Raw genomic sequence first — 57,281 nt, forward strand, 5'->3', positions numbered from 1 at the left:
TGCAGCTTATGAAAACTGGCCGCAAGAACCGAGCGAGCAAGAATACACCGCCCTAGACGCCAACATGCCGCTTAAAGATAGAATCCGGGCATTCATTGATAATCCACCTATTCGCGTGCAAGTTTGCCGCGATGGCGAAGTCCTTGGAAGGTACACCTCGTTGTCTTCGGCGCGAGTGGCACTAAAACAAATCGATACCGACGAGCTACGCAGCTTAGAGCTTGTCAACCGCACGAAGCCGCACCTCAAGCTGCACGCGAATGCTCTCGACGAGTTGCTCGAGGTGACATATCACAACGGCTCAGAGGTGGTCGAATTCGAGCCACCAGCTGGCAGCCGGGGTGCGCGGCGTCGCGAAGCAATGGAGCAAAGCCCCGTTAAACGCGTGGCCTATCCCCTCCTCGCGGGCCTTGGTAAAGGCGGTTGGGCGTTGGCCGTTATCGTGCTCGGCCCAATCCTGCGCAAGCTGTTGGACTTGCTGCCTATCCCCGACATCAACTGGCCGGATCTGCCAGATCTCCCCGAGCTTCCCCAAATCCATCTGCCAACCATCAGTATCGATTGGCCAGGCATCAACTGGCCGAACATCGATTTCCCTGACCTCCCGGCGCTGCCCGAGTGGATGGTTTTCTTGCTCGACAACTCGAAAGTGTGGGTGCCCATCGTCATCGGTATCGTCATCGGCGTGATATCCATCCGCAACCACAAAAAGTCCGAACAGCATAAGAGGCAATGGCAGGACGGCGGCGAAGATACGAGAAAAGAAAATCCTCAGCATTAATACGCGGGCGCGCATAAGCTGGTGTTAAAGACCCATAATCCCTACAAGGAGGTACCTGACATGTCAGATCTGCGCACCGACCATGGCCCGACCCCTTATGTTCTCAACATCGAAGAGACCACCCTGGCTAACGATGCTTTCCGTGACACCCTGTGGACCGGCCAATACCTGCAGATGACCGTCATGTCTATTCCTGCCGGCGGCGAAATCGGCGCGGAGGTCCACGATGACCATGACCAGTTCCTGCGCCTCGAGTCCGGCCAGGGCCGCATCATGATTGGTGAAGACAAGGACAACCTAGACATCGACCAGGTAGTCGAAGACGACTTTGCCATCTTCGTACCAGCTGGCAAGTGGCACAACTTCGTCAACGAGGGCTCCGAGCCGGCAAAGCTCTACTCCATCTACACCGCACCGGATCACGTTAAGGGCACCATTCACGAGACCAAGGAAGACGCGGACAACGATCCGAACGAGCAGCACTAATTGCGGCAGGCTTTTAAAACGACAAAATGGCGGTCCAGAAGATGGGCCGCCATTTTAATATTTAGCTATTGAGCTTTGAGTTCTCCAAGTACTACTTGATGAACGGGTTTACGATCTCCTGGGTGATGTCCAGGGAGCCGTGCTCGATGTAGAACATGCCGAGGAACATAGCGGTAACGAGAACGAAAACCAGGAGCATGTTCGGGATCCACTGGACGAACACAGATACCCAGCCGTCAGCCTTGTCACGTGCAGCTGCTTCGCGCTGTTCCTGTGCCTCGTATTCGTTCATAATCCGTTGTTTCCTTTCACTGCGCCTTGTACTCCCTAGGCACACCTCGCCTAGCAAGAGTAATCACTGGCACTAACTTTAGCAGTAGATCGTTATGAATTTGTAGTTATCCACCGTTTGATTGACACCATTGCGGCCTGTTTTAAATACCAGGGTCCTCGTTGTTTTCGAGGGCGTCGACAAAAGCGTCTCTATCGGCGAACATGCGGTTGATATCGGCTTCTTCACCAACAATCCAGTGGCCGCTTTCCTCGTCAAAGGTAATTGCAGCGTCTGGAAACTTCTCCAAAGCGGCGTCCATGGCAGCCGCCTGTTCTTCCGTAGCAATTCCCTCAAGGTGAGCTTCTGGGTCGCCCAGGTCATCGAGAACAGTGATGTTGTAGTGCGGGTACTGGCGCTTAGGGTGCTCGAAGAGCTCTTGTCCCATCATGGTGGTGTCTCCTTTTGGGCTACATATGAGTTAGGCTGTGGCGCTAAGCCACATGATAGGTCAGCTTTGGTCGTGTTTTGGCCGGCAACCTTGCAAGCCTAAACCTGAGGCTCTGCTTGACCGTGCAGAAGTTCCTCGGGTACGAATCCCTCGTAGCCAGGGACGTTCTTTACTGCTAGCACCCCTTTGAAGAAGTTAACCAACGAGGGAACATCTTCCTCGCTTAGGTGATCAAAGACAAGACGGCGCACGGACTCGACGTGCTCAGGCACGGCGCGCTCGAGGCGGGTAAAACCGTCATCCGTTATCTTTACCACCACGCCGCGGGCATCGCCGACGCTCTTGCACTTGGTGACGAGCCCGCGCTTTTCCATGCGCGTTACTTGGTGGGATGTGCGGGAACGGTCCCAATCCAGCTCGGCACACAGCTCGCGCAGGCGCATCTGATGGTCTTTTTGCTCGGACAACGTCACTAGGACGGCGAACTCAGAAGCAGAGACTTCCCCACCGGACATGAGAGTTTCTTCCATGCCGCGATTGATCTTGCGGATGGATCCAAGAAGCAGGCGCCAAAGCTCCTGTTCCTCCTCGTTAAGCCAGCGGGTTCCCGTAGTCATGCAAATAACAGTACACACTGGCTTTACTGAGAAAAACTAAACCTTCAGCGCGTCCATGGCAAGCTCCGTGCGCTCCGGTACACGCGCGTATCGCTGCGGCATACATGTAAGCACGAGCACCTGCGAATGCTTGCCTACCTGGGCGAAGAGCGTCGACATCAGGTTCAGGCGTGTCGAGTCGGTAGAGCCCAGCGCATCGTCCACGATGACGGGCACACCGGACTCTTGAACGAGCCCGGCGATAGCAAACCGTGTAAGGATGGCCAGCTGTTCCTTCGCGCCGCCGGAAAGCGAACCCATATCAATGGTTTGGCCGTTGCGGCTACGCGCGGTGACAACGAGCTCCTCGGAGAGCTCGAAGTCGACGTCACCGCCGAAGACGGTGCGCGCGAGAGCATTAAGCTTTGTCACGAAAGGCGCGGCGTAGCGCTGGCGCGCAGCATCGCGATGCTTAAGCAACAGCTCCCGCAGATAGCGGGCAGCATTTGCACGCTTTTCGACGGCCGCGAGTACCTCCCGTGAGATTTCTAGCTCGGCGCTGGCTGCAGCCAGGCGTTCGGCCACACCAGAGTGCATCTCGATTCGGCCGACATATTCGCGCATGTCGCCGTCGGCACTCAAAATTGCGTTGTTCAGGCTACGTACCTGTTCCTCCGCGCCCTTGTGCAGAGCAAAGACCGTATCGACGTCGATGGCGCTTAGTTCTCGCAGGCGTTCGCGCTGCTGCTCCAGCTGCACCTTCGCCGCATGGAGAGCCTCTTCAACGTCTGCATCCGTTGCTGCATCGCGGGCGTTACGCAAAGCTTCCTCAGCTGCAGCATACTGGTTGGCAGCGGATTCATGCCGCGCCGTCGCCGCAGCCAGCTGCGTGGCTGCCTGACTATCTCGGTACGGGGCCAGCTCCTTTTCCGCCATGGTGACTTCGCTGCGCGCGGCCTCCTCAGCAGCCTCGGCACTGGACAAGTCGAGTGCTTCCTCAGATACGTCCGTGCCCTCGTGCTCGCGAGGCTCTTCAAAGTCCGCTGACTGTGCGGCATATTTTGCTTCGAGCTCGCCAAGGTCGTCGGTGCCCAAGGCCGCCTTGAATTCGCGCTGAGCTTGTACGACGGCGCGCTGCTTTTCCAAGAATTCCTCGCGCAGCTTCTGTGCTGCAGCGAGGTCTTCGCAGCCAGCGTCTTCAAGCAGTTGCGCAAGGCGCGTGCGCGCCTGTGCCACGGTGTCGGCCGAGGTATCACCGGCTGCTGCTTGAAAAGTTGCCTGAATCTTGCCGAATGCAAACTTCATGCCATCGCGTAGCTGGATGGTTTGTGTGTTGTCGTCGGTTTGTTGGACTTCGCCGTCGACCTCGAACTCGCCTTCACCGCTGATGACCAGCTTGGCAGCGGCTGCGGCAAAAACGCGTTCTTGGACCTGGACTTCGTTAGCGGCTTGCTCGATGTCTTTGAGGTTTGCAACCTCTGGTGCTTGAGCTACCTCGGCGCGGCGGTCAGCTAGTTCTTTGTCGAGCTTGCCTAGGTGTTCAAGGCGCTCGCCAAGGGCCTCCCGCTCCTTCTTCTTGTGCGCCTTTCGCGCGTATTGGAGGTTGGCGCGTGCCTTCTCATAGGTTTGATTTGCGCGCTCGAGCTTTTCCTCGAGCGCGCTGCGGGCTTCTTTCTCATCTTCGACGCTCGCGCTAAGTTCTTCGACCTTGGTGGCTAAAGCCGTGAGATTCGCAGCGGCCCTGGAAACCTCCTCCACCGCGCTGCGGCGGCGTTCAAGTGCTTCTTTCTTGGCCTCCAAATCTGCCGCAGCGCGGTCAACCACTTCGCGCTGGGCTTCGATCTTTTCGAGGGCGGCGCGGGCCTCAACAACGTCCTTTTCGCGCTCGGCTAGCTCTGCCTGCGCTGCCGGCAATGCTTCCTCGGCGTCGCGCTTGGCAAGTTGTGCAGCCTCATGTTTGACCACGACATCGTCAAGCTGGCGCAATGCTTCCGTGGCCTCATTGTGCGCAAGTTCTGCCGCGTTGTAGCGCTCTTGGGCATCCTTTAGTTCTTTAGCCGGCTGCCCGGTGCGCGCGGTGAAGTATTTTTCGTATTCCTTCTGCACGCGATTGACCAGCTCAGAGTCTTCCGCGGCCGCGGTATCCATACCGCTAGCTTCTTCCAAGGCATTCGTCACCGAAGGAATACCCACGGCAGCCACGCCGGAGCCTAGGTCATCCTGGCGGAGGAACAGAGCGTCAAGGAGCTGGCGGTCAAGATGCTCGTTCAAGATGCGATCCAGCTCGTCATCGGCCTCGCCGCCAGTAAATTGCGCCGCACGCGGTGCTAGAACGCGCAGTTCAGACATCTTTTTCTTGAGCCAGCGCTTGTGGATGCGGAAGTGATACGGCCCCACGGTGACCTCAAGCTCTACCTCAGGGCCCGCATCTCGGTCCACCGGTTTGAGCGCCTTAATCTTCTTAGCGGCACCCGTGTGCTTTTCCGTCAGCACGGTATCGATGGCTTCCACGATGGTGGACTTGCCGGCCTCGTTCTCACCGTGGATGACCACGACGCCGGTCTCCGGCAGCTGTTCGATACGCAGATGCTCGACGCCGCGGACGTTCCAGATTTCCAAGCTGTGTAGACGCATCATGGCTTTAAGCCTCCTTCACGCTGAGACGGAACAACAGGTTGGCTGCGTCGCGGGCTACAGGGTCCTCCAGGTTTTCCACCAACTCCGCCAAGGCATCAGCGGCGAAGCCGGAAAGCTCAAGACTGGCAAGTTCCTCCTCATCGGGAGCAAGGTGCAAGTCCATGGTTCGCTCACGCGGGCGCAGCGAGGCGAAGACCGGCTCGAGCTCGGCCAAGCCTTGCTCCAAACGCGCTTGGGCGCCCAACCCCACCGTGCCGCGCAAGCCATACTTCACTGCGGTACGGGACTTGTTCGGCATGTCATCGAGAACAGTGAGGAAGCGCTCGACATCCTCGTCGGAGTTGACGTCTGCCGCCACCGCGCGAAAAGCCCAGCGGCCGATGTGGTGCGGGGTGACCTCAACCTGCCCATTGTCGATTACCACGACCAGTGCATTGCCGGAATCGCGCTCGCGGTCATCAAAAGCGGTGGTCTCCGGGCTGCCGGAGAACCAGACGCGCCCCGACTGCCCCAAGGCCTGCGTGGAGTGGGTATCTCCCAGAGCTAGGTAATCGATGACGCCCTCAGAAATCTGGTTTTCAACAAACCTTAAGTCAATAACGTCAGCCTCAGACTCGCGTGCTTCCACCTGCCCGTGGCCCACGGCGATGCGCACTCCGTCGTAAGGCTCGAGCGGGGCGAGCGCTGCCTGCACGAGGTCATAGTTTGCGCGCTTGGAGAGATACGGGGCGCCGACGATCTCCACTCCTTCGCGCACCTCAATCGGGGTGGAATCCGCGATGACGTGGACGTTGTCCGCAAAAGGCTTGCGCAGGATGGAATCCGCCACCAGCGGATCGTGGTTGCCGGGCAACAGATAAACAGGCACCGGCAGATTGCGAAAGGCCTCCTTGGCACGCCCCAAGGTGGCCTTGCTGAGCGAATTATGCTCAAATACGTCACCTGCCACCACGATGAATTCCGCGCCGGTTTCCGCGGCTAATTCGCCGAGCCTGACAACGGCCGCCTCACGGTCATCGTTGAAGCGCACCTGGGCCTCGCCCTCGAGGAACCAGCGGGTCATGCCCAACTGAAAGTCCGAGGTATGGATGAAGGTCACCATGGATGAAACTCTCCCCTTTTAAAGTCTCCGGCAGCAGGCGCTAAGCCCTTATGCCTATTGGTGAGTCAGATGATAGTAAAGGTCCTCGACATCAGAGACCGCGCGAAGCAAATCTATGTTCGTATGGCTGACGGCGCGCATGGCCTTACGCAGCAGATCTGGGTCAGAGTCATCAACTGCCGGTGCCACTTTCGGGCGCGGCATATCGGGCAACTGCCGGCCTTCCCAAAACAGCTCGTTGCGCTCTTCGGGGCTGAGGCTGCTACCGGAAAAACTGTCCTGGGAGACATTTTTCGCCTGCTCCATCACAGCCTGCTCGAGGCGCGCAAAGTCCAAGCCACGCAGGGCAAAGATTACCGAGGGATCGGCATCCATGCGCGCCGCCAGCCGGTCGGCCACGGCAACCACGTGCTTGCACACGTACTCGGGGTCCGGGCAGGTGCATGAAAACCGCATATCGGCTGGGTCTTGCGCAATGAGAATGTCGAGCGCTTCCTCACTGAGCAGGCCGTCGCGTGCGTTCGCGATCGAGTTCGGCGTGCGGGCAAACATTTGGCTCAGCTCCGCCACGTCATCGTTGGTGCGATACGGCACCTGCAACAACACGGTGAAAGGCTCGTTCTGGGAACCGGCAACCTTGCCGTGTACTGCGCCGTTGCGCACGTCCAGGCCCACCACATGACCGCCGTTGGCGTACTGGCGTCCACGGGTAATGCGCCCGGAATCGGCCTCCTTGTTCACGAAGGAGACGATGCGCGTTGCCGCAGGAGCCATACTGCGCACGCGAGAGACGCGGCCGGCCTCCTCCGGCGTGCTCACGCGTTTGCGCGCGCCGAAGTTGGCATAGATGACGTTGTCGTGTTCCTCAGACTTAGTATGCTGCGCCATTAGTCAGCCTCCCTGTAGCTCATCAGCTGTGCCAATTGCTCCGGATCCAGCTCGGTTAGCCAGCCTTCGCCCTCGCCTACCACGGCGCCGACCAGGTGCGTCTTGCCGTCCAAAATGTCCTGGATGGATTCCTCGAGCGTGCCCGCAGTAATCATCTTGTAGACCTGCACGTTGCGTTGCTGACCAATGCGGAAGGCACGGTCGGTCGCCTGGTTTTCCACGGCGGGATTCCACCAGCGATCCATGTGCACAACAATCGACGCCGCGGTCAGGTTCAGGCCCGTGCCGCCTGCCTTGAGCGAGAGGATCATCGCCGGCGGCCCGTCCGGCGCCTGGAATTCCTCCACCATTCGGTCACGACGGTTCTTTGTCACCCCACCGTGCAGGAACGGGATGTCCCTGCCCAGCTGCTGGGTGAGATAAGGCTGCAAAAGGTCGCCGAAGGCCTTGTACTGGGTAAAGATGAGGATGCGTTCTTCGCTTTCTACAGCTTGGTCCACAATCCGCATCAGCTCTTCGACCTTGCCCGAGCGGTGCTTTCCCTTAATGGTGATGGCGGAGCCATCGCCCAGATAGTGTGCCGGATGGTTGCAGATCTGCTTGATGCGAGTCAGCGAGGCCAACACCAGGCCGCGGCGCGACATGCCCTCACGTACCTCCAAGGCCTTTTGCACGTCGTCAACAAGCGCCTTGTACAACGCCGCCTGCTCGGCCGTCATCGCCACGGTGATGATCTGCTCCGATTTCTCTGGCAGGTCATCGATGATGTTCGGATCCGTCTTGAGACGGCGCAGGATAAACGGCGCTGTCAGCTGGCGCAGGCGCTCGGCCATGGTCTCGTCGTTTTCACGCTCGATGGCCTTGGCAAAATGATTACGGAAGAAGGACGCGCTGCCCAGAACGCCGGGATTGCAGAAATCCAGGATGGAGCGCATCTCCGACAAACGGTTTTCCACCGGCGTGCCGGTCAACGCGATACGGTGGCGCGAAGGCAGCGAGCGCACCGCCTTCGAGGAACGCGTCGCGGCATTCTTAATCGCCTGTGCCTCATCGAGCACCACGCGGTCCCATTCCACCTTGCCCAAGGTAAGGAAGTCACGGCCGACTGTTCCGTAGGAGGTGATGACGAGGTCTGCCTTCTCCGCGGCTTTGATGAGTGCTTCATCCTTGAGGCGATCCGAGCCGTGCTGCACCAGGACTTTGAGGCTCGGCACGAACTTCGCGGCCTCGCGCGCCCAGTTGCCCACTACGGAAGTAGGCGCCACGACAATGGTTGGCTTGAGCTCCGGGTTTTCTTGGCGCTCGATGGCAAGCAGCGTAAGCAGCTGGAGGGTTTTGCCCAAGCCCATGTCGTCGGCGAGCACTGCTCCAATGTTGTTGCGGGACATCCAGTAGAGCCAATCCACGCCGCGGCGCTGATACTCGCGCAGCTCCGCCTGGACGGTATCGGGCAGCTCGATGCGCGCGGGCGCGGGAGAATCCATGCCGCCGAGCAGAGAGGTATGCCACGTCGAGCCGGTAAATTCCACTGGCTCCTCGGCCATGGATTGCAGGGCCAACTCGCGCAGCTCCGCCACGGAGACCTGGGAGGTTTCGCCCTCGTTGAATTCTTGCAAGCGCTTTTCGACGTCCGCGACAAGTTCCTGCCAGCCCGGCTGTTCTAGCTTCCGAGCGCGCTCGGCGGCGGCGCTAAGCCGCTCGAGTTCCTTCTTCTTACGCTTCTTGGCGGTTTCCGCCAGCTTGTCCATGTACTCGGAAATCTTGGACAACGCCTGGGTATCGGCGGTCACCCACTCGCCGCGGAGGCGAATCAGGCCGGACTTGGACGCCACCAGCTGGCGCATCTCTTCCTCGGTGAGCTCAATATCGCCTACGGAAAGATGCCAATCATATTCCACCAGCTTGTCCATGCCGAGGTGGGCCTTGGTGGATCCTTCGGCAGGGTCACGCACCTCGCGGGTTTCCAGTTTGGCTTTGGTTTCCATGTGCGCCCATGCCTTAGGCAGCAGCACGGTAAAGCCGGCTGCCTTGAGCTGGGCGACGTCCTTGGAAACGAACTCCACCAGCTGATCGGTGCCCAAGAATACATCCCAATCGCCGGCGTCATAGTCCGGAACGGCCGAAGACTCGCGCAGGCGCGGCGCCAGGCTAAGTGCCTTGCGCTGCGAGTCGCGCAGCTTGACCACGCTGCCTCTGTCCAGCTGCTCCTCGATGATGGGGCGCGGGGCGTCGGTGCCGGAACGGACCTGCACGCGGATGGGCCAGACGCTGGATTCTGGATCTTCATCGTGGCCGGGCTCTTCCACAATGAACACCAGCTGCAGGTCGACAGAGGTAATCGAGTCTTTCCACTCGTTTAGAGCACGCAGCAGCTGCGCGCGCCCCTTTTTCACCGGCGCGGTCGTGAGCATGGCCTGCGCGAAGTCGTGCCACGGTGCGGGACGGGGGGCGTCGGCAAGCGAGCGCAACTGTGTAAATGCGATCCAGTGGGTCAGCTCGTCTGCCATGTCATCAGAAAGCGCGCGGTTATTGATGGTCAAAATGCCCGGCGCGGCAGCCAGCATCTCGGCGAGCCATCCGCGCTCGCCCAAGCCCGAGGTCAGCTGCCACATGGGGAACCACTCGCCGCCCTGATAGGAAAGGCGGATGGTCACGCGCCCGGCGCGCACGAACTTGCTAAGTCCCCGGTAGGCGCGAATCAGCCACAGAAGATCTGGGGCGATGGTGGCTTTTTGTTCCGGTGTTGCCGCTTGGCTTAGTGAGTCTAAAAACTCCATCTTGGCCAGGGTGGCCACGGCTTCCTCGGGAGCAAACATGGCCATGGGGACCATGAGGGAGACGTCCTTGCCCTTTGGCGTGCGCAAAGAGACTCGGGCGCGGTTGCGGAAGGACTTCTTGGCAAGAATTGTCTCCACCACCTCGGGGAAAGTCCCCTCTGGCACTGCCGAAGGCATGATGATCTTGTGCCCTTCCACCTGCTCAATCCATAGGCTAAGCCCTGAGACTGGGAGCCAAAGGCCGTGGAGGAGGTAAGAAGCCATAGCTGCCAGTCTAGCAGCGCACCTTTTGGGGGCAGGGCGAGAGCTTTAAGGGCGAAAATTGCAAGAAAGCGCAATCGTTATAATCTCGTTACATTCTTACGTTTCCACTGATAGACCATGAGATTTACCTGTGTATGGAGTCACATATTTTTGGTAACGGGACAGAATCTCGTTGGGTTGTAATGCGCGTCACGTTAGCGTGGGAGGGTCCTACTCTCAAACAACGAGGAGAAATCCGTGCAAGATTCCACTTGGTACGTCGTGGCGATGATTCTCTATCTGCTCGCGATGGCCGCCATCGGTTTCTGGAGCTATAAACAAACAGACCAGTACGACGATTACGTCCTGGGCGGGCGTGGACTCCACCCCTTCGTCGCGGCACTGTCCGCCGGCGCCTCGGACATGTCCGGCTGGCTGCTCATGGGCCTGCCTGGCGCATTGTTCTTAACGGGCATGTCGGAGCTATGGATGGCCATCGGCCTGCTGGTTGGCGCATGGGCCAACTGGAAATGGGTCGCCCCACGCCTGCGCTCCTACTCTGAGATTGCCGGTAACTCGATTACCGTTCCGTCCTTCTTTGAGAACCGCCTGCATGACAAATCCCGCGTGCTGCGCATTCTCTCGGCCGCCATCATCATCTTCTTCTTTACCTTCTATGTCTCTTCCGGCATGGTCTCCGGCGGCCGCTATTTCGAGTCCACCTTCGGCGGCGATTACTTGGTCGGCATGCTGATCGTTGCGGCCGTTACCGTGTTCTACACCTTCGTCGGCGGCTTCCTCGCGGTCTCCTACACCGATACCGTGCAGGGCTTGCTCATGTTCGCCTCGCTCATCATCGTTCCGATCATGGCAATCATGACTTTGGATAATCCTGGCGATATCTTCAGCTTCGCGGCGGAGAATCCTTATGCTTCCGGCGGAGTCATTGAAAACCCTGAGTACTTCTCGCTCTTCTCCGGTGTTTCCGCAGCAGTTATCATCGGCAACATAGCCTGGGGCTTGGGGTATTTTGGTCAGCCGCACATCATCGTGCGCTTCATGGCGCTGCGCAAGCCTGCCGACGCCCGCGCGGGCCGCTTCTACGGCATCAGCTGGATGTTCCTTTCCCTGATTGGCGCCATCTTCGTGGCCCTGGCCGGCACGGTATTTTTCACCAACACTGATCACGCCATTACCGATCAGGAAAACTACGAAACCATCTTCCTTGACATGGCCCAGGTCATGTTCCACCCACTTTTTGCAGGTCTGGTTCTGACTGCGGTTCTGGCCGCCATCATGTCCACCATGTCCTCACAGATGCTCGTGGTTTCCACCTCTCTGATCGAGGATCTGTTCATGATCGTGGCAAAGAAGAAGCCCTCCCAGGACGTTCTCATTAACCTATCGCGTACGGCTGTGGTTGCCATTGCCATCATCGCGACAGTCCTGGCGATTAATCCTTCCGATTCCATCCTGGGCTTGGTCGGCTTCGCTTGGGCCGGCTTCGGTTCCGCATTCGGCCCGCTGGTGCTGCTGTCCCTGTACTGGAAGCGCCTGAACTCCACCGGCGCGATTGCCGGCATGGTGACCGGTGCCATCGTGGCTATCGGCTGGGGCATGTCTGCGCTTTCCGATGCCCTCTACGAGCTGGTCCCAGGCTTTGCCATCTCCCTGGTGGTCACCGGCGTGGTCTCCCTAGTGACCAAGGCACCAGATACCAAGGTCGTCACCGAGTTCGAAGAAGCTTCCCAGCTGGCCAAGCTTGTTGAAAACAACAAAAACTTGGACTTCGAGGAAGCAGCAGAGAAGGTACAAGGCTAAGCCACCCTTATATCTCCCCACCGGGAACCGCGCACAGCACGGCACAAGTCTAAATAGTCTATGAAGCACTATTTTCTTGCCGGGCTGTGCGCGGTTACTGCGTTGTGGGGCCTAAACCACTTCCTGCCGGGCCCGCCCTTGGGCGTGGCTGAAGCAGATATGCGAGTTCGCATCATCGGCTACGAACGCGAAGCCTTCGGCGGCTGGCTACCCGATACAAAGGACAATGTACGAGATGCCCAGGCCACCGCCTACGGCCTATACGATCCTTATTCGGGTAAACACAACCCAGCCACCGTTGAGGTCGACCACGTCTTCCCTCTTTCGGCGGCGTGGGACATGGGCGCCTACCGCTGGGATAGGCAGCGCAAGACAGCCTTTGCCAATGACCCGCTCAACTTGGTAGCAACTGCAAAAGATCTCAACCAGGACAAGTCCGATTCCCTGCCTTCCGAGTGGCTACCGCCTGCCAACCGCTGCGACTACTCCCGCCGGCTTGCGGCCGTGGCACGCAAATATGATTTGCCCCTTCCAGCTGCGGATGTACGGGTAATGCGCAGGCAGTGTCGGTTCGATTTCCAGCTCACCACTGACTAAACTTCTTGCGAACCCCAAACTGAAGTGAAAGGCCTCCATGACTAGTCTTCTAGTAATTCTGCACGTCCTCGCAGCAGTGCTGCTCATCGGCCCGGTCTGCGTGGCAACTTCTGCCTTCCCTGGTCAGATGTTTAGCGCCGCCAATGGTGAGCACGTAGCAGTCGGTGCAGCGCGCATCCTGCACAAGATCACCAACACTTATGGCTACATCTCCGCCATCGTGCCGGTTCTGGGCGTCGCTGTCTTCCTGACGGACCTCGAAGCCTACAAGTCCGCAGTCCAGTTCCACATCGCGATCCTGCTGGCAGTTATCGCTTGGTGCCTGCTGTTCTTCCTCATCGTGCCGAAGCAGAAGAAGGCCCTCGCTGCTCTCGACGGCGCCGAAGACATGGACGCTGAAGGTCTGAAGAAGCAGCTTTCCGCTTTCTCCGGCATCTTCAACCTGCTGTGGATGATCTGCGCAATCTTGATGTTTGTCTAATCAGCCAACAGCATAAATAGGCCGCGATCCGTGGGGATCGCGGCCTATTTATGCTGTTGGGGCCTTGCGCTTATTCAGCAAACTGCTTGGCCAGGGAATCGAGCATCAGCTGCGCGGAGAAGTAATCAAGGCGGAAGGTCTCCCCTGGCAAAAAGTAGACCTGCTTATTCTTATATGCCGGTGAAGTGTTGAAGGCTTGTTCCTTTTCCATTGTCGCTTGGGTTTTCTTATCGCCAGCGACGACGATCCAAGATTCGCCTGGCAGACCTTTTTGCACGTTTTCCAAGGACAGCTGGACGATGTCGCCGCGCGACTTGCCCATCGAAGTATCACCCTTTACTTGCTCAGGGATATCCGTCAGCGTGAAGCCAAGTCTTTCCAGGAGCTGCGATTGCGCAGCCTTGTGCGTCAGTGCAGCTGCGCCCGAGCCATCTCCAAAGACGGTTAGCGGCGACACCGCATGATCTGGGACCTTGATGGAATTCGCGACCTTGTCCACTTTCTGGTCGAAGTCCGCAAGAATTTGTTTGGCCTTGTCCTCCTTGCCGGTTGCCTTCGCCAGCATGGTCGTGACGTCTTGCCACGAGGCCTTCGTATAATCCACCACCATCACTGGCGCGATCTTCCTCAGCTGATCCACCTGGTCATAGGCTGAATCGCCGCCATTTTTTGAAACGATGATTAGATCCGGCTCGTAAGGCAGAACGTCTTCTGGGTTTGGTGAAGAATTCGACCACAGCTTTTCCACCCCTTTGGCTTTGGCCTCCTCCGAGTATTGATTGAAAAAGCCCTGATCATCGGACAATCCCTCGATATTGGGCTTGGTCGCGCCCGAGGCCACGACGGGTGCTCCTAGGGCGAGGAGCGAACCGGTCAGTGTCGTCGAGGTCGAGACGATGCGCTGTGGCTGTGCCTCAATCTCTAGGTTGCCGTCATCGGTTTCTACGGTGCGGGGCCACTGCCCCGTCTGCGTCGCTTGCGTCTGAGCCTCAGGTCTTTCCTGCTCACCAGCGTCTTGGCTGCTGCAGCTAACAAGCGCCACGCTGGTAGCTAATACAACCGTTAGCGCCGTAATAGCGTTGAGATGTCGTTTCAATTTTTCTCCTTGAGAAATCGGATGGACTTTGTTTAGGGGTTCGAGATCAGGAATTTGGCTTCAACCGCGGCCTGGGAATGACCATCGGCTCGTGGGTGAGTGGGTCTGGGGTGACAAGGCAGCGCACACCGTAGACATGTTCGAGCAGCTGCTCAGTGACCACCTCACGAGGCGGCCCCTGCCCCACGACGGCTCCGTCTTTCATGACCACCAGATTGGAGGCATAGCGCAGCGCAAGATTGAGATCGTGCAAGACCGCCACCACCGTTCGGCCTTCATTGCACAACTTCTGGCACAGTTCCAAGATGTCGATGTGATGTGCAAGGTCGAGAAAGCTCACCGGCTCATCGAGCAGGATGGTCTCAGTCTGCTGAGCCAACACGAGTGCAAGCCAGACGCGTTGGCGCTGACCGCCTGAAAGAGCATCTACCTCTCTATCTGCCAAGTCGGCAACACCAGTTTGTGCCATGGCCAGATCTACAGCTTCACGGTCCGCGCTCGACCACTGGCGGAAAAGGCTTTGGTGTGGCGAGCGGCCATGCGCCACCAGTTCACGCACGGTCATCTTCTCTGGCGCCTTGGCCTCCTGCGGCAGCAGCCCAAGCCTTCGCGCGAGTTGCCGGGGCGCGGTGGCATAGACTTCCCGCCCATCCAGCACGATGGAGCCTTCGTCAGGCTTGTGTAATCGGGCGATGGCACTGAGCAGCGTTGACTTGCCGCAGGCGTTTGGACCAATGATTGCGGTAAATTCCGCTGCCGGAATCTCCAGCGTCACCGATTCAGAAATCACGTTCTTGCCATAGGTAGTGCGCACTTCGCTCAGCTTTAGTTTTGTCTTCATCTTGTTTCCTTCCGCAGCAACAGACCGAAAAAGTAAAACCCGCCTACTGCAGCAGTGATGACTCCCACGGGTAGTTCGGAAGCCCAGACCTGCCCCATGACATCGGCGCCTAAGAGCAACGTTGATCCGACGGCAGCCGCCGGAACAACTGGGGTGTTACAACCGGTAAGCTGTTTCGAAATATGAGGAGCTAGTAACGCAATGAACGCGATGGGGCCCGCGGTTGTAGTCGCGATGGCGACCATGAGCGTTGCCAAGATAACCAACCAAGCGCGTTCCGTGTTAACGCGCATACCGAGTGTGCTAGCGCGTTGCTCCCCCAGCGCTAAAAGGTGCAGCTGGCGCTGCGCACACAGCAGGAGGAGCATCACCACCCCGCCAGCGGCGAGAGCAACGGTCACTTCCTTCCACTCGACTGCGGTAAGCGTTCCCGTAATAGCACGAGCCGCGCCATAGGCGGCATCGCTATCGGCCTGGAGCAGGAGCCAGCGATTTAAAGAGCCCAGCATCGCCGACAGCGCGATGCCGGCCAAAATCAGGCGCACACCGCCAAAGCCTCCTTTGCTGGACAAAGCAAAGATCACTGCCCCGGCTAGGGTTCCGCCCACCATTGCCGCGAAGGAAGAACCAATGATGCTGCCGCCAAAGACGAGGACGCTCACCAAGATTCCCGTCTGTGCGCCCATGGAAAACCCGATGATGTCCGGGCTGCCCAAGGGGTTGCGAGTTATCGTTTGGAAAACAACACCCGACATACCCAACAGCGCTCCTACCACGATGCCCGCAAGGATGCGCGGTAGACGCCACTCCACTATCACCAAGCGAGCGCGCTTTTCCCCGCCTCCGCTAAGAACTTCCCACAAGTCCGCAAATCCATAACTAGTGGTACCAACGCGTAAAGCGACAAGGCTCAATGCCAATAGAAGTATGGAACATGCTAAACAAACGCCCCAACTGCGGAAATGGACAATGACCGAGTACTTCCCCGTTCCCACTCGCCACTGACCTTTCGGCAGACCACCTCGCTGTATTAGGTGTGACATGTCAGCTCCGAGTCTTCATTCGAGTTGCCATAAAGAACAAGAAGGGCGCTCCGACAAAGGCAGTAAGGACACCCACTGGGATCTCGGAGGGCCTGGCGATGACGCGGCCCAGGATGTCTGCAGTGAGCATCAAGCACGGTCCGAATACCAAGCACAAGGAGATGGTCCAGGCAAGGTGTGAGCCCATCAGCCATCCCGCCCACAGTGGGACCATGAGCCCCACGAAGCTGATGGGGCCAGCAATCGCAGTTGCGGCAGCACAAAGCAAGGTCAGCCCCACCAAGGCAAGGCCTCGGGTTCGCACCACATCGGTGCCCAAGGCGGCAGCGACGTCGTCGCCAAGCGCCATGTTTGAAAGCTGCGGGAACGTTGCAAAGATGATGACGAGCCCAGCGGCGAGCGGTACCGCAAACCACCACAGGTTGACGTCGTTGCGAGTTAGCGCGCCCACGTCCCAGTAGCGAAACGTTTGAAATGCATCTTCGCGCAACAACAATAGTGCCGAAACGACGCCGCCGGACGCGGCGGAAAAGGCGGCGCCAGCGAGCACCAGCCGCACGGGCGAGGCACCGCCCACTTGCGAGGCACCGCCAACGAAGTACACCAAAGTCGCAGCGCCGGCCGCGCCCACCGCAGCGAGGAGAAATTGCATGTGGGCACTATCAGCGCTACCCAAGCACGCACCCACCACGATGGCGAGCGAAGCCCCAGAGTTGACGCCCAGTAAGCCTGGGTCTGCCATCGGGTTCCTAGTAATCACCTGCATTACTGCACCTGCGACTGCAAGGGCTACTCCCACGAGCACGCCCACCACCGTCCGCTGCAGACGCAACCCATTGACGTTGTAGCTTTCACCGGAGCCATCAGGATGAAGGAGCAAGTGCCACACGTTGGCTAGCGGAATGTGGGATGAACCGATAGCTAAAGAAGCAAAACACAACAAGGCAAGAATTGCGCAGGTCAGCACTAAGACGGCAATACGCCGAACTGTGAGCACGAGGCAAACCTCCCACCGAACTAAAGTAACCCATTATTTATTTAGGTGATGCTATACTAACTCGTTATGTTATCCGAAATTAGCCTTCTTAGTGCAGCTCAGCGCATTGATTTCGATTGGGACGAAGTTAATCCCGAAAAGGTCTATGCGCGTTACCAGGTGCTTTCGCACACCGATGACCAAGCGGTTGTACTCATCGCTTCGCCTCACGACGCTTACGTTTTCTTCGACACAATCACTCACGTCCATCGCGAAGACCTCGAGCATTTCCGGCTACGGCCTTACCGCGACTGGTTCGTCGGCGCTTTCGCGCTACCGCGCGGTCTCGTAATGAGTGCCGGGCTAATTCCTGCAGGCAAGCCAATTTCAACCGAACGGGAGCAATGGATTAAACACATTGAAACTGCCACAGCACTCGACCAAGAATCCGAGAGGGTGGGAAACCTTACTTGCCTGCGCGTGCCAGCGTCTGGTGAAGTTCCGGCCGCGCCTTATCCCGTTCGCAAGCCCCAACACCACACGCTTTTCGATATTGCCGCCCCCGACGGCCACCGCTTTAGTGTGGAGGCCTGGGCTGATATCACCGGCGGCCCTTCGCTTCTGTTGCTCACAGATGGCAACAGGTACGTAAACTCCTACCCGTTCGCGCCGCAGTGCAGCACCGCATATTTCAGCACCACGAATGCGCAAGACCGCGGCACCTTGCTGTGCAACGCGGCGGTGCTTGAGCCTTTTCTCGCCGATCAGTTGCTTCCCTGGCTGCATGGTCTCGGGGTAAATATGCGACCTGCGGACACCGCCATCGCCGGCGCTTCCTTCGGCGGGCTCGCCGCCGCTCGCACCGTGCGCAGGCGTCCGGACCTGCTAGAAAATGCCATCGTGCAGTCGGCGTCCTTTTGGTTTGATCCAGAAGAACTTGCGGCTTGGCAAAAGCCGCTTGCCGGGCCACCGCGGCGAATCTTCCATGAGATTGGCACCCTAGAGACCGCATTGAGTTCCAGCACCCCCACGAAAAAGGATTCCATGGGCAGTGTCAATCAAGAGTTCGCGCGTTGCTTGCAGTCACCTCACCAGGTATCGCGCCAATTCGTCGGCGGCCACGATTATGCCCCATGGCGCGAAGGCATCATCGCGGGCATACAGCATTTGAAGTTGCGCTAAAACGGCGAAACCGCCGTCCCCCCATTCTCCCTGGTTTGCTGCACCTCTAAGGTACCGCGGAAGAAAAAGGACGGCGGTAACGCTTTGCGCGTGTTAGTCGTGCCAACCGCCACGACGGTCATCACGGTCACGGTAGCCACCACGGCCACCCCGTCCGCCACGGTCGTCACGGCGCCCACGGCCTCCGCGACGATCATCACGGTAACCACCACGGCCGCCGCGTCCGCCACGGTCATCGCCATCGCGGCGCGGCGGGCGGCCGGTGTCCTTGGCGATGTTAATCAGCTGGCCGGAGATGCGTGTGTCCTTCAGACGGTCCAGCACTGCGCGGTCAAGGTTCTTCGGCAGGTCGACCAGGGTGTGGCCCACTGCAATGGTGATGCGGCCGAAGTCCTTGGAGGACAAGCCACCCTCGTTGGCCAGCGCACCGACGATGGCGCCTGGGCGCACGTTCTGGCGCTTGCCGACGTCCAGGCGGTAGGTCTCAAAGTCACCGTCCGGGCGGCGCGGGCCACGGTCACGATCGCGGTCACGGAAGCCGCCACGTCCACCGCGGTCACCACGGTCGCGGCGATCCCCACGGTCAAAACGGTCGCGGTCACGGCGGTCGCGCTTCGGCGCTGGCTGCTCCTTGAGCAGGAAGTCCTTACCGCCCTGCAGCTGGACTGCAAGCGCTGCGGCGATGTCATCCATGGCAACGTTGTTCGTTGCAGAGTACTCGCGAACCATGTCGCGGAAGAACTCGAACTGCTTCTCACCCAGGGACTCGCCGATCTTGGCCAGGAATTTTTCCTTGCGCTTCTCGTTGACCTCGTCAGCGGAAGGCAGGTCCATTTCCTCGAGGCGGGCGTTGGTCACGCGCTCGATGGAGCGCAGCATGCGGCGCTCACGCGGGGTGACGAACAGGATCGCCTCACCGGTACGGCCTGCACGGCCGGTACGGCCAATGCGGTGCACGTAGGACTCGGTGTCGTTCGGGATGTCGTAGTTGACCACGTGGGTGATGCGCTCAACGTCCAGGCCACGAGCGGCGACGTCTGTAGCCACGAGGATGTCCAAGCGGCCATCCTTGAGCTGGTCAACGGTGCGCTCACGCTGCTGCTGGGCGATGTCGCCGTTAATGGCGGCCGCGTTATAGCCAGCGTCGCGCAGATTGTCAGCGACCTCTTCGGTCTCGTGCTTGGTACGGCAAAAGACGATGATGGCGTCGTACTCGATGACCTCGAGGATGCGGGTGAAGGCATCCATCTTCTGACGGTGTGGGGTCAAAAGGTAGCGCTGCGTGATGTTGTCATTGGTGCGGCGCTCAGACTTGACCGTTACCTCAGCAGGATCGTTGAGGTACTGCTTAGACAGGCGGCGGATGGAGTTCGGCATCGTTGCCGAGAACAGCGCGACCTGCTTTTCTTCCGGAGTGTCTTCCAGGATGCGCTCAACGTCTTCCTGGAAGCCCATGTTCAGCATCTCGTCTGCCTCGTCGAGGACCAGGAAGCGCAGCTGGGAAATATCCAGGGAGCCCTTCTCCAGGTGGTCGATGACGCGGCCTGGGGTGCCGACGATGATCTGGGCGCCACGGCGCAGACCAGAAAGCTGAATGCCGTATGCCTGACCACCGTAGATTGGCAGCACCTCGATGCGGCCCAGGTGATCAGCAAAGGACTGGAAAGAGTCCGCAACCTGCAGGGCAAGTTCACGCGTTGGGGCGAGAACCAGTGCCTGTGGGTGGCGTACTTCTGGGTCGACCTGGGATAGAACCGGCAGCGCGAAAGCTGCGGTCTTTCCGGTACCCGTCTGGGCGAGGCCCACGACGTCGCGGCCTTCCATCAGGATCGGGATGGTTTGTTCCTGGATTGGGGATGGCTGGGTAAAGCCGACCTTCGCAACGGCGTGCTGAACATCGTCAGGCAGGCCGAGAGTTGCAAACCCCTGGGAATTGTCGTTGGCTGAAGTATTTTCAGCGCCGGTGTCCTCAGGGTTATTCGCAGCCCCGGTGGTTTCAACGTCACCTTGCGAGATTTCCTGAGATTCCGACTTATTGATTTCTTCCGGCTCGTTCACGCCGCCGGTGGCGTTATCGGTAATGCTCATTGCTTGCTCCACAGTACGTTATACAAACCCCCTACCGCCATCGATCGAGCTAAAAGCGCTTTAAAGGTGCCAACAAACACACCATCTATCCCATTACCTAACGGTCACACCCGCCCAATTTCATAGTCAACCTTCCCCCGCATTTGCGTACAATCACGCCCATGACCATCCCCGCTCGTCTCTTTCCGCGCCACGTGCGCCACAGCACGCTGGCTGCGCTGGCAACCACCGCCCTAGCGCTCAGCCTTGGCGCCTGCGACACAGCAAAAGAAGAGACAGGCAAGGACGAGCAGACTAGCGACGCCCTGCACTACGTCGCGTTGGGCGACTCTTATGCCTCGATGGGCACCCGCGGCGCCCCACACACCGGGCCAGGATGGTGTGCACGGGCGAGCGACAACTATCCGTCACAGTTACAGCAGATGAAGGGGCTCGCGCTTGACGACGTCACGTGCCAAGGCGCCCTAACCGACCACGTCCTGGGGCCACGTGCGGACCTTCCACCGCAGTTGGACGCCGTGGACACCACGACCGACATCATCACCTTGTCCATCGGCGGCAATGACGCCGGCTTCGGCGTACTGACAAGCTGCGCTATGAACACCAACGATCTGAATTGCGCCGAACTCCACGGCGGGGAGATCGACCAAGCCCTGGCGGCACTGCCTGCCAAGCTAGACGACGTCTACGCCGGCATCCACCGCAAGGCCCCACAGGCCAAGATTTTCGCGACCGCCTATATGCCACTTCTTGCACCGACGGATAACGAAAGCAATTGCCCCGCGATTGAAAAAGTCAGCGACGTCGACCGTCTTTGGCTGATGCAAAAGATTTCGCAGATCAACTTGGAAGTCGAGCAAGCAGCCCACCGCGCCGGCGCGCAGTTCGTCGTGCCACCGGGCACCGAACTGCACACCGGCTGCGCCCCCGTTGCGGAGCGCTGGGTCGACCTCGCGGGGACTGAAAATGGGGCCTACCCTATGCATCCCACCCACGAAGGGCAGTCAGCGATGGCACATGCCATCGCTGAGCGCCTTTAGAACGCAGGTTTTCCTGCGACAAACGTACGCCACGTCATGGGCATACCCGGGCGATAAGCCAGGTGAATGGCGCTCGGTGCATCGAGCACATGAAGATCGGCCGCAGCGCCTTCAACAATCGTGCCCTTTGCCGGACGCCCCTGCGCATCTAGGCCTCCACCAACATCGTGCCTGCGAAGAGCTTTAGCGCCACCAAACGTCGCTGCTCGGACAGCCTCGTCTAGAGATAGACGCTGCTGCAACACCGCCGTAGTAACACAAAAATTCATCGAGGAGGTATAAGACGTTCCCGGATTCAGATTAGAAGCGATAGCAACGGTGGCGCCTGCATCAAGCAGACGACGCCCTGGAGCTAGCGGCTCGCGAGTGGAAAGATCGCAGGCAGGAAGCATGGTAGCGACGGTCTCGGAGTTGGCTAAAGCCTCAATGTCGGCATCGCTCAAATAGTTAACGTGGTCGACTGAAGCGGCATCCAGCTCAACCGCGAGTTGAACACCGGGCCCCTCACCCAACTGATTACCGTGTACACGCACGCCTAAGCCACGTTCCTTACCAGCAGCAAGAACCCGCCGAGACTGCGTCTCATCAAACGCGCCTCGCTCACAGAACACGTCAATCCAATTCGCATAGTCTGCGACGCCGTCAAGCATCGGGCCTACGACCTCATCCAAATAGTCATCAGCATCCGCGCCTGGTGGAACAAGGTGCGCGCCGAGAAAAGTGACGTCATCTGCGTACTTGGATGCTACCCGCGCAGCTAGCACTTCGGATTCGGTGTTGAGGCCGTACCCAGTCTTTGTCTCGACGGTCGTAGTACCGCCTCGACGGGCCGCTGCAATGCGCTCGACCAGAAGCTGCTCGAGTCGGCTTTCGCCAGCAGAGCGAGTGGCATCCATAGTGACTGCAATGCCGCCTGCTTCATAAGAGCCACCGCTCATGCGGGCCTCGAATTCGGCGGAGCGGTCTCCATCGAAAATCATGTGGGTATGCGAATCGACCCAACCGGGCAAAACTGCTCGCCCACCGCAATCCACGATGTCGTCAGCGGCCGGCGCTTGAGACCGCTGCCCCACCCACGAAACCACACCATCGGTGACGACGATGGCGGCGTCGTCAAGCGTTCCGGCTTCACTAACCGTGTGTAATTCGGAGATTCCAGTAAACAGGGTGCTCATCTAAAGCGTCCTTTCTGGGTTTGACCAACCCGTATGTGGTGCCGTCTGCTAGTCGCGAGCTCGAAATTCCATCGGAATACGTACGCCGCGCTCATCAGCTACTTCCTTCGCGCGAGTGTATCCGGAATCGACGTGGCGGATAACGCCCATGCCCGGGTCGTTGGTGAGGACCGCGCGCAGCTTGGCGGCGGCCAACTCGGTGCCGTCTGCAACGGTAACCTGACCGGCGTGGATGGAACGGCCCATGCCCACGCCGCCGCCGTGGTGAAGGGACACCCAGGTAGCACCGGAAGACACAGCGGTCATGGCGTTAAGCAGTGGCCAGTCTGCTACCGCGTCAGTGCCATCGAGCATCGCCTCGGTTTCGCGGTACGGAGAAGCCACGGAACCGGAGTCGAGGTGATCACGCCCGATAACAATCGGAGCAGAGACCTTTCCGTCACGGACAAGCTCGTTGAAGAGCAGGCCGGCCTTGTGGCGCTCGTTATAGCCGAGCCAGCAAATACGCGCCGGCAGCCCTTCGAACTCAACGTACTCCTCTGCTGCGTCGAGCCAGTTGTGCAGGTGCTCGTTGTCTGGGAAGAGCTCCTTGAGGGCTTGGTCGGTTACCTTGATGTCCTCTGGGTCACCGGAGAGCGCAGCCCAGCGGAACGGGCCAAGGCCCTCGCAGAACAGCGGACGAATGTAGGCCGGCACAAAGCCAGGGAACTCGAAGGCACGCTGGTAGCCGGCCTTGCGAGCCTCATCACGAATGGAGTTGCCATAGTCAAAGACCTCTGCGCCCTCATCCTGGAACTCGACCATAGCCTGGACCTGAGCAGCCATGGACTCGCGGGCCTTCTTAGTGAAGGTGGTTGGATCCGCCTTAGCCTCGTTGTGCCAGTCTTCCACGGTGATTTCAGAAGGCAGGTAGGACAAAGGATCGTGGGCCGAGGTCTGGTCGGTGACGATGTCGACGGTAAATTCCCCGGCGCGCTGGCGGCGCAGAATCTCCGGGAATACCTCGGCGGCGTTGCCTACCAGGCCTACGGATAGCGGCTTCTTGTTTTCCTTGGCGTCAAGAACCAGCTTGAGTGCTTCATCTAGGTCGGTGACAACCTCATCGAGGTAACGCTTATGCTGGCGGCGCTTTAGGCGGGTTTCATCAACGTCCACGATGAGGCAGGCACCACCGTTAAGGGTGACAGACAGCGGCTGTGCGCCACCCATGCCGCCGCAGCCACCGGTCAGGGTGAAAGTGCCGGCCAGGGTGCCGCCAAAACGCTTCTTCGCTACGGCCGCGAAGGTCTCAAAGGTGCCCTGCAGGATGCCCTGGGTAGCGATGTAGATCCAGGAGCCGGCCGTCATTTGGCCGTACATCATGAGGCCCTCGTCCTCGAGCTCACGGAAGTGCTCCCAGTTGGCCCAGTCCCCCACGAGGTTGGAGTTTGCGATGAGCACGCGGGGTGCCCACTCATTGGTCTTCCAGATGCCGACCGGCTTACCCGACTGGACGAGCAGGGTCTCGTCGGACTCGAGATCCTTAAGGGACTCTACGATGGCATCGAAGGCTTCCCAGCTGCGCGCTGCACGGCCGGTGCCGCCGTAGACCACGAGATCCTCGGGGCGCTCGGCTACCTCCGGGTCGAGGTTATTCATGAGCATGCGCAGGGGCGCTTCGGTCTGCCAGGACTTGGCGGACAATTCGGTTCCGCGCGGTGCGCGTACTTCGCGTGGTTGAGACATGGTGAGGATTCCTTTCGCTTGTGCTTTTCGACGCCCACACAAGCCCCCTAGGCCGGTATCCCGGGGCTGTCCCCGAGGACTTGTTCAGCGTCACATGTCATAAAGTACTGTGACACAGCTCTGTGTACCATGCCACATTAGCCCTAACTGTCTCGTATATGAGACACATGCGGGATGATCTATGACGGCCTGCATGCGCCGGTTTATCCCCCTCTTTTCTGCGGCCCTCCTCGCCGCTTGATCCACCCACGCGGGCCAGCGGGCTATGGCCGATGCGCTAGGCGCTGCCCTCTAGTCCGGCGCGCGCGGCGTCGTCGGAGCCGGGCACGCGCATCTCGAATTTTCCTGTGACCACGGTGTAGTCAAAGTAGCCCATGCGCGCGATGGGCTTAATCTTGAGGATGTCAAGCTTACCTTCCTCATCGATGACAGATTCATCGATATGGATGGTTTTTACATCCGCCACCACGAGGTCGATGCTGCCCACCTTGGAATTACCAGGCACGCGCAGCGTGGTCTTGTACTGGCACTCGAACTTCACCGGCGATTCTTTCACCATGGGAATGCGGTAATTGTCCGCGTATTCCTTGGTTACGGAAAGGCGGTCCCACTCGCTGTCGCCATAGTCGAGCACCTGGGCGGATTTATTGACTTCCTCGCGTAGATCATAGGTGGCCATATTCCACACGAACCAGCCGGTCTCCTCCGCGTTAAGCACCGTGTCCTTGCGGCGACCATCCGGGTACTGGTTGGCCGAAAACATCACCATGGGTGGATCGAAGGTGAGGTTTTGCCACTGACTATAGGGCGCGATGTTTTCGCGGCCCTCACCATCCACGCTGGAAAGCCATCCAATGGGGCGCGGTACCGTGCTGGCTTTAAAAGGGGAAAACGGCAAGGGGTTGGGCTCAGATTGCGGGCGCCAAGAGATGATCGACATATTAACCACGCAGCTTTCCGGTAGCATTCTCGACGGCTTCGACAAGCGCGCCCTCCTTGACTAGGCGCACGGTCTCCTCGATTTCCGGAGAGAGGTAACGGTCCACACCTGGCCCCTTGACGGTTTCGCGCAGCTTGGCGATCACCGCGCCGGTTCCCTTAGCCGGGGCACCCTCGCGCATGTCGATGGCGCGGGCGGCGGTGAGGATCTCAACGGCCAGCACGCGCTGCAGGCCATCGACGGCCTTGCGCAGCTTGCGAGCCGCGGACCAGCCCATAGACACGTGGTCTTCCTGCATGGCAGAAGAAGGAATGGAATCGGCCGAAGATGGGTTGGCCAGGCGCTTCATTTCGCTCACGATGCCGGCCTGGGCGTACTGGGCAATCATGTGGCCGGAGTCAACACCGGGGTCGTCGGCAAGAAATGCGTTCAGCCCGCGGTTGCGTGCCGGGTCCAGGAAGCGGTCGGTACGGCGCTCGGAAATCGAGGCCAAATCCGCGGTGACAATTGCCAGGAAGTCGAGCGCATAGGCCACCGGCGCGCCGTGGAAGTTGCCATTGGAGACCACGCGGCCATCCTTGGTCACCACCGGATTATCCACCGCGGCAGCCAGCTCGCGTTCAGCCACCTGGGCAGTGTGGGTCAACGTATCGCGGAAACCGCCGGCGACCTGCGGGGCGCAGCGCACGGAGTAGGCATCCTGTACCTGATTCTTCTTGAACTCCTCGAGCGCGGCTTCCAAGATCTGTGACCCCTCGGCCACCTGGAGGATATTGGCCGCGGCATCGGCCTGGCCCGGATGTGGGCGCAACTGCTGCAGGTCATCTGCAAAGACAACGAGGGTACCCAGCAGGCCCTCCACGGTCATGGCGGTGGCAATATCGGCGGTCTTTGCGGCCGCGCGCAGGTCAGTAATGGCCAGGCAGAGCTGGCCGAGCATGCCATCGGTGCCGTTGATGAGCGCTAGGCCTTCCTTCTCGCGCAGCTGCAGCGGCTCGATGCCAGCTGCGGCCAAGGCTTCGCCCGCATCCTGCAGCTCGCCGTTCACGCGTACCTCGCCTTCTCCCAACAGGGCCAGCGCACAGTGAGCAAGCGGCGCCAAATCTCCGGAGCAGCCCAGCGAGCCATACTCGCGCACCACCGGCACAATGCCAGCATTGAGAGCCTTGGCATACGTTTCCACCACTACGGGGCGCACGCCGGTGCGGCCGGTACACAGGGTGGACAGGCGCAGCAGCATCAGTGCGCGGATGACTTCTTCTTCTACTTCCGGGCCGGTGCCCGCAGCATGCGAACGTACCAGGGAAAGCTGCAGCTGGGCGCGCATCTCTTCCGGGATATGACGGCGGGCCAAAGCGCCGAAACCGGTGGAAATCCCGTAGACGGGGGTCGGATCCTGCGCGAGTTCTTCAATGCGCTCGCGGGTAGCGGCCACCTCTGCTAGCGCTTCGGGAGCAATCTCCACCTGCGCGCCATAACGGGCAACGGCAACGACGTCCTCGATGCTCAGCGCGCCGACATTTACGGTCACGGTGGTTGGGTAGGCGTTAGGCATGGCAAAAACTCCTTTAAAAAGGGATCAACAATTTCAATGTGTCGCGCGACAGCCCAACGCGATGAATGTATGCTACATCACTTTTTGCGATTGCGGTACATTTTAGCCGCCATCTTGTCCGATACTTCCAGCAAAGCTCGAACGGCGGCGTCTACCTTCGTATCCGGCGTCCCTACCGGATACGTCACCGCCACCGCCGCCGCTGGGCGGTCCAAATGATCCAGGATGGGTACCGCCACGGAGGCCTGACCGCGAGTAATTTCTTCAATCTCTTGGTCCCACCCGCGTGCAGCTACCAAACGCAAGCGTTCTTTCAACGTGGCAAAGCCGCTACCTCCCGCAGTATCAAAGGCGGCGCGCACCTCCGCATCAGGCAGATGCGCCAGCATCACACGCCCGGATGCCGTCTTATGTGCTTGCAGGCGCACGCCCACCTCGGTCACCAAGGAGGTAGCCCCGGCCGCACGCACCTCCTGCAGATACAAAATTTCCGATCCAGCCATACGTGACAGATGCCCCGATCCACCCACCAGCGCCGCACACTGTTCCAAGTCCCGAGTAGCCATGCGCACCAAGGGCTGCTGCGTTACATAGGCCGAGGCCATGGAATACGCCGCCAACCCCAGGCCATAGGTCTTATGCTCCGGCAAATGGGCTACAAAACCAGCATCAACCATCTCCGCCAGCAGGTGGTACGTAGATGAGCGCGGCAGGTTGAGCTCACCTTGGATGCGGGCGGCAGAAATAGGGACGTCGATCGTGGATAAAAGCTTGAGGATCTCCATCGCGTGACGCGCCGCGGGGACTCTGTTGGTACTCACGCTTAGTGATTGTAGGCAGAGTTTCCTGCCACATGCCGCGGTTTTACCTAACATCGAAGACCATGAACACTGAAACAGCTGAACTTTTCACCCCCGCCCCCGAATGGTCCGGCCGCTCCGATGGCCTGGGACCAGAGCATGCTCGCTGGCATAGCGTTATCAATCAGTCCACCGACTCCGCTGCCCCCGTAACACTTCTGGGGTTTGCCTCCGATGAGGGCGTGCTGCGCAATGGCGGACGCCAGGGGGCAGCCGCAGGCCCAGCCGCGCTGCGTTCCGCGCTTGGCTCCTTGGCGGTGCACCATGAGCATGCGCTTGCCGACGCCGGCACGATCACCACACAGGCCGATGACCTCGAGGGTGCCCACGACGCCCTTTCCGATAAGGTGCAAGAACTCGTCGCGGCCGGCACCCTCCCCATCATCCTGGGCGGCGGGCACGAAACCGCCTTCGGCTCCCACCGCGGCCTGTATCGCGCGGTAGGCGCCACCAAGATCATCAATCTCGACGCCCACTTCGATCTCCGCCGCGCGGACCAGGCCACCTCCGGCACCCCGTTCAAGCAGATTTCGGAGCTTAGCGATGACTTTGATTACACCGTGCTGGGCATCTCCCGCCCCAATAACACCAAGGTGCTTTTTGATGAAGCCGAATCTCTCGGCGTGGCCATCACTTTGGATGAAGAGCTAACCAACCTCACCCCGGCCGAGTGCGGCGAACTTGCAGCCCGCGCCACCGAGGGCAAGGACAAGGTTCACTTGTCCATCGACCTCGATGTCCTGCCGGCTTCTACCGCGCCGGGCGTATCCGCCCCGGCATCTCTGGGCGTGAGCTATGAGCGTATCCGCGCCATGGCCGTAGCAATTGCGCGGACGGGCAAGCTGGCTCTGGTGGACGTCGTCGAGCTCAATCCCACCTTTGACATAGATAACCGCACCGCCAAAGCAGCGGCACGGCTTATCGATGACATTGTCACGGCCCACCTCACTAGCTAAACGCCAACGGCGTTGGGTTTACCCAGGCCGCGCAGTTTATCGGGTAGCTTTCTTACTCATCCAACGTTGGACTCCCCACCACATAGCGGGAGTAAAGGCAACAGCGATGAGCCAGTAGACAAGCCAGAAGCTACCCGCTAAGCCAGTCACCACAATGCCTATGAGCAGCAAAAGCGCTGCGCCAGCACTCGCAACCACACACTTTGTGAAACTGCGCCTGTCCGCATGAGCACTTTCTCGGGGTGCAACTCCAGAAACCTTCCGGTCTACGAATCCAATAATGTCTTTGCCGAAGACAACAGAGAAAGAAATATAAAAGGCCGCGAATCCGTGCATGAACTCGGCCCTACCGCCTTGGCTCAGGCTCACGTAGAAAAATACTAAGAGCAGCAGGTCGATGATTGGGGTCGCGGCCATAAGTATCAAACCGAGTTTGCGCAGATTAAACACGTAGCGCAAGAGGCAGCCAGCCACTAAGCAAAGCCAAAAGGCTACCTCAGCTGCGATAGTGGCTATAAGCATCATTGCCCTCCAGCGATATAGATCCTCTAACCCGTCTTGGGTTTAACCTATCAAAACAGCAGGTGGGCAATCGGGGTGGCGATAAGAATGGTCAGCGCGACACGCTCAAACCAAATGATGACCAAGTGAGTCAGCTTCACCGGAATCTTGGTTGCCAGGATGCACGGCACCAATGCGGAGAAGAAAATAATGGCAGAGACTGCCACCACGCCGATGACGAACTTGAGCACCATGCTGTCGCTGCCTGCCACTGCGGTGGCGGGCAGGAACATCTCCGCAATTCCCATGGCCGCGCCCTTGCCCGCTAGTACCGGCTCCGGAAGCCGCGCTACCCACGCAAATGGGTAGAACAGGTAGCCAATCCACTCGAAGATGGGCGTAAAGCGCGCAAGCAGCAGTCCGATGAGACCCACCGACATAATGGACGGCACGATTGCTGCCGCCATGCGCACACCATCGCGCAGGTTCTCCCAGATGGACTCCCACAACGACGGTGCGCGTTGTAGCGCCAACATCGCCTCGCGCCACGCGTTTTTGATGCGCGAGCCTTCCACCGGCTTTTCCGGATCTGGGTGCGCGTCCGCAAAATACTCGTCTGGAATGGTGCGCAGCGGCGGAATCCGCACGGTAATGGCGGTAACCACAAAAGTCACGATGAGCGTGACGATGAAGTATGTGCCCCATACCTTCATCAAGTCGAGCTGCTTGGCCACGATGACCATGAAGGCCGCAGAGACCGTCGAAAAGCCGGTGGCAATAATCGCTGCCTCACGCCCGGTGTATCCGCCCTTTTGGTAGACGCGGTCCGTGACCAAAATTCCCAGTGAATATGAGCCCACGAACGAGGCCACTGCATCAATAGCAGAGCGTCCCGGCGTCTTCCACAACGGTCGCATGATGGGCTGCATGAGCACGCCGACGAACTCCAGCAGGCCAAAGCCAATGAGAAACGCTAGGAACGCACCACCAATAGGCACGATGAGGCCTACCGGAATGGCAATCGAGTTCCACAGGAACGGCACCAAGTCCTCGTCACCGAGCACCCACGGCAGCGCGTCGATGACCATAAGAAACGAGATCACCGCACCGACAACATTGAGCACCGCAAAGACTGCCTGAAGCGCGCTTTCTTTAAATGCGCCGGTAATAAAACTCCGCACCGTTCCGTACACGGCCAAGGCAAAGATAATCCACGGCACCGCCGCCGGAATCCCCTCACGCACCATGGTGACCATGTGGTCCAAAGGAATAGAGCGCTTATCCTGATACGTCACCGGCAGGAAGAATACGAATGCGCCAATCGCGCTATATAAAAAGAGTTTCCACCGTCCCCCAGGCTGCGGAATTTCCCCGTCATGACTCTGGTGGGAGGAGTAAACCGATTCGGTAGAAGTCACAGTAAAACCGTCCCCTCAAGCTTGCATACAAAATTCAAGCCCGCGCGACAGCCTTTACGCGAACATTGGGAATATGTTAGCTAAGTTACAGACTGCTGTCTACACGTTTTCGAGATCCAAGGCACAATAGAGTCATGTCTAAACCCATTCGCGTTGTGGGCGCCGTCTTCGTCGATGAAGAACGCACACAGCTTTTAGCCTTCCGCAAGAAGCCCGGCACTTCCCTTGCTGGCATGTGGGAATTTCCCGGCGGCAAGATCGAACCCGGCGAAACACCAGAGCAAGCACTCGCGCGCGAACTTAAGGAAGAACTCGGCATTTCAGCCACCGTCGGTGAAAAGGTAACGACAACCGTTCACCATTACGATTTCGCCACCATCGAGCTCACCACCTTTTACTGCACCACCACCGCCTCCCTGCTAGCCGACGACCTCAGCCTCACCGACCACGACGATACGAAATGGGTTACCTCCACAGAGGCCGCGCATCTTACTTGGGCTCCCGCAGATATCCCTGCGGTAGAAGCTATTGCTTCTAGTCACAGCTAAGAAAGGAATCCACCCGCGGACTTGACCAACTAGATAGGCCCCCGAGCAAGCCCTCGCCCGTGAGCTTCACGAAGAGCTCGGTATCGAAGCCACCATCGGCGAGAAGGTCACCACCACCGTGCACGAGTACAAGTTCGCCACCATCGAGCTGACTACTTTTCGCTGCACCACCGAGGCCAACCTGACAACCGAAGGCCTCGCCCTCACCGACCACGACGCTACCCACTGGGTCACCCCAGACAAAGCCCAAGAACTAGAGTGGGCGCCGACCGACATTCCGAGCCTTAAACTCTTAGGCCTGGGATAACGAAACTCCGGTATGTGTCAGACTCCAGCATTTGCTGTATCTTAATTCCAGCTTCAAAGACTTCCATCTGGTGCTCAATCATGTATTCAACAATCGAATAAGTAGTTTTTCCACCATTGGTCGCGTTTCCTGGATATCCTGGGCGTGCAGTTAATAAGTCGTAGTATTTTCGCTCGACTCCATTAACATTACGGAATTTCGTGTCCTCTTCACCTGGCTCAATTTCAGGGTGGACGGCGCATCTACGCAGTAGACTCGAGAGCTTTTCCATTTCCGAACGCGGCGACGTGTTCGGCCACCCATACTTGATCCCGATCGCAGCCACTACCAAGATCTCATCTCGATGCCAGGGCACTCGCGTCGTTTTCATGCAATTACACCTCTTAAGGGAACAAGCGTTCGTAAAATTATATGGAATGTCCGCCAACTCGCTATGCTCTCAACAGAGAATCAACACAGACACTTTATTAATCAAACCATTATCACACGATGATTGTTTACGTTTTCACGCTCAGAAAGGAACCGGCTCGATGGCTACCTCACGCCTCCACTCATTCGAGATTTGCGCTGGCGCTGGCGGCCAGGCTTTGGGCTTAGAACAGGCAGGTTTCCATCACGCAGCGGTCGTCGAAATCGATAATTGGGCCGCTGAAACTCTCCGCCAGAACCGCGGAACTGAAGGACCTCTTGGAAAATGGAATGTCCATGAAATGGACGTCCATAACCTGGATGGTAGGCCATGGAGAGGGAAAATCGACCTATTTGCTGGCGGAGTTCCATGCCCTCCTTTTTCAATAGCAGGTAAGCAACTTGGCGCCGACGATGAACGCGACCTCTTTCCACAGGCGCTACGTCTGATCAACGAAATTGATCCACGTGCTGTGCTTCTAGAAAACGTTAAAGGGCTCGGTCAAAAACGGTTTGACTCCTACCGAGATCAAATAATCGATCAGCTTGAAGAAATGGGGTACACCGCCTTTTGGAAACTTCTCCAAGCAGCTGATTATGGAGTGCCGCAGCTTCGACCAAGGTTCATCCTTGTCGCTTTAAAGGACGAATTTGCCAACTATTTTGCCTGGCCGAAAGTAGTTAAATCACACATGCCGGTGGGAACAGCACTTCTCCCGCTAATGGCAGAAAATGGTTGGCCTGGAGCTGAAGCTTGGGCTCGAAACGCAAACACAGTGGGCCCGACTCTTGTGGGCGGAAGCAAAAAACATGGTGGCCCAGATGTAGGGCCAACGCGTGCTCGAGAAGCCTGGAAGAAACTCGGAATTAAGGGCTCCTCTATCGCCGAATCACCGCCAGCTGCTGATTTCACAACAGACCCCGAACAAGAAATGCCGCGTTTGACGGTACGAATGGGTGGTGTCATCCAAGGTTTCCCCGAAGACTGGAAGTGGGCCGGTGGGAAAACCGCACAATGGCGGCAGGTTGGCAATGCCTTTCCTCCGCCGGTGGCCAAGGCACTCGGCGAACGCATAAAGTTCGCGCTGCGAAAGAAACCAATTCCGAAGTCTCTAGAACCTGCAACACCAACCCGTGTCAACCAGCTGAGTCTGATTTAAAATTGGCAAGGTGATTGCCAAGATTCAACCTGACACGATTTCTATACAGCTAGCGGCTGCATTCAAAGAGCAAGACCCCACGGGAGAACGCCTCGGACGTGTCTTCCGCGAGTCTTTCGACCAGATTTATGATGGTCAACATACTGGACGTTTCGCCATTAGCCAGCTCAGTAAGACCGAATCTGCTCACCTCGGCTCAATAGTCGAAATCAACATTCGCCGAGAATTCGACGGCTTTATCGGCGACGGTGAGGTGATGGATTTCGACATCGAGGGCTTCGAAGTTGACTGCAAGTACTCGAAACAGAAGTTTGGCTGGATGATCCCTATCGAGGCTCTCGGGCATCATGGAATGCTTTGCCATGCCGACGATGAGCAGGGAACTTTTCGAGTGGGATTCGCTTTTCTCGATTACTCAATTCTGACTAGAGGCAGCAATCGCGACGGCAAGCGCTCGATTTCCGCCGCTGGTCGCAGCGCAATTCAATGGCTTTTCCTAGACGAAGCTTTTCCGCCGAACACCCTCCTACAACTCAGCGAGGACGACCGAGCAAAGATTTTCTCTTCAAGTTCCGGAGCTCAGCGCCTCAATGAATTGTTCAGAATTGCTCAAGGCATCATAGTCCCACGTGGCATCATCGCCACTGTCGCGCAGCAAAAGGACTATATGAAGCGTATTCGATACAACGGAGGCTCTCGTTCTGCTCTACAGCCTGAGGGGATCGTGATCCTTGGAGATTACCTCAAGCACCAGAAAATTGCCGCCGAATTAGGCCTGCCAATCCCCAAAGACGGTGATTCACTATCAACGCGATTAGTTAAGTGTGAGAAAAGCTTCGAGGGCTCTAAAACCTATATCGATGATTCTTACTGGCGAATTGCAACACCAACCGATGCAGTCGAACCAGCCCCGACACTCCCATTCAAGTAGACGTCTAAACTCCGGTCCTGATGTAGTGACGCCCATTGAATCGATTTACGATCCGCGACTCAACATTAACCAGCCCCAACAGCGCAGCAGTCAGAGCTTCTGTCCCTAGCCAAGCATTCACTACGGTTTGAGAAATACTCAAATCTACGGGGGACTCAGCTTCTTCTAGCGCCTCTGGACTAATTGTTCGAGCACCATTCAGCTTTTTCCCATGCATCACCTTGGACACTGCTTCACTTTCGTATGCAGATTTCACGATTTCCATGACTTCTTCATACGGAGCGTGACCATACTGCTCCTGCCAATACTTAAACTCATTTTGGAAAAGCGGAAAATACAAATTCAGATGTAAAACGCCTTTACCCGTTCCACCATTATTAGTTCTGAACCTTTCGTTTGGTTCGAACCTCGCTGCGAGGAACCGAACCTCGAATGGAAAATCGTCATCCCATGAAACCTTTGAGATGCCATCGGATTTCGCTCGACGCACACCGGTTTTGTCCCCATCAATAGATTCTGACAGAACGGCCGTGTCGCCTTGTCCTCCAGTTGCTTCGTTTGAGCCACTATGAGTCTCGGAATCTTCACCACGCGGCCTGCTACCGCCTAATGACTCGGGAGACCCTGTTGAAGAAATTAATGCACTTTTCGTCCATGCGCTCTTACACGCCATTCCGCGAAAGCACGTTTAAGTCTTCCCAGGTGGCACAGCACCATCCATGGATGCGTTGCGACGGCCAGGATCGCCGCGGCCCGCACAAGCCATACGGCTACCCTGCGCCGCGGTACTAACCGCGAACTTGTACAAGAACTAGTGGACAACAACCAGCGCTAGTACAAAACAGCCAGCGGCCAGTCTTCCCTACTTTGTGGCGGAAGCCCCGGCCGATGTTGTGGTTTTTATCGGGCGCCTGCTTAGTTGTAGTAACTGGCCTTGCCGATGATGCCGTGGACGATTTCAGCGATGTGTTGGGCGTTTGTGCCGGTGCCCTGTTCGATCTGAGTGCGGCAAGAAAAGCCATCAGCGATGACAACCTTGCCTTCCGTGGCTGCCTTCTTCACCTTCGGGAATAGTTCGCGCTCCCCCAGCGCCATGGACACTTCAGCGTGGCCTTTCTCAAAGCCCCAGTTGCCGGCCAGGCCGCAGCAGCCGGTAGCGATCTGTTCCTCGTTGATGCCCAATGCCCGCAGCACGGCAGCGGAATGTTGCGGATCGCCTAATGACTTTTCGTGGCAGTGCACCTGTGTCAACGCGGAGACATCGCCCGGCGCGATGACGCCGGCGGCGACGAATTGCTCAAGGCGCTTGGCAATAAACTCGCTAAACGAGTGGGTGTTGCGCGCCAGGTTTTTAATCACTGCGCCGTATGTCGGGTCGTCGCAAAGCTCAGCGGCTTCATGTTGCAGCATCACGGTGCACGAGGGCTCCACGCCAATCACAGGCAGCCCGCGGTCCAGGTAGGGCTTCATCACCTTGACCGTCTGCCGCAGCACGCGCTTTACCATGTCGAGCTGCCCAGTCGAGTGCCAGGTCAAACCACAGCACACAAACTCCTGCGGTATGACCACCGTGTACCCGAGCGCTTCGAGCACCTCCACCGTGGCCGTCGCGGGTGAAGTACCCAGAGAGGAATTGAAAGAATCCGGCCACAACACCACGGTGCGTTCCCCCGGTGGCAATGGTGGAACTGGAGCGGCCGAAGAAACTGCCTCATCGCTACTTTCCGTGCTTCGGTTTACCGCGGCGTCGCCAAGCACGGGCACCGGCTCATGCTCTTTGTGCCACTTGCGCAGCGAGGTATGCGCGAAGTGGATGAGCGGACGGCCAGCATCCAACCCGGAGACTTTCGCTATAAGCGGCGCCAGTCGCGGCGCAGACATCACCTTATCCAACAGCGTGGGCACCACCGGAATCTTGTGCGCCACGTAGCCCAAAAGCGGCAGCCAGCCCATCACATAATGCGCACCCGGACGCAACTTGCCCTTGTAGTGGTTGTGCAGGAACTCCGCCTTGTACGTCGCCATGTCCACGTTCACCGGGCATTCGGAAACGCACGCCTTGCAGGACAAGCACAGGTCGAGAGCTTCCTCAACCTCTTTGGAACCGAAGCCGTCCTTGATGGACTCGCCACGGAACATCTCACTGAACATGCGGGCACGGCCGCGGGTCGAGTGCATCTCGTCGCCGGTAATCTGGGAGGACGGGCACATCGAGCCTGTCTCACTGCGGCACGCGGATACACCCACGCACCTATTGATGGCGTTGACCAGCGAGCCCTTGTCCTTGCCCAACTTGTGCACCGGCGTGAGCTCAAAGCGTCGCTGCCCCGGCGCCATGCGCAGCCCCTCAGTCACTGCCTCCGGCTTTACTAGAACGCCCGGGTTAAAGAAATTCTCCGGATCGAAAATCTCCTTGAACTGTTCGAATCGCTCGCGCATCTCCTGCGAGTACATGCGGTCCAGCAACGCCGAGCGTGCGCGGCCATCGCCGTGCTCGCCCGAGAGCGAACCACCGTGGGCCGAGACCAACTCCGCTGCCTCATTCATGAAGGATTCGAACTGCGCGATGCCCTCATCCGTGCCGAAGTCGAAGGAGATACGCACGTGCACGCAGCCCTTACCGAAGTGACCAAATGGAATACCGCGCAGCTCATGCTTTGCCATCAAAGCGTACAAATCCCGCAAATAGGCCGCCCGCTTGCTCCTGGCCCACCTTGGAGCGCAGCGCCTCCAACAGGCCGCCGCCCATGCCCTCGATTGTTACCACGTCCGGCATGCGAAGCTTCGCCGCTGCCGCCGCCCTTCTCGACGCACGAGTCGAGGAAATCTGGGACGCTCACACTGGCGAGTTTTAAAGGCGCTTCTTCTTGCGCAGCGGGATTCGGCGGACGATAGCGCGGCGTTCTTGGAGAGTCTCACGGCCGCACAGCCAAGCCACGAGCCCCATGGCGGCCACGCCCGCGCATACCGCGAAGGCTTTGGCGAAGCCGAAGTAGTCCGCCAGGCCGCCAACCACGATGGGACCAAGAATCTGGCCAAAGTCACCGGCCATCTGGAAGGTGGAAAGCACCTGACCGCCGGAGCGCTTGTTGCCCACGACGTCGCCAATAGCGGCAGTCTGCGCCGGATTGATAAGCCCGGAGGCGACGCCGGCAAAAGCCGAGACAATGAGCAGCGTCGGGATGGTATCGGCCAAGCCCATAAGCCCCACGAACACGCCCGTGCCCACCAATCCGATGAGGATCATAGGACGACGGCCGTAGATATCGGCCCACCTGCCAGAAAATTGCAGCACCACAGCGTTTCCCGCAGCGAATACAGCTAGAGCAAAGCCGGAGGCAGCGGCGCCGTTATGAAAGACCGAGGCGGCAAACAACGGCAGCACGGAAACTCGCACGCCCATGTTGATCCAGCCCTGCGCAAAGTTTGAGGTCAACACCGCCCGATACGCGGTATCGTGCCATGCCTCGCTGAGCTTCATCGGCGGCAGCGCCGCGCCCGCAGAACCATCGCGCGAAAGCGAAGGCATGAGAACCCAGACCACAACCGCCGCAAGCGCGACGCCCGCGCCATAAAGCACGAAAGGCCACCTAAAGCCCATAAACGCGAGGCTGGCGCCAAGCAGCGGGCCGATGATATTGCCAAGCAGGAAGGCCGTGGCATAGGTTGCAGAACACTTGCCGCGGATAGTCGGCGGCGAAAGCTTCACGATAAGCCCCATGGCAGAGACCGTGAACATCGTGGAACCGATACCCGCCAGGGCGCGAAAGAGCACGATGTGCCAATACTCCTGGGCCACCGCTACGAGCGCCGTGGTAATCGCCACCGTAAATAGGCCCGTCAGATAGACCCAGCGCGAGCCAAACTTGTCCACGAGCTTGCCCGCACCGGGCGCAAAGATGAGACGGCTGGCGGAGAAAATCGAGACCACCATGCCCGCGGCGGCCATGGATACATCGAAGCTCACCACGAACTGTGGAAGCAGCGGCGCGATGATGCCGTAGCCCAAGGCGATAATGAAGGCCGCCGAGACCATAATCCAAATTTCACGGGGGATCTTTGGCACTGCTTGCGGTTTGGGCTCACCGGCACTTAATTCATCTGCTGCAATAGCTGCTTTTTCATTGTGGGGCATAGCAACATTTACCTTAACCCGCTTGGCAAACCGGCAGCTAAGGATGGAAATGACACTAGAAATAGTTTAGAAAAATCCCAATTCGAACAAATTTTCGCACAATTTTCTTTTCATGTCAGCTACACCAATTAGGTTGTGCGCCATGAAGAACTTCAAGAACTCCCCTGCTTCCACAAACACCTGTTTCGGCATCCGCCACGCCGCAAGCCGGCGTGCACGCACTACCCATAGCCATTCGCATGTGTCCGAGCGCCTCCGCGCCGGCGAGATAGCCGCTGACATCCTCTTCCATGAAACAGAAACGCTCAACGCTCTAAACGGGATAGTGCGCCATCCACGCTCGCTGGCGCGGCCCACGCCAACATGGCGGCCACCATTAAAGGAGCTTCCGGCAGTAGCAGGCTTTCCGGCACTAACCATGGCAATAACGCGCCATCGTGTGGGCGAGCGCGCCCGCGCACGAGTCTTGGGCTATGGCGAAGACCGAGTGCCCGCGTATCTCGTCTCAGTACGAATTACTGATTCGACAGGAGCCTCTGTTACCCCGGAGCTTGCCGAAGCATGGGTGCGTGCAATGGTGCCGCCGGAGCTAGCAAACGCTGTCCACGAGCTAACCAATGCCGAAGCGCAGCGGTTCGTGTGGCTGGTTGACAGTGCCTACCTTCCGGTTCACTCTCCAGTCTCACTCTTCGCAGGCTTTAGCCAGGCAGCATAGCGGCTGATACCACGGTCCATATAGCGCAAACCGCGGCGAATGCCATCGCCGTGCCCAAGGTTTTCGCTATTTTCACGGAAGACGCTATCCGCAATTGCTGCGTTTCCGGGATAGACGGCATAGGACCGCAAGCCGGCAGGGGCAAAACGGATGAGGAGACACGCCGCAACGACCGTGAAGGCCTTGTCAATGGAATCAGAGGTAAGCGCCTGGCAGATAATGGCCAAGCGGTCATTTCCAGTTACCATCTGGTAGAAGTTCAACAGGCCTTCACGCCCGATATCGCCTTCCCCACCGAGCGAATAGATCGTGGGATAGACGACAAGCATGCCGGACAAGCATCCGGCCAGCAGGCCAATCACGATGGTGGTTGCCACGTAACGGAACATGCGCCGTTGCGCCAGCGCACCGAAGATATACCCTACGAACATGGACACAGGGATAAAGGCTAAAGGATGCGCAGCATAACTAGCGCTCAGCACAGAAGCGCCGAGGCCTGTAGCCATACCCAAGGTAGGCCCATACAAAATGGCAACCACGATAGTGCCCAAAGTATCGAAATAAAAGGGGATGTTCGTTCCTACCACCAAAGAGCCAATAAGCATATTCAGCGCCATCCCCATCACGGGGTTGAACATCATATAGCGCGGAAATAGCCCGTACCTAGAAAGTAATAGGCCCGCAGTTGCAACCAAGCCCAACGCCCAAATGGTGATGGTCAAAGGGCTCGAGAAGGTATAGGTTATCTCCCGGAACTGCGGGGATGTCGACATAGACCACGCGCCTGCGGCAACCAGCACCGAGAAGAGGACGCTTAGTTGACGCCAGCGATTGCGGAAGAGGCCCGATACGGCGCCCAGTTTAGAGCTCATCCTCGTCATCGTAGTCATCGATGACATCATCATCTTCATCATCTAGCGCTTCATCCTCATCGTCGTCAGCGCCGAAGATGTCGTAGACGTCGGGCTCCTCAAACTGTGCATCGTCGAAGGAAACCAACTGACACTCCCAGTCCAGAGCTTGATCGGAGACCAAGCTCAGCACATCAAAGAGGCGATCGAAGTCAGTGTAGGTACCAAGCTCCAAGGCCTCGGCCGGGACTTCAATGATTGGGGCGGAATCGTGAGCCTCGCCGACCTCAAACAATGCAAGACGCTGCTCCTCGCTCAAGTCATCGTCCTCGTCCTGCTCCCACAGCTCGTTGATGGCTTCATCCTCGAGCTCGTCATACTCTTCCTCGTCAAAGTCGAATGCCAAGAAACGCACGATGGCAGAGGGCACGCCATCGACAGTCTCTACGAGCACGCGCAGCTCAGAGTCGTTAGCCACCTCAGCCACGACGAGGTTCGGGTTGAACTCATCCTGCATAAACTCAAGGTCCGCAATGCGTTCATCGGTGCCTTCCAGCAGGTCCCGCAAAACCGTCACTACCTGATCGGTAGCGATGTGCTTTGCCACAGCCTCAACTGCATCATCCACGGAGAAGGCCACCGAGACCAGGACGGCCTCAAAGTCTTCATCGTCTTCATCCACATCCGCTGCCGCAATGTAGACATTCGCGGCAGGCAGGATTGGGTCAATTTCCACTAGTTGAATCTCAAGATCCGAAGTAATGGGCACAAACATCACGTCATCATTGACGCGGGACTCAATTCCCTCAGCGTCCAACGCAGAAGCGATATCTTCAAAAAAGCTCATCAGTGCAATCCATCCATGTGGCAGTTGGTCACCATGGCTATCACCAAGGCTCCTCAAAGCCTACCCGTTATCCTGCCGCCGTGTTTCTAAACCAAGCGCAGCCAAAAGCTCGGGTCGACCGCTTCCCCACTCGAGCATGTGATAGTTCTGCCATGCCTGGCGACGCCGCTCGAAGGGCGCAACCACGACCTGCGGCTCCGAGTCAAAAATCATGGTCTTGCGCTGGCTTGGCTCATAGCGCGGCCAGTTCTCGTTTGGCCGGCCAGTATGGATGAAAGAGGACCACTGCGACTGCATGAGTTGGGTCATGTCATCCATCAGGGCACTATCACCCATGCGGGTCAGTGCGGAGACCCGGGAAGCGCCAGGATCGCCGAAGACATTGGACAGCTCCATCGAGTGCATCGCTCCTAGCCCAAGCCACTTCAACGCCGCTGGCGCAAAATCGAAGCGATACATCCAGGTCTCGTGCTCCCGCGAGTGCGCATCGGCAACTCGTACGGTGGGCGCCCAGAACAGGGCGTCGGTAAGCAGGTGCGCAAAATCCTGCCGAGCAACTGCCCCGCCATAGGCCTCCACCACCGCTGGGGCGTTGACCTCGTCGAAGGAAGCAAGCAGGCGCAACGCGGCGCGCCGGCGCGCACTCTGACGCTGGTAGAGAAACTTGCCAAAGCTCGCCTCGTCCGAGTTCGTCCCCACCAAAAGCGGTACATCGGCTTGTTTGCCTTGGGCGAAAGCCTCCAACGGATGCAAAGGAATCAGATCGTCATCCACCGTGGGCGCGTAGCAGGAATTCAAGTGGAAAAGCTCGCCCGCACGCCACATCATCGATTGGCCGGCGCGCACTATGTCGCCGAATTCAGCCTCGCGCAAATCATCCACGCTGGCCGCGCGCGGCAAGGCCATACGGTTGACCAACTCGCGCGCCCAGAACGTTGATTGCGCCCGCGAATGCAGCATGCCAATCGGCGGCGACTGCGCAATCGCACGATGAAACAGCCCGTGCGCACGCGGCACCGTCATCAGTGTCAACACCGCTGCGCCACCGGCAGATTCACCCATCAAGGTGATGTTGCCATCATCTCCGCCGAAAGCGGCGATATTTTCCTTAACCCACTGCAAGGCCAGGAGCTGATCCGATACCGCTGGATTGGCCGAGCACTCGCCTCCCAGGCTGCGCAGATCCAAATAGCCCAGCGCCCCCAAACGGAAGTTGATGGAAACGTAGACCACGTTCATCTGCGCAGCCAGTTCGAATCCACGCAGCATAAGCATGTGCGAGGAGCCAACGATGAAACTGCCGCCATGGATGTAGACCACCACCGGCAGCTTTTCGTCGTTGTCTGGGCGAACGACGTCGAGATGCAAGCAATCCTCTCCGCCCGCGACGCGATCTTGCCAAGAATAGATAGGCTGCGGGGCTACTGGACCAAAGTCATAGCACTCGCGTACGCCTTCCCAACTGGGAGCTTTCTCGGCAGCACGAAAACGCTGGGCGCCGCTGGTATCGGCGCCGAATGGAATGCCCCTCCAAGAGCGCACGGGCGCGGAAATTGGGCGATCTGTACGGAGATCTTCTTCCCTCGTGCCACGTACCCAGCCAGATGAAGTCCGTACCGTCAGCTCGTCTTCCCACACGTTGGCTGCGGCCTCCGCCGCAGCGCGCGCACGACGATGCGCATCCGCTGCATGCATGCGGGCAGCGGCGGAACTAGTTTCACGGGGTACATCCCCGAAGCTCCCCTCAGCTTTCATACTTCTAAGACTAGAAAAGTTTCTGTCATTTAGACGAGTTTGGATACTTAAAAAAGTTCTCGACCAACGCTATCGCTAAATCCACAGCAAGCGCTCAGGAAAAAGCAGAGACACTTCGCTACGGTGGTTTTACAACAGGCAACCAAATACCGGTTGTCATAAACAGTTTTAGAGGTGATTTAGAAGATGAGCATTTTAGATAAGGCAAAAGGCGCAATTGAAAAGAGGGTTTCTAACAACGCGACGGGCCCGGCAAATCCCACCAACTCCGACAATGTTTATGAGATCACCCCGGAGGAAGCCAACCGCGTCACCAACGCGCTTTTAGATGGCCTAGACAAAGCAGTCGCAGCGCAGTCTGGTGTTATCAAGAAATACGTTGATGGCCTTCGCAAACGCAATCCGGAGTCAAGCCCAGCACAAATCCAAGCAATCCTCGATAAGCACTTGCTTAACCTAGTCTCTGGCACTGGTGCTGCTGCCGGTGCTTCCGCCGCAGTTCCGGGTGTAGGCACCATCGCCGGCATCGCTGCTATCGCGGCAGAATCCGTGGTTTTCCTGGAAGCTACCTCCTGGTACGTATTGTCTTCTGCTTACCTGCGCGGTGACAACATCGAAGACGAAGAACGGCGCCGTGCCCTGGTTCTGCTGGTGCTGACCGGTTCTAAGGGCAGCGCCTTGGTTGACACCTTGGTCGGCGACATGGGCACCGTCAAGGGCGTTACTTCCGCAGCCACCCTGTCGCGCTTTACCGGCCCAACCCTAAGCGGTCTCAACGGCCGTCTCACCAAGCTTTTTGCCAAGCAGGTAACCAAGCGCCTGAAATGGGCATGGGTCTCCAAGCTGATGCCAATGGGCATCGGTGCAGTGCTCGGCACTTCTGCCAACCGGAAACTTGCCAAGAAGGTAATTGAGCATGCTGGCGAGCAACTTTCGCCTTTGCCCACCTCATAAGGGGCGCTTTCACCCCTGACCTAGTGAGCAAAACAACTCGGAACGTATCATGGTTGAAGACACTTTTCGGGGTGCTGTGTGCACCCGCGCAAAGGCCCTACTAAAGTCCCATTAACGAACCGTAATTAACAAGGAAATGAGGCGAATTCCTGCCGTGAGCAACTCGAGCATTTTCGGCCCCAATGCGTGGCTGATTGACGAACAGTTCCAGCAGTACTCAAAGGATCCCAACTCCGTAGATAAGGAGTGGCGCGATTACTTTGAGGCCAACGGAGCACCGAAGAACGCGGCTTCTGCCCCAGCAGCCGCTGCACAATCCTCCGCGAAGAAGTCCACTCCGGCGAAGCCAGCTGCAGATTCTGCTACCCCGAACGGTGCGCCAGCAGCAAAGCCAGCGAAGGTAGCAGAGAAGCCAGGCAAGGATTCTGACTCCAAGAAGAACTACCCAGATTCCCCGCTCGATCGCATCGGCGAGGCTCCGGAGGCTGGCGAGCGTCAGCTCAAGGGCATGTTCAAGGCAATCGCTAAGAACATGGACGAGTCCCTCGAGATTCCAACCGCAACCACCGTGCGCGACGTTCCAGTCAAGCTGATGTGGGAAAACCGCGCGATGATCAACGATCACCTCAAGCGCACCCGCGGTGGCAAGATTTCCTTTACCCACATCTTGGGCTACGCCTTGGTCAAGGCGACCCAGATCCACCCAGACATGAACGTCCGTTACGAGGTCAAGGACGGCAAGCCGACTGTCGTACAGCCAGAGCACGTCAACCTGGGCCTCGCTATCGACCTCCCGCAGAAAGATGGCTCCCGCGCACTCGTTGTGGCAGCGGTCAAGGAAGCCGAGAAGATGTCCTTCTCCGAGTTCGTTGACGCATACCAGGACATCGTCAACCGCTCCCGCCAAAACAAGCTCACGATGGATGACTTCTCCGGCGTCACCATCAACCTCACCAACCCGGGCGGCATCGGCACCCGCCACTCCATCGCCCGCCTGACCAAGGGCTCCGGCGCCATCATCGGCGTCGGCTCCATGGATTACCCGGCTGAGTTCGCCGGCACCTCCGAGGACCGTCTGGCTGACATGGGTGTAGGCCGTCTGGTCACTCTGACCTCCACCTACGATCACCGCGTCATCCAGGGCGCGGAGTCCGGCGAGTTCCTGCGCACCTTGGGCCAGCTGATCACCGATGATCGCTTCTGGGACGAGCTGTTTGAGTCCATGGGCGTTCCTTACCAGCCATTCCGCTGGGCACAGGATGTCCCGAACACCGGCGTGGACAAGAACACCCGCGTCATGCAGTACATCGAGGCTTACCGCTCCCGCGGCCACCTCCTCGCCAACGTCAACCCACTTGGCTGGCGTCAGCCGGGCCTGCCTTGGCCGGATCACCGCGACCTTGACCTTAAGACCCACGGCCTGTCGATCTGGGATCTGGACCGCACCTTCAACGTCGGCGGCTTCGGTGGCCAGGAGACCATGAAGCTGCGCGACGTCGTCAAGCGTCTGCGTGATGCTTACACGCTGAAGGTCGGCTCCGAGTACGCCCACATCTTGGACCGCGATGAGCGCAGCTGGCTGCAGGATCGCCTCGAGGCTGGCATGCCAAAGCCATCCAACGCTGAGCAGAAGTACATCCTGCAGAAGGTCAACGCTGCTGAGGCATTCGAAAACTTCCTGCACACCAAGTACGTCGGCCAGAAGCGCTTCTCCCTCGAGGGAGCTGAGTCCCTCATCCCGCTGATGGATGCCATCGTGGACACTGCTGCGGGCCAGGGCCTCGACGAGGTCGTCATCGGCATGCCGCACCGTGGCCGCCTGAATGTCTTGTTCAACATTGTTGGCAAGCCACTGGCTGACCTCTTCGGCGAGTTCGACGGCAACTACAAGGGTGGCCAGCTCGGTGGCTCCGGTGACGTTAAGTACCACTTGGGTTCCCAGGGTCACCACATCCAGATGTTCGGTGACGGCGAAATCGACGTCAGCCTGGCTGCTAACCCGTCTCACCTCGAGGCCGTTGACCCAGTCTTGGAGGGCATCGCCCGCGCTAAGCAGGACCTACTGGACAAGGGCCAGGACGGCTTCTCCGTTGTCCCAGTCATGCTGCACGGTGACTCCTCCTTCAACGGCCTGGGCATTGTTCAGGAGACCATCAACCTGTCCCAGCTGCGTGGTTACACCACCGGCGGTACCGTCCACATCGTGGTCAACAACCAGGTGGGCTTCACCACTACCCCGGATTCCGCACGTTCTACCCACTACGCCACCGACCTGGCAAAGGGCTTCGATTGCCCGGTATTCCACGTCAACGGTGACGACCCAGAGGCAGTTGTCTGGGTTGGCCAGCTGGCTACTGAGTACCGCCGCAAGTTCGGCAAGGACGTCTTCATCGATCTCATCTGCTACCGCCTGCGCGGCCACAACGAGGCAGATGATCCTTCGATGACCCAGCCGGAGCTGTACTCCATCATCGATGACCACAAGTCTGTCCGTGAGATCTACACCGAGGAGCTCATCGGCCGTGGCGACCTGTCCGAAGCAGACGCTGAGGCTGCAGCTCGTGACTTCCACGACCAGATGGAATCCGTCTTCACCGAGGTCAAGGAATCGGAGGCCGGTGCCCCTGGCGAGCAGCACGGTATCACCTCTGCGCAGGAGCTGACCCACGGTCTGGATACCTCCATCACCGCCGAGGAGATCGAGGAAATTGGCCAGGCCTACGCCAACGGCCCAGAGGGCTTCGAGTACCACAAGCGTGTTGCCCGCGTTGCCAAGGAACGCCTGAAGACCTCCACCGAGGGCGGCATCGACTGGGGCTGGGGCGAGCTTATCGCCTTCGGCTCCCTGGCTAACCAGGGCAAGCTGGTCCGCCTGGCCGGTGAGGATTCCCGCCGCGGTACCTTCACCCAGCGCCACGCTATCCCGGTCGATCCGCGCGATGGCTCCGAGTACAACCCGCTGAACTACCTGGCTCAGACCAAGGGCAACGGCGGCCGCTTCCTGATTTACAACTCCGCCCTGACCGAGTACGCAGGCATGGGCTTCGAGTACGGCTACTCCGTGGGTAACCAGGACGCACTCGTTGCATGGGAGGCACAGTTCGGTGACTTCGCAAACGGTGCACAGACCATCATCGACGAGTACCTGTCCTCCGGTGAGGCAAAGTGGGGCCAGCTCTCCAGCCTGGTTCTGCTGCTGCCGCACGGCTACGAGGGCCAAGGCCCAGACCACTCCTCTGCCCGCATCGAGCGTTACCTGCAGCTGTGCGCTGAGGGCTCCATGACGGTGGCTCAGCCTTCTACCCCGGCTAACCACTTCCACCTGCTGCGTCGCCAGGCGCTGGGCTCCATGAAGCGTCCGCTGGTCGTCTTTACTCCGAAGTCCATGCTGCGTAACAAGGCATCCGCTTCTGCTATCTCCGAGTTCACCGAAATCAAGCACTTCCAGTCCGTCATCAATGACCCGAACTTCGTTGACCACGAGGGCAAGGTTGTAGGCGACGCCGAGAAGGTCAAGACCATCATGCTGGTCTCCGGCAAGCTCTACTGGGAGCTGGCTAAGAAGAAGGAAGCAGACGGCCGCGATGACGTCGCAATCGTCCGCCTCGAGATGCTGCATCCGATTCCGTTCAACCGTCTCGCAGAGGCATTCAAGGCCTTCCCCAATGCCACCCAGGTTCGCTTCGTCCAAGACGAACCAGCAAACCAGGGCCCATGGCCTTTCTACAACGAGCACCTGCGTGAGCTCATTCCGGATATGCCGGAAATGGTCCGCGTATCTCGCCGTGCGCAGTCCTCGACTGCAACCGGTATCGCCAAGGTCCACCAGATCGAGCAGAAGAAGCTGCTTGAAGAGGCCTTCGATGTCTAAGGCTTAAAAGCCAGATATAACGGCTAAAGCGCCCTTGCCGCCTCGAATAGAGGTAGCAAGGGCGCTTTAGTATATTTTCGAAAAAGCAAGCTCTACGAGGAGCTGCTCAGCAGCCAAGCTAGGACTTCGGCTTGCTCGAATTGTCCTTTTTCTCATCGCCGGAGGTCAGATCGGATCCTCCGGAAGAGTTGGAATCACCGCCGGTATCCATGACTGTGCCCGCATTGGATTGCGAGTTCCAATCACTTACGGTTTGCTCCAGAGAACCGGACTCGTCGGTCTTTTCCAGCAGCTCACGGATTTCCCCATCGGTCAAAAACTTGGTCAGGGAAGACACTGCGAGGCGTTCCTCACGGTCAAAAAGACCCTTGTAATAAACCACGACGTAGTTCTGCGGCAGATCCGGCTCCGCTTCCTTGCACCCCTGCGCGCTGGAAGGCTCTACCACCGCGAGGTCCGGCGGTAGCGCATTCATCAGCGCCACGTGGGTAGTAGCCAAGAAATCCTCGCCCGAGGGGTCCTTTTGGTCTTCCTCGTAGCGCTTCGAAATCTCGCGTGCGGCAACAGGGTTGAAGGCATCGAGCAATTCACCGGTGCAACCGATGTAGAAGTTCGTTGCGCCGTCGCCGCTCTCGATAAGCGGGAGGTTCTGCTCGTTAGCAGAGGTGGCCTCCAGTTCCTCATTACTGGCCACATTTGCGGCTCTGCCCTGGGACTCCAAAGTCTGCTTATACAACTCAGCGAGCAACAGCTGCCGCTTGGACTTTGGGTTGACGGATATGGTTACCGCTTGGTGCAAGCCAGGCTTTTCATCCGCCGAAGGATCAAATTTGGTGCAGGAGCTCAATGCAGCCAATGCCAGTCCGGCAGTCGCTAGCGTCGCTACAAGGCGGCGGGATCGCATCGGCACAGTTCTCCTTAAAGTTATGGTTCTTCCTAAATATTCCTAAAATTCTACACGGCACTGCTGGGCTTTCCGACGCCGCCTTATCCCAGCGTTTTCCTGTATTTAATAAGGGGCTAAGATGGGTTGGGTTATGACTAGCGCTATTACTGAATCCGCCGTTCGGGAGGCCCTTAGCCGGGTTGAAGACCCAGAAATCGGCCGCCCTATCACCGAGCTCGACATGGTGAAATCCGTCGCCATCGACGGCAATGACGTCAGCGTCGAAATCTATCTGACCATTGCCGGCTGCCCGATGAAAAACACCATCGAAGCCAACACTCGAGCCGTCCTCGAGGACATCGAGGGCGTTGGCAATGTCAGCGTGACCATGGATGCCATGAGCGATGAACAGCGTCGCGCTTTAAAGCAGAAGTTGCGCGGCGGCCAGGCTGAGCCGGAGATTCCTTTCGCCAAGCCAGAATCCACCACGCGCGTGTTCGCGGTGGCCTCTGGTAAAGGCGGCGTCGGCAAGAGCTCCACCACCGTCAACCTCGCAGCCGCGCTTTCGGCCAAGGGCTTAAAAGTTGGCATTGTCGACGCCGATATCTACGGCCACTCCGTACCGGGCCTGCTGGGTTCGACCGCCGGCCCCACCGTCATTGATGATGAAATGCTGCTGCCACCAATTTCCCACGGCATCAAGCACATCTCCATTGGCCAATTCGTCGAGGGCAACGCCCCTGTGGTCTGGCGCGGCCCGATGCTGCACCGCGCGCTGCAGCAATTCCTGGCTGACGTCTTCTGGGGCGATCTGGACGTTCTACTGCTCGATCTCCCACCCGGCACTGGCGACGTCGCGCTTTCCGTGGCTCAGCTCATCCCGAACGCCGAGCTGCTCATCGTCACTACCCCGCAGGCAGCAGCCGCGGAGGTGGCAGAGCGTGCAGGCTCCATCTCGCAGCAGACTCGCCAGCGCGTAGCCGGCGTTATTGAGAACATGGGCGCCATGGTGCTGCCTGACGGTTCCACGATGGATATCTTTGGTACCGGCGGCGGCAAGGTTGTAGCAGAGCGCCTTAGCACCATCTTGGGCTACGAGGTGCCTGTCTTGGCTGAGGTGCCGCTCGATCCGGCTCTGCGCACCGGCGGCGATGCCGGCGAACCAATCATCACCGCCGCCCCGGATTCTCCTTCTGCAACGGCAATCAAGCAGCTAGCGGATAAGCTCGCCATCCGCAACGACTCTCTGGTGGGCAAGACCTTAGGTCTGGGCGTTACCCGCCACTAAAAAATTAGGCAGACGCCTAAAGCAGTTACTGCTTAGGTAACATCAGCCCAAGAAAAGCCGGTTCCTTCTGCGTTGTCATTTGCCGCAGTTGGTGCCGACTTTGGCGCCGACTTTGGCGTAGGTGCCTGCGGCTGTTGAGCCGAGCTCTGCTGCGGTTGTGCCGGTGCCGCGTAAATCTGGGAGTAGTCGAAGGTCGGGCGCTGCTGGCCCTGCTGACCTGAATTCGCCTGTTGACTGCGCTGACTGTGTTGGGCACGTGGCCCGGAAGCACCGCGCTGCGCTGCGGAGTGCGCTTGCTCATCGCCCGCGCTTAGATGCGGTTTGCCCATTCCCTCTGTCAGCTTGCGCGGGTCGAAATCATCCCAAGCGGAATCGTCTCCGTCAAAAAGAGCCTTGGTGATAGCACCGCGTGGGCCCAAGCGCGTCCATTCGGCGGCCTGGCTGATGGGGCCACGCAAAGTTTCAAATTCCTCGCTCAGGCCGCCCATTTCACCTTGTAGTTCGGCCTTGGCATTGTTGATTGCCTTACGCGCAGCATAGATTGCCGCACGGACATCCATGATTACGCCGGGGAGCCTCTCTGGACCGATGATCACGATGCCAAGAAGCACGATGACGGCAATCTCTGTCCAACCGATTGAAGAAAACACTATGCTATCTTAGCCCTCCGTTAGCGCCTGTGCGCTATGTGAAACGGACACCAACCTCATTCGCCTTGACTCCGCTGCTAATAGCGCCACTTAGCGCCACTGCATTAACGCCTCTGATTGTGCTTGATGGCGCGAATGACCATCTCGACCTTGTCAAGGATATCGCGCTCGCCGACGCCACTGGTACCGCCGTGTGCGCTGAAATTGTTTCGCCCTTTTTCAGGTGTGGCGGCGTCCTCGTCAGCTGCTTCAGCTGCGATTCCGGCCAGCTTGGCCATCAAATCTTTCGGTGCACGCACTTGGTGGTCAACGTTGCAGTTGCGCACCCACTGGGAAGCACGGCGCTGCTCACGGACGTCGGCGCGACATTCAGCGCAGTGCACCAGGTGAACATGCACACGATGAGTGGCTTTGGGATCCATCTCGCCATCGACGAAGGCTGCCACAGCTTCGGGGCCTAAGTGCCCAATGGAATCAGCCCGCCGAGCCCTTGCTTTGGCCTTATCACGGGCCTTGGCAAGAGTCTTGTCAAAGGTGGTGGTGGCGCCTTCTACTCCACGCATATGAAACGAGGCGCGGTGCTGATGTGCAGAATCCTCCACGGGAGTTTTGCCACCTACCTTTCTATCGAACGTTGGGTTCGTTAATTAGTCTCCACAATAGACCTCATTGCACTTTAGCGTGGGCGGCCTAGCGGCTACGGAGCAAAACTCGGGCTTCGTCGTTGGTCTGCGCGGCGGTTTCGAGAGCCGCGCGCAGCTGTGCACGGCCGCGGTGGATGCGCGAACGAACGGTACCCATCTTCACGCCCAGGGTCTCTGCGATTTCGTCGTAGCTCATTCCCACGACGTCACACAGAACAACTGCTACACGGAAGTCAGGGGCCAGCTCGTCGAGCGCCTTTTGCAAGATCGGGTCCAAGTTGGCCACGGTATAAGCTTGCTCCGGGGTCATATCGGTGCCGGGCACGCGCTCATAATCTTCCGGCAGGGCCTCCATCCGTATCTTGGCACGATGGCGGACCATATCTAAGAAGAGGTTGGTGGTAATCCGGTGCAACCAGCCGCGGAAAGTACCGGGCTGATACTTATCAAGCGAGCGGAACACACGCATGAAGGTCTCTTGGGTCAAGTCCTCTGCATCATGCTGGTTACCGGACAAGCGGTATGCCAGGCGGTAAACGGAGTCTGCATGCTCGTCCACGAGCTCCGACCACGAAGGCATCGCAGCCTGGCCGGCGTCGAACGCGGCTGTGCCGCTGAGTTCTTCGGAAGCAGCGACGTGAGGCTCCGTTGGGCTAGTGGCCACACCAGTTTCCTGGCGCAAAGACGAATCGACGCGATGCTTCCTTTTCATGCTTTCATCTTCCTATACCGAGCTTCAAAACGCCAGACAGTACTCTGCGAAGTGACTGTGAGCGTCACCGAAAAACAAAAACTTCTACCTCATCAGTAACAATCCTGGCGTCTTGACACCGCATACACAGAAAATTACCTATGGTTTAGGTTGTGACTAATACGGCATACGACGCACTGCGTTCTTACATCGAATCCACCAGCGAAGTTTCTACGGCACTCGCCGGGGCCCGTTCCCATGCCGAGGAATTTGGCTTGTCCGTACCGGACGAAGCAACCGGGCAGCTTCTTTCCTCCCTTTCCGCAGCCAGCTCTGGCGCTGATCGCCCCCAGGCCATCGCCATTACTCCGGCTGCTGCTGTAGCCGGAATCTACCTCCTGCAGGGCCTGCCTAACAATGGAATCGTCACCTGCATCGATCCGGAGGCAGAGCATCAGGCCATGGCGAAGTCCACCTTCCGTGAGGCTGGCTTTGCCACCACCCGCGCGCGCTTTTTGCCCTCCCATCCTCTGGAGGTCATGGGACGTCTCGCCACCGATTCTTATCAATTGATCTTCGCAGACGTTCCCGCGCTGGATATGCCGGCTCTTATCAACGCCGCTTTCCCACTGCTGCGTAAGAACGGCACGCTGGTTCTCGCGAACTCTTTGTTGGATGGCACCCTCGCCGACACCACCCGCAGCGACCGCGACACTGCCGCTGCCCGAGAAGCAGACGAGCTCGCCCGCTCACTCGAAGACGCCGTAGTAACCCGTCTACCACTGGGTTCCGGCCTAACGCTTATCACCAAGCGCTAAGAAAGTAGAAACCTCACACGAGATACAGGCGGCTGCCCCTTCATCTCGTGTGAGGCTTCTGTGTTTTCTCCCCGCCGCGGTGCGCTAGACGGTTTCGTTCTTGCCCACGACGACAACGCCGCCGGCAGAGACCTTAAAGCGGGACTCGTCGCGCTCGCGGTCGCAGCCGATGATGGCACCTTCGGAAACCACCACGTTCTTATCCAAAATGGCATGGCGGACAACCGCGCCCTTGCCCACGCGCACGCCTGGCAGCAGCACCGAGCCTTCTACTGAAGCTCCGTCGGCCACATGCACGTCCGAGGACAGCACAGAGTTGCGCACGGTGCCGCCGGAGATGATGCAGCCGGGGGCCACCATGGAAGACTGCGCGATGCCGTTTTGGACGAACTTCGCTGGCGGAAGGTTGGACTCATCCGTGGAGTGGATGGGCCAATGATTGTTATAAAGATTAAAAATCGGGTGCACCGAAATTAAGTCCATGTGCGCTTCGTAGAAAGAATCGATGGTGCCCACATCGCGCCAATAACCATGGTCGCGCTCAGTGGAACCTGGCACGTCATTCGCCATGAAGTCATAAACATGCGCCTGCCCGCGCTCCACGAAGTACGGAATGATGTCGCCGCCCATGTCGTGGTCGGAGTTTTCGTTCTCCTCGTCCTTGAGCAGGGCCTCAATCAGAGCATCGGCCGTAAAGACGTAGTTACCCATGGACGCATAGGTCATGTTCGGATCATCCGGAGTCGAAGGCGGATTATCCGGCTTTTCCAAAAACTCCGTGATGGTTCCCATGCCGTCTGCCTGAATGCAGCCAAATGCGGTGGCCTCGCTACGCGGCACGCGAATGCCCGCCACGGAGCAGTCGAGCCCAGTAGCGATGTGTTCCTGAACCATCTGCTGCGGGTCCATGCGATAGACGTGGTCGGCGCCGAAGACGATGACATAGTCCGGCTTTTCGTCATAAATCAAGTTAAGCGACTGGACAATAGCGTCGGCGGAACCGTTGTACCAACGCTTACCGCGACGCTGCTGGGCGGGCACGGAGGCGATGTACTGGGAAGTCGGGCCAGACAAATTCCAAGCCTGCGAGATGTGGCGGTCGAGGGAATGGGACTTGTATTGGGTGAGCACCGCAATCTTGAGGTAGCCCGCGTTGACGAGGTTAGACAGGACGAAGTCGATGAGACGGTAGGAGCCGCCGAAGGGGACGGCGGGCTTTGCGCGATCTTCCGTAAGGGGGAATAGGCGCTTGCCTTCACCGCCGGCGAGGACAATGGCGAGGACATTAGGCTGGGTTTTCACATGTTCCAACCTATTCAGTTTTAGGCCGCTTCGCAGAGGAAATAGGTCAGAAACTACCCCCACGGGAATTTTCTGCACGGTATGGATTTTCTCCGTATTCTGGGAGGACATGAGAGCCGGAATTTTTTCCAAGGAATACCCACCTGAGATTTACGGTGGCGCTGGCGTGCACGTCGCCGAGCTAACCCGCTTCATGCGGGAGTTAATCGATGTTTCCGTTCACTGCATGGGTGGCCCACGCGAGGAAAAGGACGTCTTCAACCACGGCGTTGATCCAGAACTTTCCGCAGCCAACCCCGCCATCCAAACTCTTTCCACGGGTCTGCGCATGGCTAATGCAGCTTCCGATATTGATATCGCGCATTCCCACACCTGGTACTCCGGCCTCGGCGGCCATCTCGCCGCCCGCCTCTACGACATCCCGCATGTGGTCACCGCCCACTCTTTGGAGCCGCACCGCCCATGGAAGCGTGAGCAGCTCGGTGGCGGCTACGAGATTTCCTCGTGGTCCGAGAAAAACGCCATGGAATACGCCGACGGCGTCATCGCGGTTTCCGCCGGCATGAAAGCCTCCATTCTGGATGCTTATCCCCGCATCGATGAGTCCAAGGTGCATGTTGTGCTCAATGGCATCGATACCGAGCTGTGGCAGCCGCGCGAGGCAGACTACCTGGACAAACTCGGCGTCGACAAGCAGCGCCCCATCGTTGCCTTCGTCGGCCGCATCACCCGCCAAAAGGGCGTGAAGCACCTGCTGAAGGCCGCGGCCCAGTTTGATTCAGACGTCCAGCTGGTGCTGTGCGCAGGCGCTCCCGATACTCCAGAAATCGCCGCGGAAACCGCAGCTTTGGTCGAAGACCTGCAGGCCAACCGCGACGGCGTGTTCTGGGTGCAGGAAATGCTCTCTCGCAGCCTCATCCAAGAGGTGTACTCTGGCGCCGACGTCTTCGTGTGTCCTTCTATCTACGAGCCTTTGGGAATCGTTAACTTGGAGGCCATGGCGTGCGGGACTGCAGTAGTTGCATCTGACGTCGGAGGAATCCCCGAGGTTGTCGTCGACGGTGAGACCGGAATCCTCGTCCACTACGACGAAAATGCGGTCGCTGACTTCGAGGCCAACCTCGCTGCTGCCGTCAACCAGGTCGTCGCCGACAAGGAGCACGCAACCGCATTCGGCCAAGCCGGCCGCACGCGAGCTGTGGAGAAGTTCTCGTGGGCCACCATCGCCTCCCAGACCGTAGATATTTACCGCGCACTGATTTAAATCGAGAATCTTTAGAAAGGCACTTTGTGACAACCCATCGCCCCGAACTGCACTTCACCCCTGAGTCTGGAGTCCTCGAGGCTCCGGCCGGCGTGCTGCTAGACGGCAATACGTGGCACCTGTTTTTCCAGTACCGCCACGAACTTTCCGCCCCGGCGCGCTGGGGACACAACTATTCTGAAGAATTTCCATTCGATTGGTTGGAGTGCGACGACGCACTTGCCCCTGTCGGCGGTGAGCTTTCCTTGCGCGCCGGTTCTGTAGCCGCGGGCGAAGATGCTATCAACCTCTACTTCACCTCCGTGACTTCCACCGGCACCTCGGTGCGTTTAGCACGCTACACCGATTTCATCGATGTCTGCGAAATTTCGGATGACTCCAACGCACTAGACCCGAATGTCGTGCGCTATGGCGAGGTAGCCGCCAACGTCACCAATTACTCCCGCTTCCGCTCGCCTTCCGTGGTTCCAGACTGGGTCGCGGCCGACCGCGATGAAGGCCACGAGGGCTGGCTCATGCTCGCACTAACCGGCCACTCCGACGCGCCGCTGCCCGTTATCCTGCGCTCGGCCGACGGCTTGACCTGGGATGTGGAAGGCCCGCTCGAGTTCAATGGCGATCCTGGTTTCAACGAGGGCGAGGTCCCGGCAAACTCGCCGATTCCACCGGTTGTCTCTCCACGCCTGGTCCGCTTGCGTGACGAGGTAGATGAGCGCATTTACGACGTCCTCCTGGTTACCCTTGAGCGCGATAACCGCGATGTCTCCGGTTACCTCGTCGGCCGCTTGGAGGGCACCACCTTCACCGTCGCCTCCGGTTTCCAGCGCATCGACTTCGGCCACGATTTCTCCCGCCCGCGCAACACCAACGCCACCGAGGGCACCGTCCCGCAGGAGACCCGCTACGACGAAGCGGTTGTCCTGGGTCTTCTCAACGGCAATGGCCGCGGCGACGATCCTGCAGCGCATCCTTCCTTCGAGGAGGAAGGATGGGCCAATACCCTCGCACTGCCGCGTCGCATCACCCTCCAGGGAGGCAAGCTCTTCCAGACTCCGCCGCGCGGCCTGCCGGATGCCATCCGCCAGTCAGAGCGCGCCCGCTCCTGGGTCGGCGTAATGGATGTCCCGGAAGGCTCCTCCGTCACCGTCACCTTGCTCGACGGCAACGGCAAGCCCGCGGCAGTCATCACCCATGCTGGCAGCACACTGACCTTAGATCGTTCCATGGGCACTGCTTTCGATTCCTATTTCAAGGACTCGGCTCCTGCCGTAGCGCATTTGGCTGAGGGTGATTCCGATTCCCTCACCGTCGTGGTCGACGGTGCCACCGTAGAGGTCTACGCCGACGGCGGCCAGGTAGCCATGGGCTCCCGCGTCTACTTCGACGGCGGTTGCTCTGATCTCCAGGTCGAGACCGCCGGTGAGGCCGTCATCGAGCAATCCTGGCAGCGCAAAGGCTCGCAGCTCTAAGCGCGACGTGTTTTAACACTCAAAGCGACAATAGGGAAAGGCAGAGCATCTGTGCTCTGCCTTTCCCTATTGTTTGTGCAACCGGCCAGACCTTTGGCCTTGCCCACCGCTATTTAGACTGCGCGCAGACGGTCCAGGCGGGCATGAGCGGTGACCTGCATGGTCTCTGGCAATTTTGCCATGCGCTCAGCAAGCTCTTCCTTTTCAAGGTGGCGGGCAGACGGGCTCATGCCAACCTGCGCGGCAATAGAGGCGCGATCCAGGGTCATCGGATAAGAGATATCAACCGGATCTGCTGCCTGCTCCAGGTAGCCGGCGGCCTGCTCGTACATGCGCTCGATCTTGCCTTCTTCCACGCCCAAGATTCCCAGCGGCTCGCGCAGTTCATCCAGATGGCCGAGGTCCGGAGTCAAGACAATGACCTCGCCGCCTGGACGCAAGATGCGCTGGAACTCCGCTGGGTTGCGCGGGGCAAAGACCACCGATACCGCATCGATGGAATCATCCTGCAGCGGCAACCGCTCCCACACATCCGCCACCACGGCGCCAACGCGCGGATGGCACTTTGCCAGATGCTTGGCAGCATGTGGGGAAATATCCAAACCAACGCCACGGGCCTCAGCGATGGAATCCAAGGTATGTGCTAGGTAATAGCCGGTGCCGGCACCGACTTCAAGCAGCATAGGCTCGGCAGTCTCAGGCAACTCGTTGGCATCAAGTGCGTCCTGCACTGCGCCAGTGACAGCCTCCACAAATGGGGCGAAGTGGCCCAAAGACAAGAAGGTCTCACGCGCGGAAACCATCTCACTGGAATCGCCCTTATGCTTTAGCCCTGCCCCGGGGGCAAGGGTGACATAGCCTTGTTTGGCCACATCAAAAGAGTGCCCAGACTCAGAGACGAGACGAGCAAAATCGTCGGCGCCGCTTAGCGCGGTGCCATCGTTTGGGTCGGCCAGAACATCGATGACGTGTGAAAGCATGCCTTAAAGACTAGCTGGAAACTTCGGTCAGCAATGAACCAAGTTCCGCAGCCTCCTCTTTTGTGAGCTCCACAACAATACGGCCACCACCATCGGAGGGGATTCGCATGACAATTTTGCGGGACTCCTCAACCGCTTCCATTGGCCCACCTGTCGTGCGTGGCTTCATAGCTGCCATAGCTGTACCGCTCCTTTGGGATGTAAAATTTTTGGGTTACCCAAACCACTCTACGCCTTTATTGCTAGTCAAGGGGCGGTTACGAAATTGGTCTAGCTGTTT

Annotated in this window: 50 protein-coding genes and 2 pseudogenes (2 of these 52 cut by a window edge); 19 read left to right on the plus strand and 33 right to left on the minus strand. The window is 58.6% G+C overall.

Annotated elements, in window-relative coordinates:
• Positions 1-781, plus strand: partial view of a hypothetical protein gene (locus tag HMPREF3169_RS08910; protein WP_070456199.1) — the 3' portion only. 74 nt of this gene lie to the left of the window's left edge; only the last 781 of its 855 coding nucleotides appear in the window; its start codon lies beyond the left edge, outside the window; the stop codon is at positions 779-781.
• Between the two features lie 60 nt (positions 782-841).
• The gene (locus HMPREF3169_RS08915) at positions 842-1,267 is read left to right on the plus strand and encodes a cupin domain-containing protein (RefSeq protein ID WP_070432825.1); all 426 of its coding nucleotides are present in this window, start codon (positions 842-844) and stop codon (positions 1,265-1,267) included.
• Between the two features lie 91 nt (positions 1,268-1,358).
• On the opposite strand, the gene HMPREF3169_RS08920 is transcribed toward HMPREF3169_RS08915, so the two are convergent.
• From HMPREF3169_RS08920 to HMPREF3169_RS08950, 7 genes are all read right to left on the minus strand, one after another.
• Positions 1,359-1,559 (minus strand): hypothetical protein, encoded by a 201-nt coding sequence (locus tag HMPREF3169_RS08920; RefSeq protein WP_070432824.1) that lies wholly within the window; start codon positions 1,557-1,559, stop codon positions 1,359-1,361.
• A 142-nt stretch (positions 1,560-1,701) separates the two neighbouring features.
• A complete protein-coding gene (locus HMPREF3169_RS08925) occupies positions 1,702-1,989 on the minus strand; it encodes a molecular chaperone GrpE (protein ID WP_070432823.1) in 288 nt (95 codons plus the stop codon).
• Between the two features lie 98 nt (positions 1,990-2,087).
• Positions 2,088-2,606, minus strand: coding sequence for a MarR family winged helix-turn-helix transcriptional regulator (locus tag HMPREF3169_RS08930; RefSeq protein ID WP_070432822.1), 519 nt, complete (start codon positions 2,604-2,606; stop codon positions 2,088-2,090).
• Positions 2,607-2,642: 36 nt separating this feature from the next.
• Positions 2,643-5,222 carry an AAA family ATPase gene (locus tag HMPREF3169_RS08935; RefSeq protein ID WP_070456201.1) on the minus strand — a complete coding sequence of 860 codons (2,580 nt, stop codon included), beginning with the start codon at positions 5,220-5,222 and terminating at the stop codon, positions 2,643-2,645.
• Positions 5,223-5,226: 4 nt separating this feature from the next.
• Positions 5,227-6,324, minus strand: a complete 1,098-nt coding sequence (locus HMPREF3169_RS08940) for a metallophosphoesterase family protein (RefSeq protein ID WP_070456202.1) — start codon at positions 6,322-6,324, stop codon at positions 5,227-5,229.
• Between the two features lie 54 nt (positions 6,325-6,378).
• Positions 6,379-7,212 carry an SWIM zinc finger family protein gene (locus HMPREF3169_RS08945; protein WP_061925914.1) on the minus strand — a complete coding sequence of 278 codons (834 nt, stop codon included), beginning with the start codon at positions 7,210-7,212 and terminating at the stop codon, positions 6,379-6,381.
• Positions 7,212-10,253 (minus strand): DEAD/DEAH box helicase, encoded by a 3,042-nt coding sequence (locus tag HMPREF3169_RS08950; protein WP_070456204.1) that lies wholly within the window; start codon positions 10,251-10,253, stop codon positions 7,212-7,214. The genes HMPREF3169_RS08945 and HMPREF3169_RS08950 overlap by 1 nt, the downstream gene beginning before the upstream one ends.
• A gap of 237 nt (positions 10,254-10,490) precedes the next feature.
• On the opposite strand from HMPREF3169_RS08950, the gene putP reads away from it, so the two are divergent.
• The 3 genes from putP to HMPREF3169_RS08965 are packed head-to-tail and all read left to right on the plus strand — an operon-like array spanning position 10,491 to position 13,131.
• Positions 10,491-12,053 carry a sodium/proline symporter PutP gene (gene putP / locus HMPREF3169_RS08955; protein WP_070456206.1) on the plus strand — a complete coding sequence of 521 codons (1,563 nt, stop codon included), beginning with the start codon at positions 10,491-10,493 and terminating at the stop codon, positions 12,051-12,053.
• A 60-nt stretch (positions 12,054-12,113) separates the two neighbouring features.
• The gene (locus HMPREF3169_RS08960) at positions 12,114-12,650 is read left to right on the plus strand and encodes an HNH endonuclease family protein (RefSeq protein WP_070432818.1); all 537 of its coding nucleotides are present in this window, start codon (positions 12,114-12,116) and stop codon (positions 12,648-12,650) included.
• A gap of 37 nt (positions 12,651-12,687) precedes the next feature.
• Entirely contained in the window at positions 12,688-13,131 is a 444-nt protein-coding gene (locus HMPREF3169_RS08965) for a hypothetical protein (RefSeq protein ID WP_061925925.1), read from the plus strand.
• A 70-nt stretch (positions 13,132-13,201) separates the two neighbouring features.
• Here the strand turns inward: HMPREF3169_RS08965 and fepB are convergent, their stop codons facing one another.
• Genes fepB through HMPREF3169_RS08985 form a run of 4 tightly spaced genes read right to left on the minus strand, consistent with a single transcriptional unit; the run spans position 13,202 to position 17,108 of the window.
• A complete protein-coding gene (gene fepB, locus HMPREF3169_RS08970) occupies positions 13,202-14,227 on the minus strand; it encodes a Fe2+-enterobactin ABC transporter substrate-binding protein (RefSeq protein WP_070432817.1) in 1,026 nt (341 codons plus the stop codon).
• Between the two features lie 46 nt (positions 14,228-14,273).
• Positions 14,274-15,068 carry an ABC transporter ATP-binding protein gene (locus HMPREF3169_RS08975; RefSeq protein WP_061925931.1) on the minus strand — a complete coding sequence of 265 codons (795 nt, stop codon included), beginning with the start codon at positions 15,066-15,068 and terminating at the stop codon, positions 14,274-14,276.
• Positions 15,065-16,111 (minus strand): FecCD family ABC transporter permease, encoded by a 1,047-nt coding sequence (locus HMPREF3169_RS08980; RefSeq protein ID WP_061925934.1) that lies wholly within the window; start codon positions 16,109-16,111, stop codon positions 15,065-15,067. The genes HMPREF3169_RS08975 and HMPREF3169_RS08980 overlap by 4 nt, the downstream gene beginning before the upstream one ends.
• Position 16,112: 1 nt before the next feature.
• Positions 16,113-17,108 carry a FecCD family ABC transporter permease gene (locus tag HMPREF3169_RS08985; protein WP_210385646.1) on the minus strand — a complete coding sequence of 332 codons (996 nt, stop codon included), beginning with the start codon at positions 17,106-17,108 and terminating at the stop codon, positions 16,113-16,115.
• Between the two features lie 66 nt (positions 17,109-17,174).
• Between HMPREF3169_RS08985 and HMPREF3169_RS08990 the strand changes: the two genes are divergently transcribed.
• The gene (locus HMPREF3169_RS08990) at positions 17,175-18,269 is read left to right on the plus strand and encodes an alpha/beta hydrolase (RefSeq protein WP_070432816.1); all 1,095 of its coding nucleotides are present in this window, start codon (positions 17,175-17,177) and stop codon (positions 18,267-18,269) included.
• 93 nt (positions 18,270-18,362) lie between these two features.
• On the opposite strand, the gene HMPREF3169_RS08995 is transcribed toward HMPREF3169_RS08990, so the two are convergent.
• Positions 18,363-20,357 (minus strand): DEAD/DEAH box helicase, encoded by a 1,995-nt coding sequence (locus HMPREF3169_RS08995; protein ID WP_070432815.1) that lies wholly within the window; start codon positions 20,355-20,357, stop codon positions 18,363-18,365.
• Between the two features lie 161 nt (positions 20,358-20,518).
• Here HMPREF3169_RS08995 and HMPREF3169_RS09000 point away from each other — a divergent pair, with 161 nt between their 5' ends.
• Positions 20,519-21,397 carry an SGNH/GDSL hydrolase family protein gene (locus HMPREF3169_RS09000; protein ID WP_070456208.1) on the plus strand — a complete coding sequence of 293 codons (879 nt, stop codon included), beginning with the start codon at positions 20,519-20,521 and terminating at the stop codon, positions 21,395-21,397.
• On the opposite strand, the gene hutI is transcribed toward HMPREF3169_RS09000, so the two are convergent.
• From hutI to HMPREF3169_RS09025, 5 genes are all read right to left on the minus strand, one after another.
• Entirely contained in the window at positions 21,394-22,572 is a 1,179-nt protein-coding gene (gene hutI, locus HMPREF3169_RS09005; RefSeq protein ID WP_061921860.1) for an imidazolonepropionase, read from the minus strand. The genes HMPREF3169_RS09000 and hutI overlap by 4 nt on opposite strands.
• Before the next feature lie 48 nt (positions 22,573-22,620).
• A complete protein-coding gene (hutU, locus tag HMPREF3169_RS09010; protein WP_061921857.1) occupies positions 22,621-24,297 on the minus strand; it encodes a urocanate hydratase in 1,677 nt (558 codons plus the stop codon).
• A gap of 277 nt (positions 24,298-24,574) precedes the next feature.
• Complete coding sequence (locus HMPREF3169_RS09015) at positions 24,575-25,237, minus strand: flavin reductase family protein (protein WP_141748360.1); 663 nt, start codon at positions 25,235-25,237, stop codon at positions 24,575-24,577.
• A 1-nt stretch (position 25,238) separates the two neighbouring features.
• Positions 25,239-26,792 (minus strand): histidine ammonia-lyase, encoded by a 1,554-nt coding sequence (gene hutH / locus HMPREF3169_RS09020; protein ID WP_062041217.1) that lies wholly within the window; start codon positions 26,790-26,792, stop codon positions 25,239-25,241.
• Between the two features lie 77 nt (positions 26,793-26,869).
• Entirely contained in the window at positions 26,870-27,577 is a 708-nt protein-coding gene (locus HMPREF3169_RS09025; protein ID WP_070456209.1) for an IclR family transcriptional regulator, read from the minus strand.
• A 98-nt stretch (positions 27,578-27,675) separates the two neighbouring features.
• Here HMPREF3169_RS09025 and hutG point away from each other — a divergent pair, with 98 nt between their 5' ends.
• Positions 27,676-28,608 (plus strand): formimidoylglutamase, encoded by a 933-nt coding sequence (hutG, locus tag HMPREF3169_RS09030; RefSeq protein WP_061921846.1) that lies wholly within the window; start codon positions 27,676-27,678, stop codon positions 28,606-28,608.
• 36 nt (positions 28,609-28,644) lie between these two features.
• Here hutG and HMPREF3169_RS09035 read toward each other — a convergent pair whose 3' ends face one another.
• Positions 28,645-29,082 (minus strand): hypothetical protein, encoded by a 438-nt coding sequence (locus HMPREF3169_RS09035; protein ID WP_235591031.1) that lies wholly within the window; start codon positions 29,080-29,082, stop codon positions 28,645-28,647.
• A 98-nt stretch (positions 29,083-29,180) separates the two neighbouring features.
• Positions 29,181-30,527, minus strand: a complete 1,347-nt coding sequence (locus tag HMPREF3169_RS09040) for a YjiH family protein (protein WP_061921843.1) — start codon at positions 30,525-30,527, stop codon at positions 29,181-29,183.
• A gap of 134 nt (positions 30,528-30,661) precedes the next feature.
• On the opposite strand from HMPREF3169_RS09040, the gene HMPREF3169_RS09045 reads away from it, so the two are divergent.
• The 4 genes and pseudogenes from HMPREF3169_RS09045 (at position 30,662) to HMPREF3169_RS09060 (ending at position 33,881) form a co-directional block, all read left to right on the plus strand.
• Positions 30,662-31,075 (plus strand): (deoxy)nucleoside triphosphate pyrophosphohydrolase, encoded by a 414-nt coding sequence (locus HMPREF3169_RS09045; protein ID WP_061921839.1) that lies wholly within the window; start codon positions 30,662-30,664, stop codon positions 31,073-31,075.
• A 52-nt stretch (positions 31,076-31,127) separates the two neighbouring features.
• Positions 31,128-31,382: pseudogene (locus HMPREF3169_RS09050) on the plus strand (NUDIX domain-containing protein); the annotation flags it as partial.
• Between the two features lie 530 nt (positions 31,383-31,912).
• Positions 31,913-32,950, plus strand: a complete 1,038-nt coding sequence (locus HMPREF3169_RS09055; RefSeq protein WP_061921833.1) for a DNA cytosine methyltransferase — start codon at positions 31,913-31,915, stop codon at positions 32,948-32,950.
• 10 nt (positions 32,951-32,960) lie between these two features.
• On the plus strand, positions 32,961-33,881 hold the full coding sequence (locus HMPREF3169_RS09060) for a NaeI family type II restriction endonuclease (protein WP_062035412.1): 921 nt from the start codon (positions 32,961-32,963) through the stop codon (positions 33,879-33,881).
• A 4-nt stretch (positions 33,882-33,885) separates the two neighbouring features.
• Here the strand turns inward: HMPREF3169_RS09060 and HMPREF3169_RS13010 are convergent, their stop codons facing one another.
• The 3 genes and pseudogenes from HMPREF3169_RS13010 to HMPREF3169_RS09080 form a co-directional block, all read right to left on the minus strand.
• The gene (locus HMPREF3169_RS13010) at positions 33,886-34,554 is read right to left on the minus strand and encodes a hypothetical protein (protein WP_141744854.1); all 669 of its coding nucleotides are present in this window, start codon (positions 34,552-34,554) and stop codon (positions 33,886-33,888) included.
• Positions 34,555-34,796: 242 nt separating this feature from the next.
• Positions 34,797-36,599, minus strand: a pseudogene (locus HMPREF3169_RS09075) (FAD-binding and (Fe-S)-binding domain-containing protein); the annotation flags it as partial.
• 133 nt (positions 36,600-36,732) lie between these two features.
• Positions 36,733-38,016: an MFS transporter gene (locus tag HMPREF3169_RS09080; protein WP_082778585.1), complete on the minus strand. Its 1,284-nt coding sequence runs from the start codon at positions 38,014-38,016 to the stop codon at positions 36,733-36,735.
• Positions 38,017-38,158: 142 nt separating this feature from the next.
• On the opposite strand from HMPREF3169_RS09080, the gene HMPREF3169_RS12805 reads away from it, so the two are divergent.
• A complete protein-coding gene (locus HMPREF3169_RS12805; RefSeq protein ID WP_246815057.1) occupies positions 38,159-38,731 on the plus strand; it encodes a hypothetical protein in 573 nt (190 codons plus the stop codon).
• On the opposite strand, the gene HMPREF3169_RS09090 is transcribed toward HMPREF3169_RS12805, so the two are convergent.
• From HMPREF3169_RS09090 to HMPREF3169_RS09100, 3 genes are read right to left on the minus strand one after another with little or no spacing between them, the layout of a single operon-like run.
• Complete coding sequence (locus HMPREF3169_RS09090) at positions 38,686-39,603, minus strand: ECF transporter S component (RefSeq protein WP_141744855.1); 918 nt, start codon at positions 39,601-39,603, stop codon at positions 38,686-38,688. The genes HMPREF3169_RS12805 and HMPREF3169_RS09090 overlap by 46 nt on opposite strands.
• Complete coding sequence (locus HMPREF3169_RS09095) at positions 39,593-40,429, minus strand: hypothetical protein (RefSeq protein WP_062035418.1); 837 nt, start codon at positions 40,427-40,429, stop codon at positions 39,593-39,595. Before HMPREF3169_RS09095 ends, HMPREF3169_RS09090 begins: the two co-directional genes overlap by 11 nt.
• A 60-nt stretch (positions 40,430-40,489) precedes the next feature.
• Positions 40,490-42,184: a carboxylesterase/lipase family protein gene (locus HMPREF3169_RS09100; protein WP_070456211.1), complete on the minus strand. Its 1,695-nt coding sequence runs from the start codon at positions 42,182-42,184 to the stop codon at positions 40,490-40,492.
• Between the two features lie 186 nt (positions 42,185-42,370).
• Between HMPREF3169_RS09100 and HMPREF3169_RS09105 the strand changes: the two genes are divergently transcribed.
• Together HMPREF3169_RS09105 and HMPREF3169_RS09110 are read left to right on the plus strand one after the other, a co-directional pair.
• Positions 42,371-43,138 (plus strand): hypothetical protein, encoded by a 768-nt coding sequence (locus HMPREF3169_RS09105; protein ID WP_246815622.1) that lies wholly within the window; start codon positions 42,371-42,373, stop codon positions 43,136-43,138.
• A gap of 154 nt (positions 43,139-43,292) precedes the next feature.
• On the plus strand, positions 43,293-47,009 hold the full coding sequence (locus HMPREF3169_RS09110; protein ID WP_210386816.1) for a multifunctional oxoglutarate decarboxylase/oxoglutarate dehydrogenase thiamine pyrophosphate-binding subunit/dihydrolipoyllysine-residue succinyltransferase subunit: 3,717 nt from the start codon (positions 43,293-43,295) through the stop codon (positions 47,007-47,009).
• 118 nt (positions 47,010-47,127) lie between these two features.
• Here HMPREF3169_RS09110 and HMPREF3169_RS09115 read toward each other — a convergent pair whose 3' ends face one another.
• Entirely contained in the window at positions 47,128-47,913 is a 786-nt protein-coding gene (locus HMPREF3169_RS09115; protein ID WP_070456215.1) for a type 2 periplasmic-binding domain-containing protein, read from the minus strand.
• Positions 47,914-48,046: 133 nt separating this feature from the next.
• Between HMPREF3169_RS09115 and HMPREF3169_RS09120 the strand changes: the two genes are divergently transcribed.
• Positions 48,047-49,183 carry an Mrp/NBP35 family ATP-binding protein gene (locus HMPREF3169_RS09120; protein ID WP_070433470.1) on the plus strand — a complete coding sequence of 379 codons (1,137 nt, stop codon included), beginning with the start codon at positions 48,047-48,049 and terminating at the stop codon, positions 49,181-49,183.
• A gap of 32 nt (positions 49,184-49,215) precedes the next feature.
• Here the strand turns inward: HMPREF3169_RS09120 and HMPREF3169_RS09125 are convergent, their stop codons facing one another.
• The 3 genes from HMPREF3169_RS09125 to sigE form a co-directional block, all read right to left on the minus strand.
• A complete protein-coding gene (locus HMPREF3169_RS09125; RefSeq protein WP_061921800.1) occupies positions 49,216-49,833 on the minus strand; it encodes a twin-arginine translocase TatA/TatE family subunit in 618 nt (205 codons plus the stop codon).
• A 104-nt stretch (positions 49,834-49,937) separates the two neighbouring features.
• Complete coding sequence (locus tag HMPREF3169_RS09130; protein ID WP_062039033.1) at positions 49,938-50,396, minus strand: anti-sigma factor family protein; 459 nt, start codon at positions 50,394-50,396, stop codon at positions 49,938-49,940.
• A gap of 127 nt (positions 50,397-50,523) precedes the next feature.
• The gene (gene sigE / locus HMPREF3169_RS09135; protein WP_070433460.1) at positions 50,524-51,189 is read right to left on the minus strand and encodes an RNA polymerase sigma factor SigE; all 666 of its coding nucleotides are present in this window, start codon (positions 51,187-51,189) and stop codon (positions 50,524-50,526) included.
• 152 nt (positions 51,190-51,341) lie between these two features.
• Between sigE and HMPREF3169_RS09140 the strand changes: the two genes are divergently transcribed.
• Positions 51,342-51,986 carry an O-methyltransferase gene (locus HMPREF3169_RS09140; RefSeq protein WP_070433459.1) on the plus strand — a complete coding sequence of 215 codons (645 nt, stop codon included), beginning with the start codon at positions 51,342-51,344 and terminating at the stop codon, positions 51,984-51,986.
• A gap of 84 nt (positions 51,987-52,070) precedes the next feature.
• On the opposite strand, the gene glgC is transcribed toward HMPREF3169_RS09140, so the two are convergent.
• Positions 52,071-53,288 carry a glucose-1-phosphate adenylyltransferase gene (gene glgC, locus HMPREF3169_RS09145; RefSeq protein ID WP_070433458.1) on the minus strand — a complete coding sequence of 406 codons (1,218 nt, stop codon included), beginning with the start codon at positions 53,286-53,288 and terminating at the stop codon, positions 52,071-52,073.
• 109 nt (positions 53,289-53,397) lie between these two features.
• Here glgC and glgA point away from each other — a divergent pair, with 109 nt between their 5' ends.
• Together glgA and HMPREF3169_RS09155 are read left to right on the plus strand one after the other, a co-directional pair.
• Complete coding sequence (glgA, locus tag HMPREF3169_RS09150) at positions 53,398-54,552, plus strand: glycogen synthase (protein ID WP_070433457.1); 1,155 nt, start codon at positions 53,398-53,400, stop codon at positions 54,550-54,552.
• A 26-nt stretch (positions 54,553-54,578) separates the two neighbouring features.
• Positions 54,579-56,021 (plus strand): GH32 C-terminal domain-containing protein, encoded by a 1,443-nt coding sequence (locus HMPREF3169_RS09155; RefSeq protein WP_070456217.1) that lies wholly within the window; start codon positions 54,579-54,581, stop codon positions 56,019-56,021.
• Positions 56,022-56,134: 113 nt separating this feature from the next.
• Here HMPREF3169_RS09155 and HMPREF3169_RS09160 read toward each other — a convergent pair whose 3' ends face one another.
• From HMPREF3169_RS09160 to HMPREF3169_RS09170, 3 genes are all read right to left on the minus strand, one after another.
• Entirely contained in the window at positions 56,135-57,001 is an 867-nt protein-coding gene (locus tag HMPREF3169_RS09160) for a methyltransferase domain-containing protein (RefSeq protein WP_062035438.1), read from the minus strand.
• Between the two features lie 10 nt (positions 57,002-57,011).
• A complete protein-coding gene (locus tag HMPREF3169_RS09165) occupies positions 57,012-57,179 on the minus strand; it encodes a DUF3117 domain-containing protein (RefSeq protein WP_005531903.1) in 168 nt (55 codons plus the stop codon).
• Between the two features lie 79 nt (positions 57,180-57,258).
• Positions 57,259-57,281: the final stretch of a hypothetical protein gene (locus tag HMPREF3169_RS09170; RefSeq protein ID WP_062035440.1), read on the minus strand. The gene runs 259 nt beyond the window's last position; the window shows 23 of its 282 coding nt (coding positions 260-282); its start codon lies beyond the right edge, outside the window — the gene reads right to left on this strand; the stop codon is at positions 57,259-57,261.

Origin of the sequence: Corynebacterium sp. HMSC08C04 (genome assembly GCF_001807495.1) — a bacterium.
Lineage (GTDB): Bacteria > Actinomycetota > Actinomycetes > Mycobacteriales > Mycobacteriaceae > Corynebacterium > Corynebacterium simulans.

What these genes read in the sequence shown, in the direction of transcription:
- sigE (WP_070433460.1), bottom strand. Translation starts at nt 51,189, where the DNA reads ATGAAAAGGAAGCATCGCGTCGATTCGTCTTTGCGCCAGGAAACTGGT.
- HMPREF3169_RS09015 (WP_141748360.1), bottom strand. Translation starts at nt 25,237, where the DNA reads ATGTCGATCATCTCTTGGCGCCCGCAATCTGAGCCCAACCCCTTGCCG.
- HMPREF3169_RS08920 (WP_070432824.1), bottom strand. Translation starts at nt 1,559, where the DNA reads ATGAACGAATACGAGGCACAGGAACAGCGCGAAGCAGCTGCACGTGAC.
- HMPREF3169_RS09000 (WP_070456208.1), top strand. Translation starts at nt 20,519, where the DNA reads ATGACCATCCCCGCTCGTCTCTTTCCGCGCCACGTGCGCCACAGCACG.
- HMPREF3169_RS09160 (WP_062035438.1), bottom strand. Translation starts at nt 57,001, where the DNA reads ATGCTTTCACACGTCATCGATGTTCTGGCCGACCCAAACGATGGCACC.
- HMPREF3169_RS09100 (WP_070456211.1), bottom strand. Translation starts at nt 42,184, where the DNA reads ATGAAAGCTGAGGGGAGCTTCGGGGATGTACCCCGTGAAACTAGTTCC.
- HMPREF3169_RS08975 (WP_061925931.1), bottom strand. Translation starts at nt 15,068, where the DNA reads ATGAAGACAAAACTAAAGCTGAGCGAAGTGCGCACTACCTATGGCAAG.
- HMPREF3169_RS09055 (WP_061921833.1), top strand. Translation starts at nt 31,913, where the DNA reads ATGGCTACCTCACGCCTCCACTCATTCGAGATTTGCGCTGGCGCTGGC.
- HMPREF3169_RS08960 (WP_070432818.1), top strand. Translation starts at nt 12,114, where the DNA reads ATGAAGCACTATTTTCTTGCCGGGCTGTGCGCGGTTACTGCGTTGTGG.
- HMPREF3169_RS08930 (WP_070432822.1), bottom strand. Translation starts at nt 2,606, where the DNA reads ATGACTACGGGAACCCGCTGGCTTAACGAGGAGGAACAGGAGCTTTGG.
- hutH (WP_062041217.1), bottom strand. Translation starts at nt 26,792, where the DNA reads ATGCCTAACGCCTACCCAACCACCGTGACCGTAAATGTCGGCGCGCTG.
- HMPREF3169_RS08965 (WP_061925925.1), top strand. Translation starts at nt 12,688, where the DNA reads ATGACTAGTCTTCTAGTAATTCTGCACGTCCTCGCAGCAGTGCTGCTC.
- hutU (WP_061921857.1), bottom strand. Translation starts at nt 24,297, where the DNA reads ATGTCTCAACCACGCGAAGTACGCGCACCGCGCGGAACCGAATTGTCC.
- HMPREF3169_RS08950 (WP_070456204.1), bottom strand. Translation starts at nt 10,253, where the DNA reads ATGGCTTCTTACCTCCTCCACGGCCTTTGGCTCCCAGTCTCAGGGCTT.
- hutG (WP_061921846.1), top strand. Translation starts at nt 27,676, where the DNA reads ATGAACACTGAAACAGCTGAACTTTTCACCCCCGCCCCCGAATGGTCC.
- HMPREF3169_RS09130 (WP_062039033.1), bottom strand. Translation starts at nt 50,396, where the DNA reads ATGCGTGGAGTAGAAGGCGCCACCACCACCTTTGACAAGACTCTTGCC.
- HMPREF3169_RS09165 (WP_005531903.1), bottom strand. Translation starts at nt 57,179, where the DNA reads ATGGCAGCTATGAAGCCACGCACGACAGGTGGGCCAATGGAAGCGGTT.
- HMPREF3169_RS08990 (WP_070432816.1), top strand. Translation starts at nt 17,175, where the DNA reads ATGTTATCCGAAATTAGCCTTCTTAGTGCAGCTCAGCGCATTGATTTC.
- HMPREF3169_RS09105 (WP_246815622.1), top strand. Translation starts at nt 42,371, where the DNA reads ATGAGCATTTTAGATAAGGCAAAAGGCGCAATTGAAAAGAGGGTTTCT.
- HMPREF3169_RS12805 (WP_246815057.1), top strand. Translation starts at nt 38,159, where the DNA reads ATGAAGAACTTCAAGAACTCCCCTGCTTCCACAAACACCTGTTTCGGC.
- hutI (WP_061921860.1), bottom strand. Translation starts at nt 22,572, where the DNA reads ATGAGCACCCTGTTTACTGGAATCTCCGAATTACACACGGTTAGTGAA.
- HMPREF3169_RS08925 (WP_070432823.1), bottom strand. Translation starts at nt 1,989, where the DNA reads ATGATGGGACAAGAGCTCTTCGAGCACCCTAAGCGCCAGTACCCGCAC.
- HMPREF3169_RS09080 (WP_082778585.1), bottom strand. Translation starts at nt 38,016, where the DNA reads ATGCCCCACAATGAAAAAGCAGCTATTGCAGCAGATGAATTAAGTGCC.
- HMPREF3169_RS13010 (WP_141744854.1), bottom strand. Translation starts at nt 34,554, where the DNA reads ATGGCGTGTAAGAGCGCATGGACGAAAAGTGCATTAATTTCTTCAACA.
- HMPREF3169_RS08935 (WP_070456201.1), bottom strand. Translation starts at nt 5,222, where the DNA reads ATGATGCGTCTACACAGCTTGGAAATCTGGAACGTCCGCGGCGTCGAG.
- HMPREF3169_RS08915 (WP_070432825.1), top strand. Translation starts at nt 842, where the DNA reads ATGTCAGATCTGCGCACCGACCATGGCCCGACCCCTTATGTTCTCAAC.
- HMPREF3169_RS08995 (WP_070432815.1), bottom strand. Translation starts at nt 20,357, where the DNA reads ATGAGCATTACCGATAACGCCACCGGCGGCGTGAACGAGCCGGAAGAA.
- HMPREF3169_RS08940 (WP_070456202.1), bottom strand. Translation starts at nt 6,324, where the DNA reads ATGGTGACCTTCATCCATACCTCGGACTTTCAGTTGGGCATGACCCGC.
- HMPREF3169_RS09115 (WP_070456215.1), bottom strand. Translation starts at nt 47,913, where the DNA reads ATGCGATCCCGCCGCCTTGTAGCGACGCTAGCGACTGCCGGACTGGCA.
- HMPREF3169_RS09045 (WP_061921839.1), top strand. Translation starts at nt 30,662, where the DNA reads ATGTCTAAACCCATTCGCGTTGTGGGCGCCGTCTTCGTCGATGAAGAA.
- HMPREF3169_RS09025 (WP_070456209.1), bottom strand. Translation starts at nt 27,577, where the DNA reads ATGGAGATCCTCAAGCTTTTATCCACGATCGACGTCCCTATTTCTGCC.
- HMPREF3169_RS08945 (WP_061925914.1), bottom strand. Translation starts at nt 7,212, where the DNA reads ATGGCGCAGCATACTAAGTCTGAGGAACACGACAACGTCATCTATGCC.
- HMPREF3169_RS08980 (WP_061925934.1), bottom strand. Translation starts at nt 16,111, where the DNA reads ATGTCACACCTAATACAGCGAGGTGGTCTGCCGAAAGGTCAGTGGCGA.
- glgA (WP_070433457.1), top strand. Translation starts at nt 53,398, where the DNA reads ATGAGAGCCGGAATTTTTTCCAAGGAATACCCACCTGAGATTTACGGT.
- HMPREF3169_RS09095 (WP_062035418.1), bottom strand. Translation starts at nt 40,429, where the DNA reads ATGAGCTTTTTTGAAGATATCGCTTCTGCGTTGGACGCTGAGGGAATT.
- HMPREF3169_RS09090 (WP_141744855.1), bottom strand. Translation starts at nt 39,603, where the DNA reads ATGAGCTCTAAACTGGGCGCCGTATCGGGCCTCTTCCGCAATCGCTGG.
- HMPREF3169_RS09120 (WP_070433470.1), top strand. Translation starts at nt 48,047, where the DNA reads ATGACTAGCGCTATTACTGAATCCGCCGTTCGGGAGGCCCTTAGCCGG.